Annotated in this window: 55 protein-coding genes and 1 tRNA gene (1 of these 56 only partly in view); 41 read left to right on the forward strand and 15 right to left on the reverse strand. The window is 62.6% G+C overall.

The annotated features are described in order from the left end of the window. Nucleotides 1-425: PadR family transcriptional regulator (locus tag Q0L57_RS02505; protein WP_296737500.1), on the forward strand; the 425-nt coding region annotated here is incomplete at its 5' end. Between the two features lie 72 nt (nucleotides 426-497). Here Q0L57_RS02505 and Q0L57_RS02510 read toward each other — a convergent pair. Continuing rightward, nucleotides 498-758 (reverse strand): YiaA/YiaB family inner membrane protein, encoded by a 261-nt coding sequence (locus Q0L57_RS02510; RefSeq protein ID WP_296737502.1) that lies wholly within the window; start codon nucleotides 756-758, stop codon nucleotides 498-500. Nucleotides 759-807: 49 nt separating this feature from the next. Further along, nucleotides 808-1485 (reverse strand): PspA/IM30 family protein, encoded by a 678-nt coding sequence (locus Q0L57_RS02515; RefSeq protein ID WP_296737505.1) that lies wholly within the window; start codon nucleotides 1483-1485, stop codon nucleotides 808-810. 175 nt (nucleotides 1486-1660) lie between these two features. On the opposite strand from Q0L57_RS02515, the gene Q0L57_RS02520 reads away from it, so the two are divergent. Together Q0L57_RS02520 and Q0L57_RS02525 are read left to right on the forward strand one after the other, a co-directional pair. Beyond that, on the forward strand, nucleotides 1661-2302 hold the full coding sequence (locus Q0L57_RS02520; RefSeq protein WP_296737508.1) for a TetR/AcrR family transcriptional regulator: 642 nt from the start codon (nucleotides 1661-1663) through the stop codon (nucleotides 2300-2302). A gap of 54 nt (nucleotides 2303-2356) precedes the next feature. Beyond that, entirely contained in the window at nucleotides 2357-2656 is a 300-nt protein-coding gene (locus Q0L57_RS02525) for an HlyU family transcriptional regulator (RefSeq protein WP_296737510.1), read from the forward strand. Between the two features lie 75 nt (nucleotides 2657-2731). Here the strand turns inward: Q0L57_RS02525 and Q0L57_RS02530 are convergent, their stop codons facing one another. Next, nucleotides 2732-3370, reverse strand: a complete 639-nt coding sequence (locus Q0L57_RS02530) for an FMN-dependent NADH-azoreductase (protein ID WP_296737512.1) — start codon at nucleotides 3368-3370, stop codon at nucleotides 2732-2734. 111 nt (nucleotides 3371-3481) lie between these two features. On the opposite strand from Q0L57_RS02530, the gene Q0L57_RS02535 reads away from it, so the two are divergent. Further along, nucleotides 3482-4444 carry a LysR family transcriptional regulator gene (locus Q0L57_RS02535; protein ID WP_296737514.1) on the forward strand — a complete coding sequence of 321 codons (963 nt, stop codon included), beginning with the start codon at nucleotides 3482-3484 and terminating at the stop codon, nucleotides 4442-4444. A gap of 45 nt (nucleotides 4445-4489) precedes the next feature. On the opposite strand, the gene Q0L57_RS02540 is transcribed toward Q0L57_RS02535, so the two are convergent. Then, a complete protein-coding gene (locus Q0L57_RS02540; RefSeq protein ID WP_296737516.1) occupies nucleotides 4490-5086 on the reverse strand; it encodes a TetR/AcrR family transcriptional regulator in 597 nt (198 codons plus the stop codon). Between the two features lie 66 nt (nucleotides 5087-5152). On the opposite strand from Q0L57_RS02540, the gene Q0L57_RS02545 reads away from it, so the two are divergent. Beyond that, nucleotides 5153-5581: a VOC family protein gene (locus tag Q0L57_RS02545; protein WP_296737517.1), complete on the forward strand. Its 429-nt coding sequence runs from the start codon at nucleotides 5153-5155 to the stop codon at nucleotides 5579-5581. Here the strand turns inward: Q0L57_RS02545 and Q0L57_RS02550 are convergent. After that, nucleotides 5578-6525, reverse strand: coding sequence for a trypsin-like peptidase domain-containing protein (locus Q0L57_RS02550; protein WP_296737519.1), 948 nt, complete (start codon nucleotides 6523-6525; stop codon nucleotides 5578-5580). The two genes, Q0L57_RS02545 and Q0L57_RS02550, sit on opposite strands and share 4 nt — an antisense overlap. A 167-nt stretch (nucleotides 6526-6692) precedes the next feature. Between Q0L57_RS02550 and Q0L57_RS02555 the strand changes: the two genes are divergently transcribed. The 3 genes from Q0L57_RS02555 (at nucleotide 6693) to Q0L57_RS02565 (ending at nucleotide 9188) form a co-directional block, all read left to right on the forward strand. Continuing rightward, nucleotides 6693-7568 (forward strand): S1C family serine protease, encoded by an 876-nt coding sequence (locus Q0L57_RS02555; RefSeq protein ID WP_296737520.1) that lies wholly within the window; start codon nucleotides 6693-6695, stop codon nucleotides 7566-7568. 1 nt (nucleotide 7569) lies between these two features. After that, nucleotides 7570-8214 carry a helix-turn-helix transcriptional regulator gene (locus Q0L57_RS02560; RefSeq protein ID WP_296737522.1) on the forward strand — a complete coding sequence of 215 codons (645 nt, stop codon included), beginning with the start codon at nucleotides 7570-7572 and terminating at the stop codon, nucleotides 8212-8214. A 107-nt stretch (nucleotides 8215-8321) separates the two neighbouring features. Beyond that, nucleotides 8322-9188 carry an NAD(P)-dependent oxidoreductase gene (locus Q0L57_RS02565; RefSeq protein WP_296737523.1) on the forward strand — a complete coding sequence of 289 codons (867 nt, stop codon included), beginning with the start codon at nucleotides 8322-8324 and terminating at the stop codon, nucleotides 9186-9188. 8 nt (nucleotides 9189-9196) lie between these two features. Here Q0L57_RS02565 and Q0L57_RS02570 read toward each other — a convergent pair whose 3' ends face one another. Together Q0L57_RS02570 and Q0L57_RS02575 are read right to left on the reverse strand one after the other, a co-directional pair. Then, the gene (locus Q0L57_RS02570; protein ID WP_296737525.1) at nucleotides 9197-9715 is read right to left on the reverse strand and encodes a TIGR00645 family protein; all 519 of its coding nucleotides are present in this window, start codon (nucleotides 9713-9715) and stop codon (nucleotides 9197-9199) included. A gap of 298 nt (nucleotides 9716-10013) precedes the next feature. Further along, entirely contained in the window at nucleotides 10014-12461 is a 2448-nt protein-coding gene (locus tag Q0L57_RS02575; protein WP_296737526.1) for an OmpA family protein, read from the reverse strand. 198 nt (nucleotides 12462-12659) lie between these two features. On the opposite strand from Q0L57_RS02575, the gene Q0L57_RS02580 reads away from it, so the two are divergent. Both Q0L57_RS02580 and Q0L57_RS02585 read left to right on the forward strand, forming a co-directional pair. After that, nucleotides 12660-13106, forward strand: a complete 447-nt coding sequence (locus Q0L57_RS02580; RefSeq protein ID WP_296737528.1) for a YcgN family cysteine cluster protein — start codon at nucleotides 12660-12662, stop codon at nucleotides 13104-13106. Nucleotides 13107-13365: 259 nt separating this feature from the next. Next, on the forward strand, nucleotides 13366-13719 hold the full coding sequence (locus Q0L57_RS02585) for a hypothetical protein (RefSeq protein ID WP_296737529.1): 354 nt from the start codon (nucleotides 13366-13368) through the stop codon (nucleotides 13717-13719). Nucleotides 13720-13888: 169 nt separating this feature from the next. Here the strand turns inward: Q0L57_RS02585 and Q0L57_RS02590 are convergent, their stop codons facing one another. Next, nucleotides 13889-14599: an SIMPL domain-containing protein gene (locus tag Q0L57_RS02590; protein ID WP_296737531.1), complete on the reverse strand. Its 711-nt coding sequence runs from the start codon at nucleotides 14597-14599 to the stop codon at nucleotides 13889-13891. A 222-nt stretch (nucleotides 14600-14821) separates the two neighbouring features. Between Q0L57_RS02590 and Q0L57_RS02595 the strand changes: the two genes are divergently transcribed. Beyond that, nucleotides 14822-14897: transfer RNA gene (locus Q0L57_RS02595), tRNA-Ile, on the forward strand. A 168-nt stretch (nucleotides 14898-15065) separates the two neighbouring features. On the opposite strand, the gene Q0L57_RS02600 is transcribed toward Q0L57_RS02595, so the two are convergent. Next, complete coding sequence (locus Q0L57_RS02600; RefSeq protein WP_296737533.1) at nucleotides 15066-15503, reverse strand: Lrp/AsnC family transcriptional regulator; 438 nt, start codon at nucleotides 15501-15503, stop codon at nucleotides 15066-15068. Between the two features lie 152 nt (nucleotides 15504-15655). Between Q0L57_RS02600 and Q0L57_RS02605 the strand changes: the two genes are divergently transcribed. After that, nucleotides 15656-18709, forward strand: a complete 3054-nt coding sequence (locus Q0L57_RS02605) for an aminotransferase class III-fold pyridoxal phosphate-dependent enzyme (RefSeq protein WP_296737534.1) — start codon at nucleotides 15656-15658, stop codon at nucleotides 18707-18709. 379 nt (nucleotides 18710-19088) lie between these two features. On the opposite strand, the gene Q0L57_RS02610 is transcribed toward Q0L57_RS02605, so the two are convergent. Both Q0L57_RS02610 and Q0L57_RS02615 read right to left on the reverse strand, forming a co-directional pair. After that, nucleotides 19089-20432, reverse strand: coding sequence for an amidohydrolase (locus Q0L57_RS02610; RefSeq protein ID WP_296737536.1), 1344 nt, complete (start codon nucleotides 20430-20432; stop codon nucleotides 19089-19091). Nucleotides 20433-20703: 271 nt separating this feature from the next. Continuing rightward, entirely contained in the window at nucleotides 20704-21378 is a 675-nt protein-coding gene (locus Q0L57_RS02615) for a flavin reductase family protein (RefSeq protein WP_296737538.1), read from the reverse strand. A 682-nt stretch (nucleotides 21379-22060) separates the two neighbouring features. Here Q0L57_RS02615 and Q0L57_RS02620 point away from each other — a divergent pair. The 13 genes from Q0L57_RS02620 to Q0L57_RS02680 all read left to right on the forward strand — a co-directional run bounded on the left by Q0L57_RS02620 (nucleotide 22061) and on the right by Q0L57_RS02680 (nucleotide 37748). After that, nucleotides 22061-23077, forward strand: coding sequence for an ABC transporter ATP-binding protein (locus tag Q0L57_RS02620; RefSeq protein ID WP_296737630.1), 1017 nt, complete (start codon nucleotides 22061-22063; stop codon nucleotides 23075-23077). Between the two features lie 254 nt (nucleotides 23078-23331). Next, a complete protein-coding gene (locus tag Q0L57_RS02625) occupies nucleotides 23332-24903 on the forward strand; it encodes an ABC transporter substrate-binding protein (RefSeq protein ID WP_296737540.1) in 1572 nt (523 codons plus the stop codon). 58 nt (nucleotides 24904-24961) lie between these two features. Beyond that, nucleotides 24962-25927: an ABC transporter permease gene (locus Q0L57_RS02630; protein WP_296737542.1), complete on the forward strand. Its 966-nt coding sequence runs from the start codon at nucleotides 24962-24964 to the stop codon at nucleotides 25925-25927. Next, complete coding sequence (locus Q0L57_RS02635) at nucleotides 25924-26847, forward strand: ABC transporter permease (RefSeq protein WP_296737543.1); 924 nt, start codon at nucleotides 25924-25926, stop codon at nucleotides 26845-26847. The genes Q0L57_RS02630 and Q0L57_RS02635 overlap by 4 nt, the downstream gene beginning before the upstream one ends. Before the next feature lie 16 nt (nucleotides 26848-26863). Next, a complete protein-coding gene (locus Q0L57_RS02640) occupies nucleotides 26864-28063 on the forward strand; it encodes an amidohydrolase family protein (protein WP_296737546.1) in 1200 nt (399 codons plus the stop codon). Further along, entirely contained in the window at nucleotides 28060-29022 is a 963-nt protein-coding gene (locus Q0L57_RS02645) for an oligopeptide/dipeptide ABC transporter ATP-binding protein (protein WP_296737549.1), read from the forward strand. The genes Q0L57_RS02640 and Q0L57_RS02645 overlap by 4 nt, the downstream gene beginning before the upstream one ends. Before the next feature lie 143 nt (nucleotides 29023-29165). Beyond that, entirely contained in the window at nucleotides 29166-29894 is a 729-nt protein-coding gene (locus Q0L57_RS02650; protein WP_296737554.1) for a GntR family transcriptional regulator, read from the forward strand. 774 nt (nucleotides 29895-30668) lie between these two features. After that, entirely contained in the window at nucleotides 30669-31664 is a 996-nt protein-coding gene (locus Q0L57_RS02655) for an ABC transporter ATP-binding protein (RefSeq protein ID WP_296737557.1), read from the forward strand. After that, nucleotides 31661-32659, forward strand: coding sequence for an ATP-binding cassette domain-containing protein (locus Q0L57_RS02660; RefSeq protein WP_296737560.1), 999 nt, complete (start codon nucleotides 31661-31663; stop codon nucleotides 32657-32659). The genes Q0L57_RS02655 and Q0L57_RS02660 overlap by 4 nt, the downstream gene beginning before the upstream one ends. 40 nt (nucleotides 32660-32699) lie before the next feature. Further along, nucleotides 32700-34310, forward strand: coding sequence for an ABC transporter substrate-binding protein (locus Q0L57_RS02665; RefSeq protein ID WP_296737563.1), 1611 nt, complete (start codon nucleotides 32700-32702; stop codon nucleotides 34308-34310). A gap of 60 nt (nucleotides 34311-34370) precedes the next feature. Then, nucleotides 34371-35321: an ABC transporter permease gene (locus Q0L57_RS02670; protein WP_296737566.1), complete on the forward strand. Its 951-nt coding sequence runs from the start codon at nucleotides 34371-34373 to the stop codon at nucleotides 35319-35321. Between the two features lie 8 nt (nucleotides 35322-35329). Next, complete coding sequence (locus Q0L57_RS02675; RefSeq protein WP_296737568.1) at nucleotides 35330-36250, forward strand: ABC transporter permease; 921 nt, start codon at nucleotides 35330-35332, stop codon at nucleotides 36248-36250. Nucleotides 36251-36287: 37 nt separating this feature from the next. Then, nucleotides 36288-37748, forward strand: a complete 1461-nt coding sequence (locus Q0L57_RS02680; protein ID WP_296737570.1) for an amidohydrolase family protein — start codon at nucleotides 36288-36290, stop codon at nucleotides 37746-37748. Nucleotides 37749-38000: 252 nt separating this feature from the next. On the opposite strand, the gene Q0L57_RS02685 is transcribed toward Q0L57_RS02680, so the two are convergent. The 4 genes from Q0L57_RS02685 to Q0L57_RS02700 are packed head-to-tail and all read right to left on the reverse strand — an operon-like array spanning nucleotide 38001 to nucleotide 41807. Further along, nucleotides 38001-39044: an extracellular solute-binding protein gene (locus Q0L57_RS02685; protein WP_296737571.1), complete on the reverse strand. Its 1044-nt coding sequence runs from the start codon at nucleotides 39042-39044 to the stop codon at nucleotides 38001-38003. A 41-nt stretch (nucleotides 39045-39085) separates the two neighbouring features. Then, the gene (locus tag Q0L57_RS02690) at nucleotides 39086-39859 is read right to left on the reverse strand and encodes an ABC transporter permease (RefSeq protein ID WP_296737573.1); all 774 of its coding nucleotides are present in this window, start codon (nucleotides 39857-39859) and stop codon (nucleotides 39086-39088) included. Further along, the gene (locus Q0L57_RS02695) at nucleotides 39856-40737 is read right to left on the reverse strand and encodes an ABC transporter permease (RefSeq protein ID WP_296737576.1); all 882 of its coding nucleotides are present in this window, start codon (nucleotides 40735-40737) and stop codon (nucleotides 39856-39858) included. The genes Q0L57_RS02690 and Q0L57_RS02695 overlap by 4 nt, the downstream gene beginning before the upstream one ends. Continuing rightward, nucleotides 40734-41807, reverse strand: a complete 1074-nt coding sequence (locus Q0L57_RS02700; RefSeq protein ID WP_296737632.1) for an ABC transporter ATP-binding protein — start codon at nucleotides 41805-41807, stop codon at nucleotides 40734-40736. Before Q0L57_RS02700 ends, Q0L57_RS02695 begins: the two co-directional genes overlap by 4 nt. Before the next feature lie 447 nt (nucleotides 41808-42254). Here Q0L57_RS02700 and Q0L57_RS02705 point away from each other — a divergent pair, with 447 nt between their 5' ends. The 16 genes from Q0L57_RS02705 to Q0L57_RS02780 form a co-directional block, all read left to right on the forward strand. Next, nucleotides 42255-42983: a GntR family transcriptional regulator gene (locus Q0L57_RS02705; RefSeq protein WP_296737578.1), complete on the forward strand. Its 729-nt coding sequence runs from the start codon at nucleotides 42255-42257 to the stop codon at nucleotides 42981-42983. Between the two features lie 405 nt (nucleotides 42984-43388). Further along, nucleotides 43389-44498 (forward strand): transporter substrate-binding domain-containing protein, encoded by a 1110-nt coding sequence (locus Q0L57_RS02710; RefSeq protein WP_296737581.1) that lies wholly within the window; start codon nucleotides 43389-43391, stop codon nucleotides 44496-44498. Nucleotides 44499-44528: 30 nt separating this feature from the next. Beyond that, entirely contained in the window at nucleotides 44529-45200 is a 672-nt protein-coding gene (locus tag Q0L57_RS02715) for an ANTAR domain-containing protein (RefSeq protein ID WP_296737584.1), read from the forward strand. A gap of 310 nt (nucleotides 45201-45510) precedes the next feature. Further along, nucleotides 45511-46548 (forward strand): alpha/beta fold hydrolase, encoded by a 1038-nt coding sequence (locus tag Q0L57_RS02720; RefSeq protein ID WP_296737587.1) that lies wholly within the window; start codon nucleotides 45511-45513, stop codon nucleotides 46546-46548. Between the two features lie 89 nt (nucleotides 46549-46637). Next, a complete protein-coding gene (locus Q0L57_RS02725) occupies nucleotides 46638-47888 on the forward strand; it encodes an ABC transporter substrate-binding protein (protein ID WP_366940856.1) in 1251 nt (416 codons plus the stop codon). A 65-nt stretch (nucleotides 47889-47953) separates the two neighbouring features. After that, complete coding sequence (locus Q0L57_RS02730) at nucleotides 47954-48820, forward strand: branched-chain amino acid ABC transporter permease (protein WP_296737590.1); 867 nt, start codon at nucleotides 47954-47956, stop codon at nucleotides 48818-48820. Beyond that, on the forward strand, nucleotides 48817-49848 hold the full coding sequence (locus Q0L57_RS02735; protein WP_296737593.1) for a branched-chain amino acid ABC transporter permease: 1032 nt from the start codon (nucleotides 48817-48819) through the stop codon (nucleotides 49846-49848). The genes Q0L57_RS02730 and Q0L57_RS02735 overlap by 4 nt, the downstream gene beginning before the upstream one ends. Then, complete coding sequence (locus Q0L57_RS02740) at nucleotides 49845-50567, forward strand: ATP-binding cassette domain-containing protein (protein WP_296737596.1); 723 nt, start codon at nucleotides 49845-49847, stop codon at nucleotides 50565-50567. The genes Q0L57_RS02735 and Q0L57_RS02740 overlap by 4 nt, the downstream gene beginning before the upstream one ends. Next, nucleotides 50551-51252, forward strand: coding sequence for an ABC transporter ATP-binding protein (locus tag Q0L57_RS02745; RefSeq protein WP_296737598.1), 702 nt, complete (start codon nucleotides 50551-50553; stop codon nucleotides 51250-51252). The genes Q0L57_RS02740 and Q0L57_RS02745 overlap by 17 nt, the downstream gene beginning before the upstream one ends. A gap of 17 nt (nucleotides 51253-51269) precedes the next feature. Then, nucleotides 51270-51782, forward strand: a complete 513-nt coding sequence (locus Q0L57_RS02750; protein ID WP_296737601.1) for an urease accessory protein UreE — start codon at nucleotides 51270-51272, stop codon at nucleotides 51780-51782. Next, complete coding sequence (ureE, locus tag Q0L57_RS02755) at nucleotides 51782-52234, forward strand: urease accessory protein UreE (protein ID WP_296737638.1); 453 nt, start codon at nucleotides 51782-51784, stop codon at nucleotides 52232-52234. Before Q0L57_RS02750 ends, ureE begins: the two co-directional genes overlap by 1 nt. After that, nucleotides 52231-52917: an urease accessory UreF family protein gene (locus tag Q0L57_RS02760; protein ID WP_296737603.1), complete on the forward strand. Its 687-nt coding sequence runs from the start codon at nucleotides 52231-52233 to the stop codon at nucleotides 52915-52917. The genes ureE and Q0L57_RS02760 overlap by 4 nt, the downstream gene beginning before the upstream one ends. A gap of 24 nt (nucleotides 52918-52941) precedes the next feature. Next, nucleotides 52942-53655 (forward strand): urease subunit gamma, encoded by a 714-nt coding sequence (locus Q0L57_RS02765; RefSeq protein ID WP_296737606.1) that lies wholly within the window; start codon nucleotides 52942-52944, stop codon nucleotides 53653-53655. 14 nt (nucleotides 53656-53669) lie between these two features. After that, on the forward strand, nucleotides 53670-55382 hold the full coding sequence (gene ureC / locus Q0L57_RS02770) for an urease subunit alpha (RefSeq protein WP_296737608.1): 1713 nt from the start codon (nucleotides 53670-53672) through the stop codon (nucleotides 55380-55382). 4 nt (nucleotides 55383-55386) lie between these two features. After that, nucleotides 55387-56043, forward strand: coding sequence for an urease accessory protein UreG (gene ureG / locus Q0L57_RS02775; protein WP_296737611.1), 657 nt, complete (start codon nucleotides 55387-55389; stop codon nucleotides 56041-56043). 74 nt (nucleotides 56044-56117) lie between these two features. Continuing rightward, a protein-coding gene (locus Q0L57_RS02780) for an urease accessory protein UreD (RefSeq protein WP_296737613.1) crosses the window boundary here: on the forward strand, nucleotides 56118-56256 show its start. It continues 704 nt past the right edge of the window; the window shows 139 of its 843 coding nt (coding positions 1-139); it begins with the start codon at nucleotides 56118-56120; the stop codon falls past the right edge of the window.

The following is a 56256-nucleotide window of genomic DNA, read 5'->3' on the forward strand; positions in this document are numbered from 1 at the left end:
GCGGCATCTACAGCCCGAGCCCGGGCGTGGTCTACCCGACGCTGACCTTCCTGGAAGAGGCCGGCTATGCCGTCTCGGCGAGCGAAGGCAACAAGAAGGTTTTTTCCATTACCGAGGCGGGTCGTGATCATCTCGCCGACAACCGCGAGATGATCGACAACGTGCTAGACCATCTCGAGCGTTTCGGCCGCAAGATGGCCAAGGCGCGCGACTGGTTCGGCTGGAACGACGAAGGCGATGACCGGCGCGAGGGCCGTGGTGGTCGTGGCAGCCGTTCGGAAGCGCGCGACGAATTTCGCGCCATCCGCCACCGTCTGCGTGCCGCGCTCGGCGACATCGTCGACGCGCCGGCCGAAAAACAGGCCGAGGCCATCAGCATCCTGGAAAATGCCGCCGAAGCGCTCGAGGCGCTATCGCGCCGCTGAGGCCGACGGTTTCATCTCGCAAGAAAAGCCCGGATCATCCGGGCTTCTCTTTTGGCCGCCGATCGGCAGCGATCACTCCTTGCCGACATATTCGCTGATCAGCTTGTCGTTGCGTGCCTTTTCGATCTTGGAGGTCATCTCGGCAGAGAGCCGCTCGTCGGTCCGATACTTGACCAGATTCACCAGGCTGCCGGTCAGCAACAGGACGCCCATGGCCCAGTAGCCCTTGGTCGAGAGGTCGACCGGCGCCAGCCACAGCGACAGCGCCAGCATGAAATAGGCAGCGCCCACCGATACGGTGTTGAAGAGGATATAGGTCTGATTGCCGTTCATCGTATTGCTTCCTTGAATTGATCTGATGCTGTTTCGACGGATTTGAATTTCAGTTCAGTGACTTGAGGCGTTCGAGCACGTCCTTGGCGCGGACCTTGGTGGCCGGCCCGTGCCCGGCTTCGGCCAGGCGGTCGCGGATCGCTTCGTGGCGGAGCTCGCCGTCGATCTCGTCGAGGATGCCCGCCTCCTCGAACGGATCGCTGCTTTCCTTGATGCGGGCGAGCAACTCTTCCGCTTCATTGATGCTTGCGGTGCGGCCGATCGAGCGGTTGAGGCGCGACTGGGCCTTGCGCTCGGCGTCGATCGCGCGGGCCGAGATCATGCCCTGGTTGAGATCGACGATGCGGCGATGCGCCTGCTCGACGGAAAGGCGCATCCGCAATGTCTTCTCGCCCAGGCTTTTCACGGTGGCGCGGCGGACCTCGCGTTCATTCTCCAGCTCGGCAATGGCCGAGGCGCCGCCTTCGGCCAGGGCCTCGTTATTGGCAGAAAGCGCGCTGAGGGTGCGCGTCTCCAGATCGGCGATGCGGCGGCCGAGCTGGTCGAGGCCGGACTGCTCGGCACGTTGACGCACGATGAGCGCGGCAAGCGTCTGCTTGGCGGCGGCGAGGCCCGTTTCGGCGTCGCGGATACGCTGGGCCAGCAGGTCGATGGCAAAACGATCCTTCAGATTGTCCTCGGCGCGAGCGCTTGCGCCGTCCAGCAATGTCTTGATCAGGTTAAGCATGGTCTTCTCCCTGTTCTTGTGAACGTTGTTCACGAAGCCAACATAGCAGGAAATGAACATTGTTCAAGAACTATTTTGAACGCTGTTCACGAGGCGTCGGACATGGTAAACGCTGCAGGAAGGAACGGTCCGGAAGGGGTATTGCCAGCTTTCGGGCGCGAGGTCAGGAAACGGAATGGCGCTGAACAAGGAAGAGATGAGCGAGAAGGTGCTCGCCATCGCCGAGACGCTGCTCAACGAGGGCGGCATGGACAATTTGAAGGCCCGCACCATCGCCGAGCAGGCGGGCATCTCGGTCGGTTCGATCTACAACCTCTTTGCGGATCTCGACGAGGTGCACCGCGCCGTCAACATGCGGTTGCTCGATCGGCTCGGCGCGGCGGGCATCAACGCCATGGCCGAACTCGAGAGGCAAGGCGTCACGGATGTCAGGCATCGCATCCTGGCGATGGCCGCCGCCTATGTGCGGTTCGTCGAAGCGCACCCCGGCAGCTGGCCGGCGGTGCTTGCCTTCAACCGTCGTCGCGCCGCGCGGCCGGGGCCAGACGCCTATGACGCACGGCTCGACGAGCTCTTCGATATCGTCGCCGGCGTGCTCAAGGCAGGCGACTTCGACCTTGACGACAATCGCCGTGCGCTGGCGGCGCGGACCTTGTGGTCAAGCGTGCACGGCATCGTGACCAGCGGCTACGTGGCGAAGTCGGACAGCCGCCAGGCAGAAGAGATCTGGCATCAGGTAGAGCTTCTCGTCGGCGTTTTCGTCAGGGGGCTGGAACGCGGCGGCGCATTCGCGCATGCTAAGACAAAGCCAGTATGAACAAGGCGATGCCGTGATTCTTCCGGGGTTCGCTAGGGAGTGGAGTTTCGAGCTATGTCTTTTTTGAAGCGTCTTTTCGGCGGCGGTGGCGGTGGCGGCGAGGCAACGGAACCCGGAACCGCGAAGCCGGCAAAGCAGGTCGAGCACAAGGGGTTCCTGATCAGTGCCACGCCCTACAAGGCGGAAGGCCAATATCAGACCTGCGGCGTTGTCTCGAAGGAAGTGGATGGTGTGATGAAGGAGCACCGCTTCATCCGCGCCGACCGTTTCGCAGGTTTGGACGATGCCGTCGACATCTCGATAAAGAAGGGCATCCAACTGGTCGACGAGCAGGGCGAGAAGATGTTCGGCTGACGCCGGTCGCCTCGGTCTGTTCTGGAATCGAAAAGGCAGGCGCCGGGTGGCGCCTGCCTTTTTTCGTCGGGTAGGTTATGCCGCAGCCTTTTCCGCATTGGCGGCCGCAGCGGCGATCGCGTCGACCTTGGCGGTGGCCTTGGCGAGAGCGGCTGTAACAGCATCAGCGCCCATGCCGACGCCTTCCACGCGGATGACTTCGACGTCGGTCATACCGAGGAAGCCGAGCACGCTGCGCAGATAAGGAATGGCATGGTCCATCTGCACGGCCGCGCCTTCCGAATAGATGCCGCCGGAAGCGAGCACAATGTAGACCTTCTTGCCGGCAACGAGGCCCTTCGGGCCGTTCGAGCCATAGGCAAAGGTCTTGCCCGACCGGGCGACATGGTCGACCCACGACTTCAAGGTCGAGGAGATGTTGAAGTTGATGAAGCCGGTCGCCAGGATCACGGTGTCGGCCGCGAAAAGCTCGTCCAATACGACGTCGGAAACGCCGACAACCTCAGCCTGGCGCGGCGTGCGGGCCTCAGCCGGCGTGTAGATGCCGGTCGCGTAGTCGGGATCGATATGCGGCAGCGGGTTGGCGACGAGGTCGCGCACGACAAGCGTGTTCGACGGATCGGCGGCGACGAGCTTCTCGGCGAGATCAGTGGCGACGTGGGTCGAGTGCGAAGCAGCGCCGCGCGGGCTGGATGTAACAAGCAGAATAGACATGACGGTGTCCCCTTGGGGTTGGATTGAACTTTCCCCGCCAATATGGGATTGCCGCTCTATCAGGAGAACTGGTATAATTTGCATGGTATCCATCAACAATATGGATTGATCATGCAACCGAACCCGACACTCGACCAATTGCAGATCCTGGTTGCGGTGGCCGATACCGGCAGTTTCTCGGCCGCCGGCCGCAAGCTTAACCGCGCGCAGTCGGTGGTCAGTTACGGCATCGCCAATCTGGAGGCGCAGCTCGGTCTCAAGCTGTTCGAGCGCGAGGGGGTACGCGAGCCGCAGCTGACAGATATCGGCAAGGCGATGTTGGAGGACGCGCGGCGCATGATCGGGGTCCTGCAGCGCATCCGCTCACGCGCCGACGGCTACCATCAGGGACTGGAAGCCGAAGTCAACTTGGCCGTCGACGTGTCGCTGCCGTCGCCAGTGCTCGTGCGGGTGCTGAAAGCTTTCGAGGCGCAATTTCCAACGGTGATGCTGCGGCTGCATGCCGGCACGCTCGGACTCATCCCGGATCTGGTCCTCAGCGGGCAGTCCGATCTCGGTATCGGTGGGCTGCTGGGCGAGGTCATCGACGTGCATCTGGTCGCCGTCGGCTTCATGTCGATGGTGCCGGCCGCCGCGCCCAGCCACCCGCTGGCGCAACTGCCGAAGCCAGTGGCGCTGGAGGACGTGCGCGAATACACCCAGCTCGTCGTTACCGATCAGTCCGAACGGACCAAGGGCCGCGACTACGGCGTCTTTGCCTACCGAACCTGGCGGCTGACGGATATGCGCACCAAGCACACGCTCATGCGCGCGGGATTGGGTTGGGGCGGGTTGCCGCGTTGGTTGATCGCCGATGACCTTGCGAGCGGTCGCCTGGTGGAACTCGACCTCGAGCCTTACAGGGAAACGAACGCGCCGCTGTTTGCCATGCACCGCAATGATCGCAGTCCGAAACCGGTCGCCGCCTGGCTCATCGATCAGTTCAAACGGGAGCTCGGCTGTTTCAACGAGTTCGAGCCGGAACCGGCGACTACAGCGCCGGGTATCCCGATAGACGTCCAGCCGACGCCGTAGTCGTCACTTGCGGATGGTCCTTCCCTGAACCTCTGGTCGGGATCATCAGCGACGAGAAGCCAGCCCGTCAATCAGCGACATGAGCACGGCGCGGTAGTCCTCGACCGAGCCTCCCGCCTCGACCGCAAGGGCCGTCCGGTCGAAGGCGGCGGCGAGCAGCGCGGTCAGCGCTTCGAGCGGCAGTTTCACCATGGATCCGGCCCGCATCGCCGCGACAAGACCCTCGCGCAGCGAACGGTTGCCGTTCCGGTTGTCGATCCCGTCCATCGCGGCGCGGCTGAGGACCGCGGGGCCATCGAGCAGCAAAAGCCGCGTGCGGCCAGGCGCCCGCATGGCCGCGAGATAGGCGTCCGAACCGGCGATGAGCGCGTCGCGGGCCGAGAGCGTCGACGGCGAAGCGTGCTCGATCTCGGCCGCGACCGCCGCCGCCTCCTGTTCTACGACGGCGGCGAACAGCGCCTGCTTGTCGGCAAAATGGTGGTAGAGCGCGCCGCGCGTCACGCCAGCCTCGGCGACGATCTCCGGCGTGCCGGTCTCGCCATAGGATTTTTCCGTGAACAGCTTTCGCGCCGCCCGGATCAGATCGGCGCGCGTCGCCTCGGTGCGGTCGCGATTAGAACGGCGTCCAAAGTCCTGTTGCATACATGCAGCCTGTATGTTAATTGCATTTGCATACAGACTGTATGTTGAATGAGTGGAGAAAGAAAGATGAAGACCACGAGCTACTATCCGGTGCTGATGACGGGCGATGTCGCTGGCACGGTGGCCTTTTACATCGAGCACTTCCGCTTCGAGCCGCTGTTCGAAAGCGACTGGTACGTGCATCTGCGCTCCAGCGAGGACAAGCGCGTCAACCTCGGTATCGTCCAGGGCGATCACGAGACGATCCCCGAGGAGGGGCGGGGACGCGCGTCGGGCCTGCTGATCAATTTCGAAGTCCGCGATCCGGACGCGGTCTACGAGCGCATCGTCGATGCCGGCCTTCCGATCCTGCGCACGTTGCGCGACGAGCCGTTCGGCCAGCGCCACTTCATCACGCGCGACCCGAACGGCGTGCTGATCGACGTCATCAAGCCGATCCCGCCCAGCGACGAGTTCATGGCGCAATATGCCGAGGGCGCTGCAGAGCGGGTCTAGCTAGCCCGTGCCACCGGCGTCACTGCCACGTGGCTGACGCCGGTGCGGCGCACGACCGTGCACAGCGTCTCACGGCCAATGCGTTCGGCATCGAGCATGCGCACAAGGTCATCGACGCCGGTGATGGGACGGCCATCGATGGCCGCGATGATGTCGCCTTCCTTCAGCCCGGCTTTCGCCGCCGGGCTGTCCTTCTCGACGCTGCGCAGCCGCACCGCCGTGTCTGTGGTGACCTGCGAGAGCAGGGCCGCGCGGCGCGGCAGGTTGGTGGTGTCAGCTGAGACGCCGATGAAGGCGCGGCGCACGCGGCCGAAGCGGATGATCTCGGAAATGACGAAATTGGCGGTGTTGGAGGCGACCGCGAAGGCGATGCCTTGCGCGCCGTGGATCATGGCGGTGTTGACGCCGATCACCTCGCCCGCGGACGACACCAGCGGACCGCCGGAATTGCCGGGATTGAGCGCGGCATCCGTCTGGATGACGTCGTCGATCAAGCGCCCGGTCGAGGCGCGCATCGAGCGGCCGAGCGCGGAAACCACGCCGGCGGTAACCGTCCATTCGAAGCCGAGCGGATTGCCGATCGCAATCGCGATCTGGCCCCGCCTCAGGCGCTTGGAATCGCCGAGCGGCGCCACATCGGCAAAGCTGCCGTCGGCGCGCACCAGTGCTATGTCGGTGTCGGGATCGCGGCCAAGCACATGTCCCTCGCGCGTCGCGCCGTCCGGCATGGTGACGCGCACGGCGCGCGCGTCGCCGACGACGTGGAAGTTGGTGACCACCAGCCCGTCCTGCGCGATGACGAAGCCCGAGCCATGCCCGCCGGCGCCAACCCGCTCGATGCGGCACACGGCAGGTCCGATGCGGTCGACGGCGTCGGCCACGGTCATCGAATATGAATCGAGCAGGGTGTCGTCGGATTGGAGTTTCTCGGCGGCAAAAGCCATGGGTGGGCTCCGTGTCATTCGGCAAAGCGATGACTATATGTGCGAAGCGACCGTGCCTGCCGCGACCTGACCACTTGGCCAGTTCTCTGGCCGACTAGCCGTCAGGCGAGTACCGGCAGGCTTCGTGTCGAGCGATATCTGGGGCACCGAACCCAGGAGATATTGTTATGAGCGAGTTCAACCTCAGTGCATTTTCCGATGCCATCGCCGATGTCGCTGCCGGCGCCGCTGCGGCGCTGGCAAGCTTCGTCACCCATCATCACCGCACCGCCAGCGCCTTCCACTGGCGCGACGGCTATTTCGTCACCGCCGAGGAAGCGGTCGAGGCGGGCGAGGAGATCGAGCTGACGCTGGCTTCCGGCGAAACCGTCAAGGCGGAGCTTATCGGCCGCGATCCTTCGACCGGCGTTGCATTGCTGAAGCCGGCTTCGACGGCGGCAAGCTTGCCGCACCTGGCGCAGGCCGGCGCCGTGCGCCCCGGCAATCTGGCGGTCGCCGCCGGCAGCAGCGACGGGGCAGCGCTTGCCGTGCTCGGCACGGTCGGCGAGGTCGGGCCGGCCTGGCGCTCGATGCGCGGAGGCACGATCGACCGGCGCATCAATCTCGCCATCAACACCGGCGGCCGTTTCGAGGGCGGACCGGTGCTCGACGCCAAGGGCGGCCTGATCGGCATGCTTCTGTTCGGGCCGCGCCGGCGGGTGCTGGTCATGCCTTACGAGACGATCGAGCGGGCAGTGGCGACCTTGCGCGAGAAGGGCCACGTCGCCCGCGGCTATCTGGGCGCCGGGCTGCACCCGATCCGCAATGGGGACAGCCGCGGCGCCATGGTGATGAGCCTCGACGACAGCGGGCCGGCCAAGGCCGCAGGCCTGCATGTCGGCGACATCATCGTCGCCTGGAACGGCGAAGCGGTGCAGGGACCACGCGAACTGATCCGCAAGCTAGGTCCGGATAGTGCGGGCGTCATCGTGACGCTCGGCGTGCTCAGCGGCGGCGCGCAGCGCGACGTTGCGATCACCATCGGCGAGAAGCCGTTGAGCTGAGATGGCGAACAGCGCAGCACAAGCGATCGCGAGAACCGAGCCGGTGGCACACCGGCTGACGGTGCTCATTGCGCTGGGTGACGCGGAGCGCGCCGAGCAACTGGCCGAGGCGCTTGCCGCGAGCGATGACCTGTTGCCGACGCTCGCCGGAAGCGGCACGGGTCAGACGGCGGATGCGGCCGTGGTGGATGAGGCGGCGCTGGAAAGCAGGGCTGTAAGCCCTGCAACGCCCGCTGTGCTGCTCTCCGGTCGCGCCGATCCCCACAGGGCGATCGGGAACGTGTTCGCGACACTGCCGGCTTCGGCCGACGGCTTGCTCGTCGCCGCGGCGGCGCGGCTGGCTGCTGCGGGCTATCGCGTCAGCAGAGTAGGCCCGTCGGAGGTTGCGCATGACGATTTTCACGACGAGCCCTCCGACGGTGAAGCGCTGGACGACAATCGGCCTCACCCGGCACTGTCGCCGCGTGAGGCGGAAGTGCTGGCGTTGCTTGCTGAAGGCGCGCCCAACAAGGTTATTGCAAGGCGGCTCAACATTTCCGTGCACACGGCGAAGTTCCATGTCGCCGCGATCTTGATCAAGCTGGGCGCCGCCAACCGCACCGATGCGATCGCCATCGCCATGCGGCAGGGGTTGGTGCTGGTCTAGGCCGCTCTCGGCACGACGCAGGGTAATCTCGATCTGGCGCTTGGGGCCTTGCTTCACGCCTGTCCCCCGCGCAAGTTGCCTCTCACATTTGAAGAGGGAGGCGAAAAATGTCGCTCAAGGGAAAGACGCTGTTCATTTCGGGCGGATCGCGCGGCATCGGGCTCGCGATCGCTCTGCGCGCGGCGCGGGACGGCGCCAATGTGACGATCGCGGCCAAGACCGCGGAGCCGCATCCGAAGCTGCCGGGGACCATCTACACCGCGGCCGAGGAGATCGAGCAGGCCGGCGGCAAGGCGCTGCCGATGCTCTGCGATATCCGCGACGAAATCCAGGTGGCCGATGCCGTGGCAAAAACCGTCGAGCGGTTCGGTGGCATCGACATCTGCGTCAACAATGCCAGCGCCATCCAGCTCACCGGCACGCTGGAGACCGACATGAAGCGCTACGATCTGATGCACCAGATCAATACGCGCGGCACGTTCCTGGTGTCGAAAATGTGCATTCCCCACCTGAAGTTGGCTAAGAATCCTCACATCCTGAATCTGGCGCCGCCACTCGATATGAAAGCCAAATGGTTCAAGAATCATGTCGCCTACACCATGGCCAAGTTCGGCATGTCGATGTGCACGCTGGGCATGAGCGCCGAGTTCGCCAAGGACGGCATCGCGGTCAATTCGCTGTGGCCGATCTCGACGATCGATACGGCCGCTGTGCGCAATCTGCTCGGCGGGGCCACGGTGGCGGCGATGAGCCGTTCACCCGACATCATGGCCGACGCGGCGCATGCGATATTCATGCGCCCGTCCCGCCAGGCGACGGGCAATTTCTACATCGACGAGGAGGTGCTGCGCGCCGAAGGGGTCACGGATTTCTCGGCCTATGCGCCGGGCGCGACAGGCCCGTTGGCAGGCGACTTCTTCGTGCCGGATGAGGTGTTCGCCCGGACGGAAACCAAGATCAAGAACCTCTACTGAGGACCCACTCAGGCCTCTTCCTTCTTGGACTTCCCCAGACCCATCAGCCGGTCGATATAGGCCAGCATGAGGGCCGAAATGACGAAAGCCAGATGGATGATGGTCAGCCACATCAGCTGATCGGTGGTGTAGGAGACCGAGTTCAGGAACACCTGCAGCAGGTGGATGGACGAGATCGCGACGATGGTCGAGGCGACCTTGACCTTCAGCGAGCCTACGTCGATCGTGCCGAGCCAATGCACGCCGCCGCCATCCTGGTCGTCGAAGCGGCTGACGAAATTCTCGTAGCCGGAAATGATCACCATCACCACGAGCGAGGCTACGAGGGCGGCATCGATGAGGCCAAGCATCTTCAGGATCGTGTCGGTGTCGCCTAGCGTGAAGGCGGTGAGCAGGAACTCGTAGAGCTTCTTGCCGAAGGAGAGCGCGTAGGTCGCGAGCGCCACGCCAAGCCCCAGATAGAAGACCACCAGCAGCCAGCGCGAGGCCAGGATGATGGATTCGATGGCGAGTTCGAGACGCTTCATGAGGCCTTCCGGTCGGTTTCGGTACCGGTCGTATTTCGGGCAGATGGATTACATTTTCAAGACAAAAGCCCCGCCGGAGAGGGGCCGGCGGGGCTTCTGCATCCCGCTGGAGCCGGGATGGGGGCAGGGAACGCCCTGACTGGAATCTGGGGCGCGCAATGCGGCGATTCAATGAGCAGGGCTGGGCGGGCAGGACAATTGTTCTTGAGCCTGCAAAGGAAAAGGCCCGTCCGGATCCGGGCGGGCCTTCATCTTGCGCTGATTCCGAAAATCGGATCAGGACCTTGAAATCAAACGCTCATTGCTGTCCGCTATTGCTCGCCACCGGCGCCACCAGCGAGGTGATGCGGCGGATGGCGACACGCCGGTTTTCACGGTTCGGGCCGGGCGTGTTCACCTTGAGATACTGCTCGCCATAACCCTGCGTGGTCAGGTTCTCCGCCGGGATGCCGAAGGCGTTGGTGAGCGCTTCAGCCACTGCCTCGGCCCGTCGATCCGACAGGGCGAGGTTGGCTTCGGGCGTGCCGACGGCGTCGGTATGGCCTTCGATGAGGAAGGTCTCGGCCGGGTTCTTTTGCAGCAGCTTCTCCATGGCATTGGCGACGCCATCGAGCTTCTGCACCTCGGCATCGGAGATCGTGGCCGAGCCGAAATCGAAGTTCAACGTGTCGAGATCGATACGGCGTGCGATGTCGCGCACGCGGGCCGAGCGTTTGACCTCGTCGATCGAATAGAGGCGCTGGACCCGTTCCACCGGCGGCTGCTCGAGGAAGGTGTAGTAATCGTCCGGGCTTTCCACCTCCTGGGAGTCGAGAATGTAGTCCCGCTGCGGAATGTCGAGGCGCATCGGCGGCAGGTCGTCGCCCGGATCGCGCCAGTCGTCGACATCGCGGTAATAGCGTTCGTCGACGTAGCTCAACACATACTCACGGCCGTCCGGCATGATCCGAGAACGCTGGACGACATCGCCATTCCGGTCGCGGATGGTAACGATCTGGATGCCGTTGTCTCGTAAGACGGTTTCGCGGGTTCGACCGCGTGGCAGATCCTCGTAGTAGACATCCTTGGCGCCGCGGGTGATGCGGGGAGCCTCGTTGCTTTCCACGATCGTCTGGTTGTTGAACTGGATGATCACGCGATCGCCAAACTGCTTCACGACGTCCGCGCCCTGCGGGCGGCGGCGATCACGCACGATTTCCTGCGGCGTGAGGTCGACGCGCTTGCCCTTTTCTTCCGTGACGGGGACGATCTTCTCGGGCTTGATCGCCTGCTGTGCCGCCTTGTCGTCAGTGGGCGGCGGTCCCTGGTCAACGGGGGCCGGACGCTGTGGCTGCTGAGCGCCTTGCTGTCCGGCCTGGTTGCCGGCTTGCCCATTGCCGGCCTGGCCGTTTCCAGCCTGGCCATTGCCGTTCTGGCCACCACCGTTCTTGCGCGCGGCGTCCTTCTGGCTGTCCAGGATAGGCGCCTCGTTCGGATTCGCTGGCTTTGCGCCCTGGGCCGCATTGCCACCATTGGCCGGCTGATTACCATTGGCCGGTTGGTTGCCCTTGGCCGGTTGGTTGCCCTTGGCGGGCTGCTCGCCGGTCGCGGGCTGCCCATTGGTGGCAGGCTGCTCGCCCGTGGCGGGCTGTTCGCCCAGAGGCTTCTTGCCGTTTTTGGTCTTGCCCTGGGGCTGCTCGCCTGTCGCCGGCTGTTCGCCGGTAGCTGGCTGCTGCCCCGTTGCAGGCTGCTCGCCTGTAGTCGGCTGTTCGCCAACGGGCTTCTTGTGTTGCTTGTTGGTCTGGCCCTGAGGCTGTTCGCCCTGGGCGGGCGCTTGCTCGGTTCCGGGAACAGGCAATGGCTTGAGCTTCGGCGAAGCCTCGCCGGAGGACGGCTGGTTGTTGGACGGCGCGGGGGTCGTTTCCGGCGTTAGCGTGGTTTCCGCGGGCTTCTTTTTCTGCTCCGGCTTTTGCGAGGGTTCGGCGGCCGGTGCTTGCTCTGCCGGGGCAGCCTGCTGGCCCTGCTTGTGCTTCTTGGGCTGGTTGTCGTTGGCCGGCGCCTGCTGCTCGGCTGGTTGTTGCTCGGCCGGCGCGGGCTCGGTCTGTTGCTGCTGATTGCGCTTCTTGCGCGGCTGCTGCTGGTCCGGCGCGGGCTGCTCCGACGATGCGCCGCCGCTCTCGGTCTGCTGTTGCTGGGCATTCTTCTTCTTGCGCGGCTGTTCAGGCTGCGCCTGCTGCTCGGCGGGCGCGGACTCGGTCTGCTGCTGTTGCTGCTGGTTACGTTTCTTGCGCTGTTGCGACTGATCCGGAGCCGGCTGCTCAGCGGGGTTGGCGCCGCCTTCGGTCTGTTGCTGCTGGTCGCGCTTCTTGCGCTGGTTCAACTGCTGCTGGGCCGGGGCCGCTTCACCCGACTGGCCGGTGTCCATCTGCTGCTGATCCTGCCGCTTCTTGCGCGGCTTCTGTTCGGACTCTGCGGGCGCTTCCTGTTGGGCTGGCGCGGATTCGGTTTGCTGCTGCTTCCTCTGCGGCTTTTGCGCCGGCTGCTCACCCTCGGCGGGCTGGGCCTGCCTCTTCTTGGGCTCCCCCTGCTTCTGGGCGCAGGCTTCCGCCGATTCGCCCTCGGCGCATGCGGCCTGTGCCAAAATCAGCGCCGCGCCGTGCGAGGGGCCGAAAGCGGCACTTTCCTGCAGCGGATACGCGCCCAACGGCGCGGATGCCATCAGCAGGCCGATTGCCGTACCCGCCAGAATCCGTGGTTGGCGTTTCATGTCAATTTCTCCTAGTGGGGTCCCATCCCTGCCCAAACTTTCATCAACCGTGATTGGTTCCGTTTGCAAGGCATTGGCGCGAACCAAGAATGTCCGGCTGGCCTTTTGAAGGCAATTTCGTGTTTTTGTAATGTTGATACCGGGTCAGTGTGACAGCAATGCTTGACCGAAAGCCTCCGGAGGGCCAAATCCACGCACATGAACGCACCGTTCTGGAAAACCAAGACGCTTGAGGAAATGAGCCCGGCCGAGTGGGAATCACTCTGCGACGGCTGTGGCAAGTGCTGCCTGTCGAAGCTCGAGGACGAGGATACCGGCGAAATCTACTGGACGAGCGTCGGTTGCCGACTGTTCGACGCCGAGAAATGCCGCTGTACCGACTATGCCAACCGGCTGGCCCGCGTGCCCGATTGCGTCGGACTGACGCCGCAGAACGTGCGCACCATCACCTGGCTGCCGAAGACCTGCGCCTACAGGCTCGTCGCCGAGGGCCGGGATCTCTACTGGTGGCACAGGCTGATCTCGGGAAGCGCGGAGACCGTGCACGAGGCCGGTATTTCGATCCGTGGCCGGGTAAAGGCCAAGGAAACCGATCTGGCGGAGCCTGAAGACTATTTCGATTATGTGCTGGATGACGAACCCTGACGGGTTCGCATGTGGACGACGAACCCTGACGGGTTCGCGCTTTGCGACGAACCTTGCGGGTTCGCGTTTAAGGGCGACGAACCCTGACGGGTTCGCGCTTAAAAGGATCAGCGTTTTGACGACGAGCGACGAACCCTGCGGGTTCGCGCTTATATGAACCGGAAATGAATGGCCGGTTCGCAAAAAGTTCAGACAGGAAGAGGCATTCTCCAACCATCGGTTTCGACGGGCGAGAGCCCACAACAAGGAGAGAGAAACGATGTTCAACCAGATCAAGACGGCAGCCCTTTCGGCCCTTGTCGGGCTTGGCACGCTCGGCGCCATCCCGGCTCACGCCGACAGCCTCTATCTTGGTTTCGGCAACAACCAGGATCCGCGCTTCGGCGTCTATACCGGAGACAATGACGGTTACCGCCGCGACTGGCGCCGGGATCGCGACTGGCGCGGCTGCTCGCCGGATCGCGCGCTGGACAAGGCCGAGCGCATGGGGCTGCGCCGCGCCCGCGTCGTCGATGTCAACCGAAGCGTGGTGAAGGTGGTCGGCCGCCAGTATGGCGACCGCGTCGTGGTGGTCTTCGCCAATGAGCGCGGCTGCCCGATCATCGCTCGCTGAGGTTGGAAAGGCGATCTTCTGCGAAGATCGCCTATAGGATGATCCTCAGCGAGGATCACCTTTGAGTAGCTGAGCCCCTTCAAGCAGTTGAAGCGCGTGGCTCGAAAAAACCCCGGAGGATCGGTCCCTCCGGGGTTTTTTCATGTGGATCGGCCCAGTTTGGCCGGCATCACTTCAGCTCGAAGGTGACGGTTACCTGCACGTTGTAGGCGTTCTCGCCAGCCTGCACGGGCACGGCCGCGCGGGCGGCATCGAAGGCCTTGGCGTTCATCGGCATCGGCATCGGCAAGATGTTCTGGTCGGTGATCTCGATCACCCGGCCGAGGCTGACGCCGGCTGCCTCGGCCAGGGTCTTGGCCTTGGCCATCGCGTCGGCGACCGCCTTCTTGCGCGCCTCTGTGACCGTGGCCTTGGGATCGTCGTTGGTGAAGGCGATGCCGCCACCCTGGTTGACGCCCAGCGACACCGCCTTGTCGAGGATATCGCCCGTCTTGTCGACATTGCGCACGCGTACCGAGAGCGTGTTGGTCACCTGATAGGCGACGAGCTGGGCCTCCTGGCTGCCGTCGGCCTTGTTGGTGTAATTGTAGCGCGGGTTGATCTGGATGCCCGCGGTCTGCAGGTCTCGGTCGGCGATGCCGGCCGCCTTCATCGCCGAGATCACCGCCGCCATGGCGTCGTTGTTCGCGTCGAGCGCCGCACGCGCCGTCTTGGCCTCGCGCATGACGCTGAGCGTCAGGATAGCCATGTCAGGCGCCACGGTCGCCTCACCTTCGCCAGACACGACGATGCGGGGAGGGGGCTGCGTGTCGGCGGCGCTTGCCAGCGCGGGAAACGCGACCGCGGCGGCGAGCGCGACAGGCAAAAGATATCTGGTCATGAAAACTCCTCGAGATCTGCGATCCGGTATCCTTTGCCGCTTCCGCCCCGACTCGAAAAGACGTCGATTGCTTGCGGTGCTGTGCAAAGCCCGGACCTGTTCACGCGCCTTATGGGCGCAGGGCCGCTCTACGGCGCGAATATGGGCTGATTTTGGCGTTTGCCGCCAGTGCTTTCGAAAGCCTTGTGCCGGGCCGCGAAAAACACTAAGCCAGCGCGTGTGGGGCCTGTAGCTCAATGGTTAGAGCCGGCGGCTCATAACCGCTTGGTTGGGGGTTCGAGTCCCTCCGGGCCCACCATTCAGTCCGCCCGTTTTGGCGCGTTTTCCAGGGTCTCAAAAATCCAAGGCGTCCTCGCTGGACCCTCGGCTCCTAGACCGTAACGCTTCCAACCCATTGAGCAAAGAGCCAGGCGAGGCGGTACCGCGTTGGGGTGGAACTGATCGGGAAGGAAGGCTGTGCGCTTCCCTATTGCTCCCTGTCGATATCCCGGCGCAGCACGATCAGCGTCGTCAGGTCCTGCACCGCCGGCCCGCTGGCAATGTTGTCGCGCAGATTGTTCAGCCGGTCGATCGACGCCACCTCGACCTCAACGACGAGGTCGAGGTGGCCGCTGATCGAGGACACGCGCCGCACCTCGGCGTAACCGGCTAGCTTGTCGAGGATACTGATCGAGGGCGTGCGGGCCAGCGTCACCAGAAGGAAGGCCCGGATGACGTCCCGGTCCATCTGGCCGATATCGGCGCGATAGCCGCGGATCACGCCGGCGCGCTCGAGCTGTGCCACCCGCTCGCTAGCGGCACTGCGGGAAAGGCCTACCCGCGCCGCCAGCGCCTTCAGCGGGACGCGCGCCTCCTTGGACAGGATGGCGAGGATCTCGTGGTCTTTTGCATCCGGCTGCTTCACCGCGGGCTCCATGGCGCGCCGGCAATATGCCGGCCGATCACGTCAGACTGTCGGCGAGGCCGACGCTTTGCCGAATGTCTGATTTGCACGGCCATGCAAAACTATCCACCAATTTTAGCCACAACCACCTTCCCCGATAGCCGGCAGACCCGATGACCGATCTTCACCACCCCGCACCCGCTTTCCCGATTGACCAAGCCGCCTTTCTGGCGAGCGAGCACTTCGGCATCGAAGGCGAGCTTAGCCCTCTCGACAGTGAGCGCGACCAGAACTTCCGGCTGGCTTCCGGCGCCGGAATCTGGACCCTCAAGATCATCAACGCCAGCGAACCCGGCCTGGAGAGCGCTTTCCAGGTGGCCTTGCTCGATCATCTGGCGGCTGTCGCGCCCGATCTTTCGCTGCCGCGCCTGAGAACGGCGGCATCGGGCACCGCGCTGGCGACCACCCTGGCGGCGTCTGGCGAGCGTCATTCGCTGCGCATGGTGTCGTGGCTCCCGGGCAGGCCGCTCGCCGAAAGCGCACGCAGCCCTGCTGTTCTGAATTCTCTCGGCCAGATGCTGGGCCGCATGGATCGCGCCCTGCAGGGCTTCATCCACCCCGGCGCTTTGCGCGCGCTGGACTGGGATGTCCGGCGCGTCGGCGAAGCCCGCGCCCGGCTCGTTCACGTCGCCGATAGCGGCGACCGCGCCTTGCTGCAGCGCTTCCTCGATCGCTTCGACAGACAGGTGGCGCCCCGGCTCGCCATGTTGCGGACGCAGGTGATCCACAACGACGCCAATGACTGGAATGTTCTGGTCGATCCGGACCGGCCGGACAGCATCGCCGGCGTGATCGATTTCGGCGACGCGCTGCACACGGTACTGATCGCCGAGGTGGCGGTGGCCTGCGCCTATGCCATCCTCGACCAGGAGGACCCGATCGGCGCAGCGGCTGAACTGGCGGTCGGCTTCCACGCCCGTTATCCCTTGCGTGAGGAAGAGCTCGACCTCTTGTTCGACCTTGTAATGGCGCGGCTGGTCATCAGCGTCACGCTTTCGGCGGCGCGCGCCAGCAGCGTCGGTGACAATCCCTACCTGGCGATCAGCGAAGCGCCGGCCTGGCGCATGCTGCGGCGCCTGGATGCCATGAACCCGCGCTTTGCCACGGCCATCCTGCGTCATGCCTGCGGCTTCGACGCGGTCGACGGCGCAAGCTCGGTCTCGGCCTGGATCGATCGCAATGCCAGAAGCATGGCGCCGGTCGTGCACCCGCACCCGGCCACGCTGACCAAGGCGCTGGTGCCCTATGGCGATGCCGTCAATCCAATGACGGTCGCCTCGGCCGCCGCCGACCCTAAAAAGGCTTCCGCCTGGTGGGATGCCCATGCGAGGGAGGCAGGCGTCGCCCTCGGCATCGGGCCATGGGGCGAGGCGCGCAGCGTCTACTCTGGCGATCTGTTCAAATCGCGTTTCATCGAGGGTGGGCGACGCGACCGCCATCTCGGCCTCGACCTCTTCATGCCGGCCGGCACCAAGGTCTACACACCGCTCGCCGCGACCGTCCAGAGCGCCGAGATCGAGGAGGAGTTGCTCGGCTACGGTGGCCTCGTGGCGCTGCTGCACGAGCCCGAGGGCTGCCCTGCCTTCGTCACGCTCTGGGGGCATCTTGCCCATGAAGTCGTCGCGCGACTGAGGCCCGGTCAGAGGCTCGCCGCCGGCGCGCTTGTCGGCGAGATGGGTGCGCCCGCGCAAAACGGCGGCTGGGCGCCGCATCTGCATCTCCAGATTTCGGCCGATGCCAGCCTTGCGGCATCCGCGATATTGGGTGTCGGCGAGGCGAGCTATCTGGACGTCTGGCGCGAACTGTTCCCCGACGCGGCGGCGCTGGCGGGCATCCCGCCCGAGACTTTCACGCAGACCGGCCGCAGCCGGGCGGAGATCGTCGCGGCCCGCAAGGCGACGATGCTGCCCAACCTGTCGATCTCCTATTCCGAACCGATCAAATTCGTACGCGGCGACGGCGTTTGGCTGATCGACGATCGTGGCCGAGCCTATCTCGACTGCTTCAACAATGTCTGCCATCTCGGCCACGCGCATCCCCATGTCGTGGAGGCCATCGCCAGTCAGGCGGCCAGGCTCAACACGAACACGCGCTATCTGCACGACAACATCGTTGCCTACGCCGAGCGGCTGACCGCGACCTTGCCGCCTGAACTCTGCGTCGCTTCCTTCGCGTGCTCGGGCAGCGAGGCCAACAGCCTAATGCTGCGCATGGCGCGCACCCACACCGGTCGAGAGGATGCCATCGTGCTCGACTGGGCCTATCACGGCACGACCCAAGAGCTGATCGACCTCAGCCCCTACAAATACAAGCGCAAGGGTGGCAAAGGGCGCAAGCCGCATGTCTTCGAGGCGGTGATCCCCGACAGCTATCGCGCGCCGGCGGACTGGCCGGCGGATGAGTATGCGAAGCGCTTCGCCGCCAGCGTGGCCGAACAGATCGATGCGATGCGCCGAGAGGGTCGCGCCCCGGCGCTTTTCATGGCAGAATCGATCCCGAGCGTCGCCGGACAGGTCTTCCTGCCGGAGGGCTATCTCAAGGAAGTCTACGCCATGGTGCGCGCGGCCGGTGGGCTATGTGTCGCCGACGAGGTGCAGGTGGGCTTCGGCCGCGTCGGCAGCCATTGGTGGGCATTCGAGACGCAAGGCGTCGTGCCCGACATCGTCACCATGGGCAAGCCGATCGGCAATGCCCACCCAATGGCGGCGCTGGTGACGACGCGCGAGGTTGCGGCGTCCTTCAACAACGGCATGGAGTATTTCAACACGTTCGGCGGCAATCCGGTCTCTTGCGCGGCGGGGCTGGCGGTGCTGGACGTGATCGAACGGGGCGATCTTCGCCGCAACGCGCAGGACATCGGCAATTATCTGATCGGGCGTTTCCGCGAGATGCAGGAACGTCATGAGGCCATCGGCGACGTGCGCGGCATGGGGCTGTTCCTGGGCATTGAACTGGTCGCCGACCGCCGGACGAAGGAACCGGCCACGGCGCTGGCCAAGAAGATATCCGACGGCGCCCGCGCGCGCGGCTTGCTGATGGGCACGGAAGGACCGGGCGACAACGTGCTCAAGATGCGCCCGCCGATGATCTTCACCCGGGCCAACGCCGACCACCTGTTGTCGGTTCTCGAGGACACCTTCGAGGCAGTGCTGGCCGGCGGGGAGTAGCGGGGCATGCCTCCTACCTCGCCGGTAGCTTCTTCGCGCCTCATAATAAAAAGCGGGGTTCTGGTGGACGCTGACGGTCCTCGTGGTGCTGTGGAGAGGATGCTGTCGGTTGCCAAAGCTGGTCATCCAGCACGCCGCCAGTAGCGAGTTGCCGGCGCGTCGGATGGTCTCGTAGGAGCGGGCGCGCAACCCCAGCCGAGGATGATGCGCGGCGAAGTCGAATAGCGCCATCAGATAGGTTCGCGTCTCGGGCAAATCGAGCAGCACCAGTGGCCGGTGCGGCAACTGCTCGATCGATACGGCCTCCCTGTTGGCGAGGCCGTCGTCGCATCGTCGTCAGCGCATACAGCAAGACATGCTTTTGCGGCGCCTTGCAGCATCAGCTAGCCTTCGGGACTGCACCGTAGACCAGCTTGCCCCTGTGGAACACTGCATTGCGGACAGGCAGACGCGCGACGGCTTCAGCAGAGCAGCTGGCCGGCAGGAGATTGAAGCTTGCTTCGTCGCCGGCCTTCGGCCACACCTGCTCACCTTTGTCGTTGAGCGGGGTAACGAACCCGGTCGCAAAACCCAGCGTACGGTTGATGTCATACTCGGTGCTTCGGTACTCGAGACGAGCGATTTCGTGAGCCTTCTGGAGGATGTCGCAATTCCCGAACGAATCCCACCAGTCCATGACGCTGTCGGTGCCGCAGATCACCATGACGCCGGCTTCGTGCAGTTCGCGAAGCGGCATGGTTCCTTTGCCCAGCGGCACGGCGCTGGCGAGTGTCACGCCCAGGGCCTTCATACGGGCGGCAATGTCGTTGAGCTCCTCCTTGGATAGTTCGGCCAGCGAATAAGCGTGGCTGAAAGTCACGTTACCCTGCAGCTGCTTGTTCTTCTCCATGTGGTCCATGATGCGGTTGAACGCGGGAATTGCGGTCTCGCGTGGCTCATGGACGTGAATGTCGATCCCGACATTGAAGTCGAGGGCGAGCTGAACCGTCGTATCGACCGACTTTTCCATCGCATGGTCGAAAGACGTGGGGTCGACGCCACCGACATAGCTGACGCCGCCCGACTGCAGCGCCTCGCGCATCAGGCCGACGCTGTCGGAAGCCAAGAGACCGTGCTGCGGAAAGACGATGATGGCTGCATCGAGCGTATCCTTGAAGCGCTCTAACGATGCCTTGAGATGTTCGAGATTGCCCAGCCTGCTGACGGGATCGACGTTACAGTGGCTGCGGCAGACCGTGGTGCCGTGCGAGTGCATCAGGCGGACCATCGCAGCCGTGTGTTCTTCAGCCAGCGGCAGGAGCTTGGGCAGGACCTCGCGTTCCTGGGCGACGCGATCCGCCCGGCCATGCTGTGTCGGAAGCGTCGCTTCCCAGGGACCGCCGTAGAAGGTCTTGTCCAAATGGATGTGCATGTCGCGAAAGGTCGGCAGCATCAACTGGCCTTGCGCGTCATACGCCGCCGCACCCGGAGGAACGACCGAAGTCGCGTCGAGGACCTCGGCGATCCTGCCGTCGGCGATCCGCAGCGTCTTCAATGCCGTCCTGGTATGGGTGATGACCGGGGAATCCAGCCAAGCCCTCTTTTCCTCGACAAAGCCGGTCTCCAAGCGGACGTTCGTCAGGTAATAGGCTTTTGACAGGTCCTGCACGCTGGTGACCGGCGTGGTGACGGTGCCGATGTCCATCATCGGCGCGGCGGTCGCACTGCCGATGCTTTCCGTCATGCCGGCCCCCAGGGCCAGGCTTCCAGCGCCAGCCATGAAGTTTCGCCGAGACATACCTGAAACTGGATTGTCCATGTTCGCGTCCTTCTGAAAACGCGGGAAGGCATCCCGCACGTGGATATCCCGTTGGAAGGGGTGAAGCACATCATTGTCGAGGCACGAGGCGACGGCTGGGGCGCGTTCCCAGGAGCCGCGGCGGAACCTCGATGGTCACGGTTCGGTGCGGTGGTTCGCGCCGGCAAGTCCAGACTGGTTGGAAGAACGCCGTCTTTCACGAATGTTCCCCACCGGCGTTTTTGGCGGAGTGGGCTCCCGCGTAGTCGCCGACCACCTCGTATTTGAGGAGCTCAGCCGGCTTCTTGAGCACGAACTGGCGATCGGAGACGATGTAGTTGTCAGCGTGCAAGCGGGCAATCGGCTGATAAATATCAGGCCGGACATAGTGACCTTGCTCGTCGAGACATTCGTCGCGGACATACATGTGCACGACCTCGCCGATGACAATGGTGCGGCGGCCATAGTCGAGGATCTGGGACACCCGGCATTCCATGGCGCAGGGAGATTCCTTGATGCGCGGCGCGGCCACCTTGATCGAGGGCGCGCTGGTCAGGCCCGCAAACTCGATCTCGTCGAAGTGGCTGGGGAAGTTGATGCTGGTCACGATCATCTCTTGCGCGATGGACATGTCGACCATGTGGGCCACGAACTCCCCCGTTCTTTTTATGTTGGCGACCGTATCTTTCGCCGTGCCGTCGGGCCGTGTCTGCATGCCGATGATGAGCAGCGGGGGATCATGCGAAAAGACGTTGAAGAAACTCATTGGCGCGGCGTTGTAGCCGTTGTGCTCGTCGACGGTCGTCACCAGCGCAATAGGGCGGGGCCCGACAAAGCTACACAGCAGCCGGTATCGATCTTTTTCGGAAAGCTCGACGAAATCGAATTCCATTATCAGCCTCCATTCAGTTCGCCCAAAGCAAAACTCTCGAAGGGAGCGCACCAAGTGCGCCCGGTGAACGCCCGTTTGCAGCTGGCTCCGCCGCCTCGCAGGCTTTTCGATAGCGGTTGAGATCAATTGGGGTGCTTGAGCCCGCTTTGCTGTCCTTTGCCCAATGGACATCAAGTTCCGGCAAGCCCTAGCGCTGGACAAAAGGACGGAGAGTCGGCTGGACCGACCAACCTTAAATGCGCTCGTAGTTGACGGATTGATCATCTGGCGATTCCACCCGCAGCGTCGACTGCAGGCTCATACTGATGCCAGAAACTGTATTCAGTATCAATATGAATAGAATACAGAGATGGATATTTCAAAAGTTGAAGATAGCCTTGCTCCCGAGCGGCTCTCGTTTGGCCTGGTAGCAGCGGCTTCGGGCTCCCAACTTCCGCTCCGGTTCTGGCTCCGCCACGTAACGTGGCCCGCCTATAGTGGACGCGAGGATTTTCGGCCTTCCGCAGGGATAGCGATGAGGTGCGTCAGAGGCGCGCTCGTCGCATTTGACAGACAACGTATAAATGTACAGTATCGGAAAAAATAGAATACAAAACTGACGTCATAGTGTTGCAACTATGGGGAGCGAGGATTGTCGATGGCGTCTTTGCCGGATTCGACATTAGCCATGGACGGGGCGCGGATGGCACATCCCGTCGGGGAGGGTGCTTTGGCCGCCGCAAGCACGGGAACGGTGCTGGAGGTGCGCGATCTGCGTATCGAATTTCCCTTGCGCCAAGGTTCGCTGGTGGCGGTCGACAGTGTGTCGTTCGGCATAGGAAGAGGTGAAATCCTTGGCGTGGTCGGTGAGTCGGGAGCCGGAAAGTCGCTGACCGGAAGCGCGCTCATCGGATTGCTCCAGGCACCGGGAAAAATTACCGCGGGCTCGATTCATCTGTCGGGACAGCGCATCGACAACCTTTCGCAGGCAGAGCAGCGAAGGCTGCGCGGCCGTCATATCGGCGCCATCTTCCAAGACCCGCTCACCAGCCTCGATCCGCTTTTCACGGTTGGGCAGCAGCTTACCGAAACCATTCGCGCCCACGCGCCGGTGGGCCGTCAGAAGGCCCGCGAGCGAGCGCTCCAATTGCTCCGGGAAGTCGGGATCGCCGATCCGGACAGTCGCTTTAGCCAGTATCCTCACCAGTTTTCCGGCGGCATGCGCCAGCGCATCGTCATCGCCCTGGCAATTGCCGCCGAGCCCGAGCTGATCATCGCCGACGAGCCGACGACAGCGCTGGACGTCTCCGTGCAGGCGCAGATCATCGGGCTCCTGAAGCGTTTGGCGTCCACGCGCGGCACGGCCATCATGCTGGTGACGCACGATATGGGCGTCGTCGCGGAAACGGCCGACCGCGTCGCCGTGATGTATGCGGGCCGGGTCGTGGAAATGGGCTCCGTCGACGACGTCATTCACAGGCCGCGGCATCCCTATACGGCCGGCTTGATGGCCTCCATCCCTTCCCTGAAGCACAAGGACGAGCGGCTCGCGCAGATCGATGGGTCTATGCCGCGCCTTGGCGCATGGCCGCAGGGCTGCGCGTTCAATTCGCGCTGCGCGCAGGTTGGCAAGCGCTGCAGGGTGGCCATACCGCCGCTCGCCAGTGCGCAGGGAACATTGGTGGCCTGTTTCCTCCATCAAGGTGGCACGGAACTGTAGGTGCCATGCGTACCCCATTGGCGGGTGGGGCGTCGATCAATTGTGTGCCGAGAAAAAAGTGTACACAAAAATATATTATTTAGGATGCAAGATGGTGGACTAATCCCATACAATGTGGAATCGTTGGTTCCTGCCCTGCGCCTTGGAGAGCGTGGGTACGACGTGATGGACGTCCGTTCGTCGCCGTGCCCGAGCTCTTCGAGCCGGAGAGAAGCCGGGCAGAAACAACGATCAAAAAACGAGTGGGAACAGCCATGAAACACTATTTGAAGCTGGCATTGCTTGCCTCTTGTGCCTGCCTTGCCGTCGGAATTGCCGATGCAAAGACCTTGCGGTTCGCGGAATCGCAGGAGATCAGCTCAATGGATCCTCACGCGGCGCGAGAGGATTTCACGCTGAGCCTGATCGGCAACGTCTATGAAGGGCTCGTCCGCTGGAACAAGGATCTCAAGATCGAGCCCGCGCTGGCCGAAAGCTGGGAAACGCTCTCCGACACCAAGTGGCGCTTCCACCTGCGCAAGGGTGTCGTCTTCCACAATGGCGATCCCTTTACGGCGGACGATGTGATCTTCTCGTTTCACCGCGCGGGCGCGCCCGGCTCGCCCTTTGCCGGCCTGCTGGAGCCTGTTGCCGAAGTTACCAAGGTCGATGACTACACCGTCGACATGACGCTGCGGCGCAAATACGCCTTGCTGCTGAACGATTTCGCCGGCCTCTATATTCTCGACAAGAAGTTCCAGGAATCGATCGGGGCCGAGAAGCCGCTCGACCTGTCCACCAATACCGGTGGCGCCATGATCACCCAGGGCATCGGGACCGGGCCGTTCAAGCTGCTGAGCCGTGAGCCCGACGTGAAGACCGTCTTCGTTGCCAACGACAAATGGTGGGACAAGCGCGAGCACAACATCGACGAAATCGACTACACGCCGATCAAGAACAACGCCACGCGCGTTGCGGCCCTGCTCTCCGGCGAAGTCGATTTCATCCGCAATGTTCCTCCCCAGGACGTCGACAAGGTGGAGAAGACGCCCGGCATGAAGATCATGCGCGCTCCGCATCTGCGCACGATCTTCTTCGGCATGGACCAGCAGAGCAAGGTGCTGGCCGGCAGTGGCCTCAACTCCAATCCGCTGGCCGATGTGCGTGTCCGCAAGGCGATCTACCAGGCCATCGACATCGAAGGCATCAAGCGCTCGATCATGCGCGGCAACAGCCGCCCAGCCGCGATAATGATGGCTCCGGAATTGCCCCTCTATGATGCCAGTCTGGAGGTGCGGTTCCCATATGATCCCGAAGCCTCGAAGGCGCTGCTGAAGGAAGCGGGCTACGCAAATGGCTTCACCCTGCCGATGGATTGCCCTGCCGGCTCGTTCATCAATGACGAGCAGATATGCCAGGCAACGGTCGGGATGCTCGCCAAGGTCGGCATAAAGGCGCAGCTGACCCTGCACACGCCGGTGCAAATGGATACGGATCTGCCTGCCGGCAAGTATTCCTTCTACATGCTCGGCTGGGCCGGCCTGCCGACGATCGACGCCTACAACATTCTGTCGGCCACCATCCATACGCCGACCGGGGATCTGGGCGCCTGGAACCCGAAGGGCTATTCCAACGCCAGGGTCGACGAACTGATCCCGCAAATCGGCACCGAGTACGATCCCGCCAAGCGTAAGGCGATGATCTCGGAGGTCATGAAGATCCATCGCGACGAAGTCGGCAAGATCATGCTGCACCAGCAGTTCCTGACCTGGGGCATGAGCGACAAGGTGCACGCCATCGTGCCGGCCGACGAATATACGCGCTTCTGGTACTACACCATGGACTGAAAAATGTTGGGTGGCCGGGACGAGACCGTCCCGGCCACGGTCTTTTTCAGAGGCTGAGATGATATCCTTGCTCGCCACCCGCTTTACCAGCGTCGTCATCGTGATGCTGGTCGTGTCGGCTTTGTCGTTTTCGATCTTCAACTTTCTCGGCGACCCGGTGAACAACATCCTGGGCGTCAACGCCACGCTCGACCAACGCCAGGAATTGCGCGTGCAACTTGGCCTGGATCAGCCGACGGTGGTGCAGTTCTGGCGCTTCGTCGAGCGGGCCGCGGTCGGTGATTTCGGCGTCTCCTACCGGAACAGGCAGCCTGTGGCCGACGTCATCCTGGCGCGGTTGCCGGCGACGCTCGAACTGGTCTTGTCCGCGACGATCATCGCATTGTCGGTCGGCATTCCCATGGGCGTGTACACCGCTCTTCGCCCGCGCGGGTTCCTGAGCCGCTTCCTTCAACTGGTCTCGCTGCTCGGGATTTCGATGCCCCAGTTCCTGATCGGCATGTTGCTGATCCTCGTCTTTTCGGTCGAATTGCGCTGGCTCTCGGCATTCGGCCGCGGCGAGGTCGTCAAGCTCGGATGGTGGACGACCGGCCTGCTGACAGTGTCCGGCCTCAAGGCGCTGATCATGCCAACGATAACGCTGGCTGTGTTCCAGGTATCGATGATCATGCGGCTGGTGCGGGGCGAGATGCTCGAAGTAGTACGCGCCGATTTCATCAAGTTCGCCCGCGCCAGGGGCCTCTCCGACCGGGCCGTCTATTTGACGCATGCCCTCCGCAACAGCCTGCTTCCGGTCATCACCATCACCGGCCTGCAGATCGGATCCCTTATCGCCTTCGCCATCGTGGTTGAATCGGTCTTCCAGTGGCCGGGCATGGGGCTACTGATCCTGCAGGCGATCGAGTTCGCCGATTTTCCAGTGATGGCGGCCTATCTCGCCTTCGTGGGCTTCAGCTTCGTGATGATCAACCTGATTGTCGACCTGATCTATCTTGCCGTCGATCCGAGGTTGCGCGCGAAATGAACCAGCTCATTCTCAAACTGAAAGCCATCGGAAAGACCGAGCTCGCCTGGCGTTTCCGGCATTCGCCGCCGGTGATCTTCGCCAGCGTCATCCTACTGGTCCTGGTTTTCTGCGCCGCTGCCGCCAACCTGATCGCTCCGCACGATCCGTTCGATCCGGCGACGCTCAACATCATGGACGCGCGGCTGCCGCCGGCATGGATCGAGGGCGGCGGGTCCACCTATCTGCTCGGCACCGACGAGCAGGGCCGCGATATCCTGTCGACTATTTTCTATGGCATGCGCATCTCGATCCTGGTCGGCATCGCGGCTGTCGCATTCTCGATGACCATCGGTGTGACACTGGGGCTTCTGGCCGGCTATCTCGGTGGCTGGGTCGACACCGTGATCATGCGCCTGGCCGATGTCCAGCTCAGCTTCCCCACAATCATGATCGCCTTTTTCATCGATGGCGTCGCCAAGATCGTCATTCCGATGGAGATGCGCGAAGGGATGCGGTTCTATGTCGTCATCCTTGCCATCGGCGTGGCCGACTGGGTCCAGTTCGCGAGGACGGTTCGCGCGGCGACGATGATCGAGCGCCGCAAGGACTATGTCGCCGCCGCCCGCATCAGCGAAGTCGGCGGCCCGCGCATCCTGCTTGCCCATATCCTGCCCAACACAATCGGGCCCGTTCTGGTGCTCGGAACCTTGGGCCTGGGCGTCGCAATTCTTACCGAAGCCATCCTTTCCTTCCTGGGTCTCGGGATGCCGCCTTCGCAGCCGTCGCTCGGCACGCTGATCCGCGCCGGCAACGATCTGCTTTTGTCGGGCGAATGGTGGGTCTCGCTGTTTCCCGGCGTCGCCCTGGTCCTGCTGGTCCTTGCCGTCAACATTGTCGGCGATTGGCTTCGCGATGCCCTCAACCCCCGCCTGCGCTAGATAGCGAGTGCCTGAAATGACCGATCTGCTGCTGACCAATGTCCGGCCCAATGCAGGGGCCTCCACGAACATCCTGATCGAGAAGGGCCGTATCGCGGCCATAGGCGACCAGGCCCGGTCCAGGGCCGGACTGAAAACCGTCGACGGCGGGAATGCAATTGCCATTGCCCCCTTTGTCGAGGCCCATGTGCATCTCGACAAGATCCTGTGGGGATTGCCGTGGCACAGCATCAAGGTGCCCGGCACGCTGAGAGCGATGATCGACAACGAAGTCGATATCCGCAAGACGCTGCCCTGGTCCGTAGCCGAACGCGCCGGCAACCTGATGCGTCAGTGCGTTGCAATGGGCTCGACGCATATACGCAGCCATGTGGATATCTCGCCGGGCTACAAGCTCGACAATCTGCATGGCGTGCTGGAGGCATGGGAAGGGACCAAACATGCCGTTGACCTCGAGATTGTCGCTTTTCCGCAACTGGGCATGCTGATCGAGCCCGGCACGGTCGAGCTCATGGAAGCCGCGCTCGACGAGGGCGCCACAGTCATCGGCGGCATCGATCCGGCCAACATAGACGGCGATCCCCGAGGACACCTCGATGCGATCTTCGACATCGCCCATCGTAAGCAAGCCAAGATCGACATCCATCTGCACGAACGCGGCGAATTGGGGCTGTTCGAGCTCGGCCTGATCGCCGAGCGGGCCAAAGCGCTCGGCATGCAGGACAAGATTATCGTCAGCCATGCGTTCTGCCTTGGCGATGCGCCCTATGAAGAACTCGCTCCGATAAAGGACATGCTCGCCGAAGCAGGCATCGGGATCATCTCGGCGGTGCCGGGCGAGATTCCGTTTCCACCGCTGTTCGATCTTGCCGAGCATGGGGTGCGGTGCGCCATCGCATCCGACTCGCTGCGAGACACCTGGAATCCGCATGGCAACGGCGACATGCTCGAGCGCTGCTGGCTCCTGTCGTGGCGGACGAATTGCCGGACCGATGAAGAACTCATCGCCGCGCTGGACATGGGCACGAAGCGAGGCGCCGATCTGCTCGACCTCAAGGGTTACGGGCTGGAGCCGGGGTGTGACGGCAGTCTCGTTCTGATCCCGGGCGAAAACCTTGCCCAGGTCGTCGTCGACCGGCCGAAGCGCTCGCTGGTGGTGAAGCGCGGCCGGATCGTCGCAAGGGACGGCAACTGGGTCGACATTGATGCGCCATGACTGACAACGACACCCAGCTTCCGCTTCTGCGGGTGGTGAATCTCGGCCGTAGCTTCGACGTTTCCGAGCCATTCCTGCAGCGGCTGGTCACCAACGCGTCACGAAAGATCGTGAAGGCGGTAGACGGTGTGAGCTTTTCGATAGAGCCCGGAACCACCTTTTCGCTCGTCGGTGAATCTGGCTGCGGCAAGTCCACCGTCGCCCGTCTTGTCGCCGGGCTGGAAAAGCCGACGTCCGGATCCATCGCGATCCGCAAGCCGGGTGGTGAGAGGGTCCGGCTGCAAATGGTGTTCCAGGACCCGATCGGCAGTCTGAACCCGCGATGGAAAATCGGTCGAAGCATTGCCGAGCCCCTGCGCCAGAAGCTGCCGCAATCGGCCCGGCGCGCGCGGATAGGCGAACTTCTGGCCACTGTCGGACTGTCGCCAGGCGACGCGGACAAATATCCGCACGAATTTTCCGGCGGGCAGAGGCAGCGCATTTCGATAGCCAGGGCGCTGGCGGCCGACGCGGAACTGTTACTTCTCGACGAGCCAACCTCGGCGCTGGACGTGTCGGTGCAGGCACAGGTGCTCAACCTGCTGAAGGATCTGCAGCAGCGTTTGGGGCTGACCTATCTGTTCATCAGCCACAACCTGTCGGTTGTCCGCTTCCTCAGCGATCGCATAGGGGTCATGTATCTGGGGCGCATGGTGGAGGAGGGGCCGAGCGAGGACATTCTCGATCATCCGCAGCATCCCTATACGCGCCTGCTGCTCGAAACCGTGCCGGACCTCGAGGCGCCAAAGCGCGACCGGGCGCCGCTGGGCGGCGACATCCCCAGCCCGCTCAATCCGCCGCCCGGCTGCGCTTTCAACCCGCGCTGTCCTCTGGCGATGGACCTGTGCCGTCAAAAACGGCCCGAACTGAAGCCTTCGGCGGCTGGCGCCAATGTCGCCTGCCATGCCGTGGCCGGCTGAAGGCGCAGGCTCGCCGACAATCCGGGATTGTCGCAGCCTGAGACTTGCCCTCCCTATCCTGCCGGGTCTTCGCCCTGGCGGGAGGCCCGTCGCTGGCTGCATGGTTGACACTTATGAGAGTCAACCCGATAAATCGGCACGCCATGACCGATCAGAATTCACCGAAAGAACGAAAAAGCCGCTCAGGAAACCTGGCCGACGGTGTCTACCAGGCACTGCGGCTGGCGATCATCGAGCAGGCGCTGGCGCCTGGAACGAAGCTTCCCGAGGATTTTGTCGGCGAGAGCTTCGGCGTGAGCCGCACAATCGTGCGAAGCGTGCTGGCGCGATTGACCCTCGAGGGCCTGGTGTCGCAGCAGCCCAACAAGCGGGCGGAAGTCGCTTCGCCCAGCCTCGCGGAAGCGCGGGGGGTCTTTCAGGTCAGGCGAGGTTTGGAGCGCACAGTCGTCGAGACGCTTGCCGGTAATCTTACGCCGAGCCAGATACGCGAACTGAAGGCGCATGTCGCCGACGAAGAAAAGGCCCGGGGCCACGAGGGGCCGCAATCCATCAGGTTGTCCGGTGATTTCCACACGCTGCTGGCCAGCATGACGGCCAACGACCTGCTTATACGCTTTGTGCAGGAAGTGACTTCCCGCTGCTCGCTGATCCTGGCGCTCTACGGCCGGCCCCACTCTTCGGAGTGTGCGATCAACGAGCATCATGCAATCCTCGACGCGCTGCTGCGCGGCGATGGACCGGAAGCCGTCAAGCTCATGGACGAGCATCTGCTGGCCGTTGCCACGCGAGGCTTGCTCGACCTGAAGCCGGCACGCGAAAACGGCCTCAAGGAACTTCTGGCGGGCTACCGGCAACGGGTGGCCGCTGGCTGAAGTCTGCCGATAGGTAGACCGGCGGAGGGTGGTGCTTGCGATGTACAGCGCCCGAGACCGTTCGCGCGTTCCTGCAACTGCTCGAGCGCCGGCGGGTCCAGCGCCTCCACGCACCTCGGCCTTCGCCGGTCTCGCGAGGATCGACTGTCCGACATGAATGGGCTTGCCTGACCGGATGATGGTCGGGGTGACGTCGCCGTCTACCGGGCGGCGCGAACAAGCCGAGACCAAAGCTATCCGTTGTTGGATTACACCGTTGGCGGCGGACACGGGGTGCCCTTCCGGTGCTGGCGAACGGCCAGCCTCCGGCGCGACGAGATCCCATCTCGGCTTGCAGCGGAGGCGTCGATTTTACGACCGACATTAGCAATGAGCGAATGCTGCTGAGTGACGTCTGACGGACTCCTGGCGGGCGATGCCTGGAAAGCTCGCTGCTTGGGTTGACCAGCACTGTATCCTCAGAGCGTCAAGGCCGACCGGATGTCGATAACTGTATACATATATATAATCGACAATTCTGACTTCAGAAACTCCACCGGTCGGTTCATCGCCCAGCCGACCCTTGGCGAAAATAGTGAAGCCTCCGCTTTCGGGGTGCTCGAAAAGGCGGAAATGCAAGAGGCTTGGCTAATTTATGGCAGACGGTTGAAGGCCTGTCGACTCCATAATTCCGACAATCTGGATACAGAAAGTAGATAACTAATTGACACACTACTGTGTACATGCAACGCTTTGAATATGCCTCGCTGGGGCGGCGCGCTTCGGGAGAGAGCGATGGATGAAGCCGGTCAGCCTGTACTGAAAGTGCGCAATCTGCGAACGGGTTTCGCTACGCCCGCTGGCACGGTCGTTGCCGTCGACGATGTGAGCTTCGACATCCGGCGCGGTGAGATACTCGCGATCATCGGCGAGTCCGGCTCGGGCAAGACCGTCACTGCGTTATCGCTGATCAAGCTCATCACCACTCCACCCGGCAAATATCTGGGCGGCTCCATCGAGCTGGCCGGCGCGGACACACTCAAGCTCGATGAAGCGGCGATGGAAGGAGTGCGTGGCGGCACGATCGGCATGATCTTCCAGAATCCACGCGCTTCGCTCGATCCATCCTTCACCGTCGAATTCCAGTTGGTTGAGACGATGATGCGCCACGACAGCGCTCTCGATCGCTCCGCCGCCCTCGACATCGCGACGCGATCGTTGCAGGAAGTCGGCTTTCCCGACACGGCTCGCGTGCTTGCCAGCTATCCGCACCAGTTGAGCGGCGGAATGTGCCAGCGCGTGGGGCTGGCCATGGTGCTGGCCTGCAGCCCCAAGCTCCTGATAGCCGACGAACCGACCACGGCGCTCGATGTCGGGGTGCAGGCGAAAATTCTCCTGCTGCTCAAGAAGCGCAACCGCGAAAGCGGGCTACCGATCATCATCATCACCCACGACATCGGCGTTGTGCGCGCCATCGCCACGCGCGTGCTCGTCATGTATGGCGGCCACATCCAGGAGGAGGGCGAGGTCGACGAACTGCTCTCGGCTCCGCTGCATCCCTATACCCAGGCGCTGATACGCTCCATTCCCGATCCCGACGCGCCGGCCGGGACGATGACCTTCATCAGGGGCGAACCGCCGAACCTCCTCGCGCCGCCGCGCGGCTGCCGTTTCGCGCCGCGCTGCGAGCGAGCCACCGCTATCTGCCATGCTCAGGTGCCGGAATGGCGCAGCGCCGGCGGCGGCCGCATGGTCCGTTGCCACCTCGCTGTGCCGGAGGCGGTGCAATGAAGGCCGCCAACCTGATCGAGGTGCGCTCGCTCAACAAGACCTTCACCATCAAGGGCGGCCTGTTTTCGCGCGTGAAGACAAGCACCAAGGCCGTGAACGACGTCAGCCTGGATATCCGCAGGGGTGAGATTCTCGGCTGTGTCGGCGGTTCGGGTTCCGGCAAATCCACCCTCGGGCGCATGATCATGCGCCTGATCGAGCCCGACAGCGGTGACATCCGCTATGATGGCGCCGATTTGCGCGCCCTGTCGCGCCCGGAGATGCGGCAGTACCGCAAACGTCTCCAGATCGTTTTCCAGGACCCGCTGCAATCGCTCAATCCGCGGCGCACAGTGGCCGAAAATGTCGCCCGGCCCCTATTGAACTTCGGCGTTTCGCCGGCCGCCGCCAACCGGCGGGTGGACGAACTGTTCGAACTGGTCGGGCTCGATCCAAGCCAATCCTATCGCTATCCGCATGAATACAGCGGCGGCCAATGCCAGCGCATCGCCATTGCCCGCGCCCTAGCGCTCGAGCCGGAGTTCCTGTTCCTCGACGAGCCGGTTTCGGCGCTCGACGTCTCGATCCAGGCGCAAATCCTCAATCTGCTGGCGGAACTGCGCAAGAAACTCAACCTGACCTTCCTGTTCGTGTCACACGACCTGAAGATCGTGAAACAGTTCTGCGACCGCACCATCGTGATGTACCGCGGCAGTGTTCTCGAAAGCGGTACGAGCGCAGAGGTCTACCGCGATCCCAAGCATCCCTTCACCCGCGATTTTCTCGGCACTGTCCTGCATGTGCGCAAGGATTCACGGTGGGAGCAAGCCGCCGAGCGCGCCGAGGATCTGGAGGGCACGAAAGTCCAGCAGGGCGAGCGCTGCATATATGCCGGCGCCTGCGCCGACCGTTTCGAACCCTGTCTCCAGTCGGTTCCGCGGCTCGCCGGGATCAATGAGAGCGACAGGAAAGTCGCCTGCTTTCTCTATGGCCGGGACCGGCCGCAACAACAGTAAACGGGAGGAAATGATGATACTTGGAAATTCGGTCTGTAGCATGAAACCCCGCCGTTCCGGCCTGCTGAAGACCCTTGCCGCGGGCTTCGCGCTTGCGGTCGCTTCGGCGGGCATCATGTCCAGCGTGCCGGCGCTGGCGGCCGGCAACACGGTCGTCATGGGCGTGGAGTCCGATTTCAATCGGCTGGATCCCCATGCGTCGCGCACGTGGAACACCTTCATGGTCGTGCGCAGCATCTTCGAAAGCTTTGTCGAGGAAGACCTGACCAAGGGGCCGGACGTGAAGCCAGCGATCGTGCCGGCCCTGGCCGAGAGCTGGGATATCTCGCCCGACGGGAAATCCTACACTTTCCATCTCCGCAAGGGTGTGAAGTTCCAGGACGGAACGCCGTGGAATGCTGCTGCGGCGAAGTTCAACCTCGACCGGATGACCGACAAGACCTTCAAATATTTCCAACCGGTGGCCGCCGGCCTTATGGGCTGGATGTGGCAGGACCTCGACAGCTACCAGGTGGTCGATGACTACACATTCAAGATCAACCTGAAGCAGCCGAACGCCGAATTCCTGCGTCGCATGACGTCGGGGGCGGAAGGAGCGCCGCGCATGATCAGCCCGACAGCGGTCGAAACCTATGGCAATGACAACATCGAGCAACATCCGATCGGCACGGGCCCGTTCAAATTCGTTGAGCGCGTGGTCGGCGAAAAGCTCGTCATCGCCCGCAACGACGACTACTGGAACGCGGAGCGCAAGCCCAAGGCCGACCAGATCATCCTGCGCAGCATCCCCGAGGTCGCGACGCGCGAACTGGCGCTGGTCAGCGGAGAGGTGGACGCCATCGGCTCGCCGTCCCCGGACTCCATGGATTTCTTGAAGTCGCAGGGTTTCAACATCATCACCGACAAGGGCCCGACCTCCTACATCATGTGGATCAACCTCAAGGACCCGCATTTCAAGGACGTGCGGGTACGCAAGGCCATGTGCATGGCGATCAACCGCGATGACATGGCCAAGTATGAACGCAAGGGTCTGGCGATCCCGTCCTACGGCATCCTCAACCCGGGCGGCCCCGGCTACGATCCCAACTACAAGGATTGCAATTACGATCCGGAGGGCGCCAAGAAGCTGCTGGCCGAGGCCGGCTACCCCGATGGCTTCACCACGCGCATGGACTGGACCTTCGGAGCGGGCTCCGACGTCAATACCAAGAGCGACGCGGAATGGCTGCAGCGCGATTTCGCCAAGGTCGGCATCAAGGCTAGCATTGAAATGTTCGACAACAACACGTTCTGGGACATGATGTCGAAGGGCATGCGTGACGGCACCGGGCTGACGTCGGCGTCGTGGGGTGAAAGCACCTTCGCCTGGCTGGACCAGGTCGTGACCACCACGGCGCTGCCGCCGAACTGCTGCAATTCCGGCTATTACAACAATCCCAAGATCGACGAACTCCTGGCTCAGGCCAGGGCGTCGGCTACCAGCGACCAGATGGACGCCAAGCTGCATGAGGTGCGTGACATCATCGCCAACGACATGGCTTTCACGTCCTACTATGCGGCGAACACGGTCTTTGCCATGCGGTCCGACGTCAAGGGTTTCACGCTGGCGCCGCAGCACTGGTTCGATCTGACCGGCATCACCAAGCAGTAAAGGCATGATGCCGTCTCCGGCCGCAGACAGCGGCCGGAGACGCAATCGCAAGGTTCGCCCATGTCCATGATCTCCTTTGCGGCAACGCGCCTGCTCTACGCCGTTCCGGTGCTGCTGGGCGTAACCGTTATCGTCTTCATGTCACTCCAACTCGTCCCGGGTGACATCGCGCTGACGCTTCTCGGGCATATGGCTACCGAGGCGCAACTGGAGACGCTGCGCCAGGAACTCGGCCTCCATCAGCCGCTGATCGTCCAGTATCTGAGATGGCTCTACGATCTCCTTCACGGCAACATCGGCAACTCGATCACGCAGCAATTGCCTGTAGCCCAGATCCTCCTGCCGAAAATCGCGAATTCGCTGATCCTGATGGCGGGCAGCCTTTTCTTCGTGCTCGTGTTCGGCTTTCTGCTCAGCGTGGTGTCCGCCCCACGCTTTCGCTCGCTGACAGACAAGTCGGTCGTCGCCCTGACGCTGCTCCTGGCCAGCCTTCCAGTCTTCTGGCTGGGCATCGTCCTTCTCTATTTCTTCGGCTTCAAATGGAAGCTGTTCCCGATTTCGGGCATGTACAACATGGTCGAACCGGGCGGACTTGGCCAATTGCTGCATCATATGGTGCTGCCGTCGCTCACGACCGCGGCGTCCTCCATCGCGGTCGTGACGCGGGTCACGCGTTCCCGCATGATCGATGTGCTGGGACAGCCCTACATCCTTGCCGCGCGAGCGCGCGGCCTCAGCCGCCGCCAGATCGTGCTGCGCCACGCCGTGCGCAACACCCTGCCGACCTTCGCCAATATCGGCGGGCTCCAGATCGGCTACCTCTTCGGTGGCGTCGTCTTCACCGAGATCATCTTCAACTGGCCCGGCGTCGGCCTGCTGCTGTTCAACGCCATCCTGCAGCGCGACGTGCCGGTGATCCAGGGCTGCGTACTCGTCGTCGCGGTGGTTTTCGTGCTCGGCAACCTGATCTCGGACGTCATTGTCCACGCCCTCGATCCCAAGCAACGGTGAAGAAAGCGATGAGTGCCGTATCCACGCAATTGCTGCCTGCCGGCCCCAAGCCGCAGCGGCGCACGAACATGTATTTCGTCTGGCGGGGCGTGCTTGGTGACCCAGTGGCGCGTGTCGCGGCGGGCATCCTGGTGCTGCTGGTCCTCATCGCCATTTTTGCCCCTTACATCGTGCCGTTCCCACCCGGCGACGCCGATCCTGCGCTGCGCCTTCAGCCGCCAGGCACGCCGGGGCATCTGCTGGGTCTCGACGACCAGGGTCGCGACATCCTCTCGCGCATCATCTACGGCTCGCGTCTGACCCTGATCTCGGGCGTCGTGCCTGTTATCCTCGGCGCCGCGATCTCCATCCCGCTCGGGCTGATCGGCGCCTGGTATCCGCGGCTCGGCGAGGTCATCATGCGCCTGATGGATGTGCTGTTCGCTTTCCCCATGGCGTTGCTTGCCATCATGCTGGCCGCGCTTCTTGGGCCGGGACTGGTCAACATGATGATCGCGCTTGTCATCACGCTCGTGCCCTACAATACGCGTGTGGTCTATGCCGCCGCCAAGCAGGAACGTGAGCTCGCCTATGTCGAGGCCTCGCACGCAATGGCGACGTCCGATCTCAAGATCCTCTTTGTCGAGATGCTGCCCAATGTCGTCGCGGCCTCGGTCGTCTACAATTGCACCATCGTCGGGGCGGTCGTCATCACTGCCGCTGGGCTGAGCTTTCTCGGCCTTGGCGTGCAGCCGCCGCTCGCCGAATGGGGCATCATGACGAGCGAAGGCCGCAGCTTCGTCTTCGTGGCGCCCCACATCGCGGCAATCCCGGGCGTGGCCATCACGGTCCTGGTGATGGCCTTCAACCTCCTGGGCGACTCCCTGCGTGACTCGCTTGACCCGAAGACGCGGCTGCAACTGGTCAAGCATCGCCCGGGCGCGCAATGAGCGCCAACTGAAACAACCGGACAGTGGAACGGCCAGAATGACCACGACACGAGTGAAGGCGCGCTACGTCATCGGCTTCGACGGCAAGGGGCACCGCACCTTGCGCGACGCGGAGGTCGTCTATCGGGGCGACAGCATCGTCTTTGTCGGCCACGGCTATCAGGAACAGGTGGATCAGGAAATCGACGGGGGCAATGCCGTCCTCGGCCCGGGCTTCATCGACCTCAACGCGCTGGGGGATCTCGATACGACTGTCCTCGCCTTCGACAACCAGCCCGACTGGGCGAAGGGTCGCGTGTGGCCGGAAGATTACCTCGCGTCGGGGCCGCTGGAGATGTACTCGGCCGAAGAGCAGGCCTTCAAGATGAAGTACGCCTTCGTCCAGCTGATCCGCAACGGCATCACAACCGCCCTGCCGATCACCTCGATGTTCTACCGGGAATGGGCGGAAACCTACGACGAGTTCGCCCGCTCGGCCGACAGCGCCGCCGAGATCGGCATCCGCGCCTATCTTGGTCCCTGCTACATGACCGGCGTGAGCGTCATTCGCCAGGACGGCAGCTTCGACACGTTCTGGGACGAGGAGCGCGGCCTGAAGGGACTGGACACGGCCATGGCTTATGTGCGTGCCTTCGATGGGGCGCATGAGGGGTTGGTGCGCGGCATGCTGGCGCCCGACCGCATCGAAAATTGCACGCCCGAACTCATTCGTCGCTCGGCTAAGGCCAGCGAGGAGCTCGGCTGCCCGATCCGGCTGCATTGCTGCCAGGCCATGGACGAGTTCGAAACCATCGTTGAACGATACGGCAAGACACCGCTGGAGTGGCTTGCTTCACTCGATTTCCTGTCCAAGCGTGCACTGCTGCCGCATGGCGTCTACATCACCGGGCACAGCAAGGTGAAGCGCACGGGCGATGATGTCGGGCTGCTGACGCGGTCTGGTGCGACCCTCATCCACTGCCCGTTGGTCCTGTCGCGCTATGGCGGCTCGATGGAATCCTTCTCCCGGCTGATGCGCCAGGGGATTCCGATCGGCCTTGGCACCGATACCTTCCCGCCGGACATGGTGGAGAACATGCGCCTGGGCATCAGCTTGTGCCGGGTGGCGGAACATGATGTCGCCGCCTGCAGCGCGGCGGATTTCTACAACGCGGCCACGATCGTTGCGGCTGACTCGCTCGGCCGGCCCGATCTCGGCCGTCTCGCCGTGGGCGCCAAGGCCGACATGACGCTGTTCGATCTCGGCGCCTTTGAACTGGGCCAGGTGATCGACCCGATCCAGACCATGATGCTGAGCGGCTCCGGCCGCGACTTCAGGACCGTCATCGTCAATGGCCGCGTCGTCATGAAGGACCGCGAGCTTCCAGGCGTCGACCTGCGCGCCTACAGGGATCGTGCGCAGAAGCAGTTCGACGGTCTGATCGAGAAATATCCGCTGAGAACCTGGAAGCACCCGCTCGTGTCGGAGATCTTCCACCCGTCCTTCGACTACCTGTAGGAACCTCGGCTGGCGCTCCGCGGTGGATCGCCCCAAGCGTCGCGCCAGCCATCGTTGGTTTCGCTGCTCACGACAAGCGCGTCGTTCGGCGAATAGCGACATAGTGGATTCAGCACAGGCTTTGCTGTGATCGGGGAGGCCGGATGCGCACGTTGTCCATCGCCCGGTGTTGGTTCGTCTCCGGCAGCCTATTGGGACCCTGCCTACGCGAGGCTCAAAAAAAGGGCGCCCCGGGGGGCGCCCCTCGTCATATCAACCTTTCAACCGCGTCCAGATCTTGTCCTGCAGTTCACGCGCGGCTGCGCTGCAGTCCTGGGTCGGCACCAGGCGGCTGGCATATTCAGCCGGCATGTTGATCGCCTCGGTGGACATCCATTTGGCATCCATGAACTTGTCGCTCTTGATCGCGTTGGCATAGGCGATCTGGTTCGAAACCGCTGCGGCATTCTCAGGCGCCATCATCCAGTTGATGAAAATCTTGGCGTTTTCTGGATGCAGCGCGCCGGCCGGGACGGCGAAATTGTCCCGGAACATCGGGAGGCCTTCCTTCGGATAGATGTAGCGGATCGTGTCGCGCTGCGCGTGAGCGCGCGCGGTGGCGCCGTTCCAAAGATGGTGCATGGCGACTTCTCCGCCGGCCATGCGGTCGACCGTCGTATCCGAGGAATAGAGCTTCAGCTTCGGCTTTTGCGCCTCGAGCAAGGCAAGGATCTTTGCCGCGTCATCCTTGTTTTCCGTGCATTGCGGAATGCCCAGGTAGATCGAGGCGGCAAGGATTTCGTCGCTGGCCGTATCCAGCGCAGCGATCTTGCCTTCGAGTTCCTTGGGTGGATTGAAGTAGACCTTCCAGCTGTCCTCGAGCTTGCCGCCCGGCACCTGGGCGCTGTCATAAGCAATACCGGTCGTGCCCCACAGATAGGGCGCGGTGTATTCGTGGGTCGGGTCGAAATTGGGATTCTTGAAGTTGTCCTTCACGAACTGGTAGTTGGCCATCTTAGAGGTTTCGATCTTCTGGATCAGATTGTCCTTGATCAGCCCCGGCACGACATAGTCCGATGGGACGATGACGTCGTATTTTGCTCCGCCTGAGTGGAGCTTCGCGAGCAGCGTCTCGTTGCTGTCGTAGTTGTCGAGCGTGACCTTGATGCCGGTGTCTTTTTCGAACTTCGCCAGAAGCTCGACCGGGTAATAGTCGGTCCAGTTGTAGAAATAGAGGACTTTCTCTTCAGCGGCATTCGCGCCGGTCGCAAGCACCAGCGCCAGAAGCGGCGCGGCGAGGCGGGTGGTCCAGGTCATCAATTCTCTCCCTTTTGGTTGTGGTTCCCTGGTTGTTGATCTCAGCGGCGGATGCGGCCGAGGGCGTAAGACAGGACGACCAGCAGCACCGAGATCACCAGCATCACGGTGGAAATTGCGTTGATCTCAGGCGAGATGCCGGAGCGGATGGCCGCGAAGATGTAGACAGGCAGGGTTGTGGACCCTGGGCCGGACAGGAAGAACGAAGTCAGGAAGTCATCGAGGCTGGTGACGAAGGCGAGCGTGAAGCCGGCAAGAATGCCTGGCCACAGCAGCGGCAGCGTCACCCGGCGAAAGGTGCCGAGGCGGTTGGCGTAGAGATCCTGCGCCGCCTCCTCGAAGCTCGGATTCATGCCTTCCAGTCGAGCGCGGATCGGCAGATAGGCAAAGGGCGTGCAAAAGGCGATGTGGGCTGGGATCATCGCCGCAAGTCCGAGCTGAACGCCGATCGCGACGAACATGATCAGCGTCGCCACCGAGACCACGATTTCGGGCAGGATCAGCGGCGCGTTGATCATGGCCTCGACACCAGATTGCCCCCGAAAGGACTTCTTGCTGGCGAGCGCCGCAAGGAGCGCAATCAGCGTTGCCCCGATTGCGGCGGCGAAGGCCAGGACCAGCGAATTCCAGGTGGCCGCCTGGATCGAAGGATTGACCAGGATGCGCCCGTACCATCTCACAGACGCCTCGGTCCAGATCGTCGCGGTGCGGTTGCCGTTGAAGCTGTAGATGACCAGGACCAGCACCGGCAGATACAGGTAGAAGAGCACACCCATGCTGATTTCGCGGGTGGCCGGAAAGCGGCGAAGGTTCATGGACGGCGTCTCCTGTTGCGCCAGAAGGCGGCGGCCATGAGCACTGTCAGGATGGCGGCCAGAAGCACGACGCCCAGGGCCGCGCCGAAGGGCCAGTTGCGCGAGGCGCCGAACTGCAGCTGGATGACGTTGCCCATCATCAGCGTTTTGCCGCCGCCGAGCAGAGCAGGGGTGACGAAGGCCCCAAGGCAGGGGATGAAGACCAGCATCGAGCCGGCGGCGATACCCGGCCTGACGATGGGCACGACGATCCTGCGCAGGGCGCGGTTGCGGTTGGCGCCGAGGTCGTAGGCGGCTTCGAGCAGCCGCCAGTCGAATTTCTCGAACACCGCATAAAGCGGCAAGATCATGAAGGGGAGGAAGCTGTAGCTGAGACCGATCGCCACCGCGACGTCGTTGTAGAGCAGTTCAACGTGGGGGCCGAATACGGTGCGGGCGGCCGCGGTCGCCCAGCCGTCTTCGCGCAGGATGATCAGCCAGGCGTAGTTGCGCACCAGGAAATTGGTCCAGAAAGGAATGGTGATCAAAAGCACCATGATGTTGCGCCCGCGCGGCGACAGGCCTGCCATCCACAGCGCCGTCGGCAGGCCGAGCAGGATGCAGATCAGCGTGGTGACCGCGGCCTGGACCACGGAACGGAGGAAGATGATCGCGAAGCCTGGATTGAAGATGAAGCTGCCGTCGAAATCCTCTTCCATGAACAACTTCAGATAATTGGCGCCCGAGGGCACCGAATGCCAATCGACGCCGGAGGTGGATCCTCGGTCGAGAAGCGAGATCCACACCATGATCGCCAGTGGAATGCCGACCAGCCCGAGGATCGTTATCGTCGTCGGCGCCAGAAGCGCGGCCCGGCGCAGATTGGCTCTGCCGGTCATGCCGCGAAGACCTGGATGGTCTCAGGCGGCAGGGTGAGGCCGACGCGTGTCCCCGGCACGGGAGGCGTTGCCGTCGGCTGGTTGTCGCGCAGCAGGAAATGCGTGCCGTCCGCGAGACGCAACTGGTGCAGGACGGCGGCGCCCAGATAGGCGGAATGAACCATCTCGGCATCGAGCGTGCCGGCGCCGGCTGCCGCCAGTCCCGCGCGTTCAGGGCGGATGGCGACCTTGACCGCGCTTCCAGCCGCCAGCGAATCCCGCACCGGCAAGGCCGTGCCGCAGGAAAGCCGGACAGCCCCGCCGGCTTCGGCGTGGCCGTTGAGCAGATTGATCTCGCCGATGAAGTCGGCGACGAAGAGATGGCTTGGCCGCTCGTAGATTTCGCGGGGACTGCCCAGTTGCAGGACGTGGCCGCCCTGCATAACGGCCACGCGGTCCGACAGTGTCAGCGCTTCGTCCTGGTCGTGCGTCACGAAGACGAAGGTGATGCCGGCCTGGGCCTGCAGCTGCTTCAACTCGATCTGCATTTCCTTTCTGAGCTTCAAGTCCAGCGCAGAAAGAGGTTCGTCGAGCAGAAGCACCTTAGGTCTCGGAGCCAAAGCGCGCGCCAATGCAACCCGCTGCTGCTGGCCTCCGGACAATTCGTTCGGCCGGCGGTTCGCATATTGGCCCATGCGAACCATCTCCAACGCTTCACCCGAACGCCGGTTGGCGTCCTTTCGGGCCAAGCCCTGCATTTCCAGACCAAAGGCAACGTTCTGCGCCACGGTCAGATGGGGAAACAGCGCATAGCTTTGAAAGACGGTGTTCACCGGGCGGTGGAAAGGCGGCCGCTCATTCATTCGCTGGCCGTCGATGAGGATCTCGCCACTCACGATTTCCTCGAAGCCTGCAATCAATCGCAGGAGTGTTGTTTTCCCGCAACCTGATGGTCCAAGAAGCGTGAAGAATTCTTTCTGAAAGATTTCGAAAGATATTCGATCGAGAACGGTGACTGAACTTCCGTGTGCCCCGAAAGTCTTCGAAACGGAACGAACAGACACCGCCGGGGTGTCGTTTTTGACGCCGATCAATTTCAGCTCCGATGATTGATCGCCCAACTATGTCACCGAAACGGCCGATGTCAATAGTGTATGCAATTTATGCCAGAGATTTGGATACAGTTAACTTTGGCTTTGGAGAATCTTTCGCGCTAGGCACCGCGCGGCTGCCGTCGAGCATTCGAGCGGTGGGACTACGCGACGCCCTGACAGCGCCTGACAAATTCTAGCGCCGCAGCCGCGACACCGACCCGATCGAATAGCGTGATTGCGGTTGACGGCTTCGCCGGCGGTATCCGCTTGGGTGCCAGCGGACAGCCTGGCCCTGTGCTAAGTTGGATTTGGGTATTTTCGTATTTAGTTTTTATCAGTATTGTATACTGAATGAACGAAAGGACTGCCCGCATTTGAAACAAGCTTATTTCGACAGCGTCGCGATTGGCACTATCGAGACCCAACCCAGCAAGTGGCCACGCCATGACCGAACAGAAATCGTCGACTAAGCGGAAGAGTCGCGCCGGTAACCTGGCCGACGGTGTATACCAGGCGCTCAGGCTGGCAATCATCGATCAGGCACTGCCTTCTGGAACAAAGCTGCCCGAAGATTCCGTCGGCGAGGCCTTTGGGGTGAGTCGGACAGTGGTGCGAAGCGTGCTGGCGCGGCTGACGCTGGAAGGACTGGTTTCGCAGCGGCCCAACAAGCGGGCGGAAGTAGCATCGCCAAGCCTGGCCGAGGCGCGCGGCGTCTTTCAGGTGAGGCGTGGCCTGGAGCGCACGGTCATCGAAATCCTTGCCGGGCAGCTTACCGCCGAGCAGGCCCGAAGACTGGAAGCCCATGTCGTCGCCGAGGAGCTGGCTCAGGGGCGTGACGGCCCCGAGTCGATCCGGCTGTCAGGCGATTTCCACATGCTCCTGGCCAGCATGACGGCCAACGACCTGCTCATCCGCTACGTGCGGGAGTTGGCTTCCCGCTGCTCATTGATACTGGCGCTCTACGGCCGTCCGCATTCCTCCGAATGCGCCGTGAACGAGCATCAGGAGATCATCGGGGCGCTGCTGCGCGGCGACGAACCGGCGGCCGTCAAGCTTATGGACGAGCACTTGCTGGCCGTCGCCACGCGAGGCCTGCTCGATTTGAAGCCGACGCGCGAACGCGAGCTCAAGCATCTGCTGGCGGGCTATCGGGAACGCCTGACTGCCAACTGAAACCTGCCGAATTCCGATTGACGCCTGCCGTGCGAGTTTGCCCACAGCTCCTTGGCGGCCCAAGCTGCCCACATCATTTCTTTGTTGGCCAAGAGTTGGCCGAAGGAGAGAGACCATGGGAATTTCACAGAATGACCCGGCAGCCAAAAGACAATTTTCTTTTTCTGGACAGGCGATTGAACCCACAGAAATCGGTAGTTCGCCGGGAGGCCATGCCGGAGGCGTGGGCCGGGCTCGCGCGGGTTTTGATTGGCATTCCAGTAGGTGCGTGATATTAGGCAGGGTTAATTTGGGGAATGAAAAAAGCGCGGCGCCATAAGCTGCGCAGCAGGTTGGCAAAGCGGTCCGCCTGCAAAATTTGGAGGTCTGCATGCCCGCATTCCCTTACGGTAGGGCTTGCTACTGATGGCTACGACCGGTGAACCTTGGCGAGTTGGCGTCCTTTTTTCTCAATCCGGCGTCACGGGCGCGATTGAGGAAACCCAGCTCAAGGCTACGTTGCTCGGCATTTCGGAAATCAACGATGCGGGCGGGGTGAACGGGCGCGAGATCGTGCCCATCATCTACGATCCGGTTTCAAGCACCGAGCTGTATGCACACTATGCGCGCAAGCTTCTGATCGAAGATCGGATCACGACGATTTTCGGTTGCTACACCTCCACCAGCCGAAAAGCCGTGCTCCCGCTGGTGGAGAGGGTCAACGCACTCCTGTGGTATCCGACGCGCTATGAAGGCTTCGAATTCTCACCCAACATCATCTACACCGGATCGTCGCCAAATCAGAACACAATAGAGTTGATCAACTATCTGACCGCCCTACACGGCAATCGATTTTACCTCATCGGTACGGACTATTGCTACCCACGGCGCACCAACAGGATAGTGCGTGACGTGGTGTGCGGTCAGGGCGGCAGCATCGTGGGCGAGACCTATCTCAGCTTCGGCGCCGACCAGCATGATTTTCGGCCTATCATACGTGAGATCCGTGACCTCAAGCCCGACGTGATCTTCTGCACGATCGTCGGGCAGGCGATCTCATATTTCTACCAGGCCTATGCCGACGCCGGCTTCGAGCCCGGCAAAATGCCGATAGGAAGCCTGAACACGAGCGAAGCCGAATTGCGGCTGATGGGAACGGACGTCGGCCAGGGCCACATCACGGCGGCCACGTATTTCGAGAATGTGAGCAATCCCGAAAACGATCGCTTCGTGCGGATGTTCAAGAAGCGCTTCGGTGACGATGAATCCACCAATATGTGCGCGGAATCGGCTTACTTTCAGGTGCACCTGTTTGCCGAGGCCGTTGCAGAGGTCAACAGTATGGAAACGGATCTGCTGCGGCCGGCCATCCTGGGAAGGGAGATAGCAGCGCCGCAAGGAAAGGTCGGGATAGATTACAAGAGCAGCCACGCCGAACTATGGACCCGGATCGGCAGGGCTGACGGGTCGGGCGGATTTGATATCTTGCGCGAGTCCGCGGTGGCGTTGCGCCCAGATCCGTTCCTCGTGACATAAGGTCGAAATGCGGGATTTCAGCCAGACACCATGAACGATCGAGCATTGCATCACCACTCACGGGCGGCGAGCGCCGACGGGCGTCAACGCGCCAGCAGCGCCGAACCGAGGGCAACGCGCCATTCCGGTGCAGGCCAAGCGGATCTGCGCCAGGCCACGGTGCTTATCGCGCACCCCAAGGATCCACAAGGAACCACGCTGATGCAGACGGTGCGTCGTGTGGTCAGCACCGTCGAAGTGGTGTGGCCCGTGCCTGTATTGCCGCCGCTCGGGTTCGACTATGCCATCGTCGCGCTCGACAGCGATGTGCTTCTTTCCGCACCCTGGCTGTCGGGCGCGCCGCCGCTGCCTATCGTTGCCGTGGTCGACGGCGAAAAGGGCATTGCGCCGGAAGTGCTGCGCCTGTCGAATGTCCAGGCCATAGTAGCGACGCCGTGCCAGCCGGCCGCCATAGCGGCAAACCTTACGCTGGCCCGCAGCGTTTTCAGCTACGAGCGGCGGATGCAGAACAAGCTGGCGAAGCTGGAAGAGACGTTGCATGCGTCGCGCCAGATCGAGCAAGCCAAGCTTATCGTGATGCAGCAGCGAAAGCTGCGCGCGAACGAGGCATACGACTACCTGCGCCGCCAGGCCATGACCAAACAGATGTCGGTAGCTGCAATTTCTGCAGCGCTAGTTGACGCGTATGGGCTAATCGACTAACGTAAGCAACGGAATGAGCAACTTTGCTCGTTATGGTCCCTAGCGGACCAACCAGGTGGCAAAAGCGTCACCTCCCATAGAGGAACGAGATCGAGCCTCGCGCAAACTCAGGTTACCTGAGTGCGCGGGGTTTTTTGTTTTCTGCTGACCGCGGCGCTTCCGGAGGAACAACAAGCCGCGCAAATAGCTGAAGTCCATCTGGGCCCATTGTCCCGGAGGGATAACCTTTGGCCAAAAGTAAAATACGCAACGGCAAGACCGATATGGTCTTGGCGAACGCTGAGACTATGCCTAACGGAGGATATATACTATGGCACCATGGAAAATCAATAAGGAAGTCGACTACGAAGTCTTCGAGCTTGGCACGCTAAAGCTCCAAAACGGAATGTCGCTTCCTAACGCGAAGCTGGCATACAAGACCTTCGGCAAGCTGAATGCCGACAAAAGCAATGTAATCATCCTGCTGACCTATATGGCCTCGACCCACTATGACAATCAGTGGGTGATCCGCGAAGGCGGTGCGCTCGACCCCAGCAAGTACTTTATCATCATCCCGAATATCTTCGGCAACGGGCTTTCATCGTCGCCGAGTAATCAGCCGGCGCCATATAACAAGGCGCGCTTCCCGCTTGTTACTTACTACGACAACATCAAGGCGCAGCAGCGTCTCCTCACCGAAAAGTTCGGCATCACCAAGATCAAGTTGGTGACGGGTTGGTCGATGGCCGCCGCCCAGACCTTCCATTGGGCTGCATTGTTCCCGGACATGGTCGAGGCCATCTGCCCGACAGCCGGATCGGCGAAGACCGCCAAGCACAATCACGTCATGCTCGAGGGCGTCAAGGCCGCGCTGACGGCCGACGATGCCTTCAAGGAGGGCTGGTACGACGAGCAGCCTTACAAGGGGTTGCGCGCCATGGGCCGCGTTTATGCCGGATGGGGCTTCTCGCAGGAGTTCTTCCGCAAGGAGGAGTATCTCGAACTCGGCTACCAGTCGGTCGAGGACTTCGTCGTCGGCTACTGGGAGGACTGGTTCAACCTGCGAGACGCCAACAACATGGTGGCGATGATCCACACCTGGCAGGCCGGGGATATCAGCGACAACGAACTCTACAATGGCGATTTCAAAAAGGCGCTTGGCGCGATCAAGGCCAAGGCGATCGTGATGCCGGGCAATTGCGACCTCTATTTCCCGCCGGAAGACAGCGAATTCGAAGTCGCGCATATGCCCAACGCCGAACTGCGGCCTTTCATTTCCAGTCACGGCCACTTCGCCGGCGGCTCGGGCCTGCGGCAGGCCGACGTAAAGTTCCTGGATAAGGCATGGAGGGAATTGCTTGGCGACTGAGCCAGGCCGCCAAGCAGCGTGAAATTGAAATCCGCGAATCTACTGGCCGATACCTGGCGGTTTCGGCCGTAAAACCAGGGGAACGAAAAATGATGACGATAAATGGGAATCTCAGCCGCCGCGCACTCTTGAAATCCATGGCGACCACTGCTGCCGGGGTAGGCCTTCTGGGCGCCTCCGGATATGCCTCGGCGGCTGACGCCGAAATCAAGATAGCGAGCCTGCTCGATCTGTCGGGAGGCTTGGATGCGGCCGGCAAGCCCATGCAGGACGCCATGACGCTGGCGGTCGAGGAGATCAACGCAGCCGGCGGCCTCCTTGGCAAGAAGATTGGCCTGGTCACCTACGATACCCAGACCGACATGCGTCTTTATCCGCAATATGCCCAGCAGGCGGCGCTGAAGGACAAGGTTGCCGCGGCGTTCGGCGGCATAACGTCAGCCTCTCGCGAGGTCATGCGGCCCGTCTTTCGGCGCTTGAACACCCTGTATTTCTACAACACCCAATACGAAGGCGGCGTCTGCGACCGCAATATTTTCTGCACCGGTATCACGCCAGCGCAGAAGCAATCCAAGCAGGTTCCTTACGCCATGAAAAAATGGGGTAAGAAGATCTATACGCTGGCCGCCGACTATAATTACGGCCAGATCACCGCCGACTGGACGCGCAAATACTGTGTCGACAATGGCGGCCAGATCGTCGGCCAGGATTTCTTTCCGCTCGACGTGACCAACTTCGGATCGACGATCCAGAAGATCCAGGAGGCCAAGCCGGACTTCATCTACACCGTCCTGGTCGGCGGCGCCCATCAGTCGTTCTATCGTCAGTGGGCGGCGGCCGGCATGAACACGCGTATCCCGATGGCTTCGACCACCATGAGCATCGGCGGCGAGCAGATGATCCTGGCTCCCGAAGAGACCAACGGCATCCTGCTCTGCTTCAACTATTTCGAGGCCCTCGACACTCCGGCCAACAAGGCCTTCCTCGAACGCTTCCACAAGCGGTTCGGCGCCGACTACCCGTACGTGACCGAACTGGCGATGGCGACCTACCAGGCGGTCTACCTGTGGGCGGAGGGTGTCAAGCGGGCCGGCACCGCCGAACGGATGCCGGTCATCGAGGCCCTTGAATCCGGTGTCAGCCTCGATGGGCCCGCCGGCAAGTTCTCCCTCGATCCCCAGACCCACCACGCGGTCATGGATATCAACATCGGTCAGATCGAGAACCGCAAGGTCAAGATCCTTGAAAGCTATGCGCAGCAGCAGCCGTCCGACACCTCGGGCGTCTGTGACCTGAAGAAGAACCCCAACGACAACACGATGTACGTCATCAAGGTCTGAACCCCAATCCACGTCGCCGGGCAATCCTCTGGGGGCCCGGCGACCCTTCAGAGGTCGTGCTGACTATGGATCTGCTCACCGTTCTTTCCTTCGAGGCCCTGAGGGCCGTCGCGAGCCTTGCGCTGATCAGCGTCGGCCTCGCGATCATCTTCGGCATGATGCGGGTCATCAATCTGGCGCATGGCGAATTCCTGATGCTCGGCGGCTACGCCGCGATCGTCGCAAACAAGGCAGGCATCAACATCTGGGTGGCCGTCCTGGTCGTTGCCCCCATCGTTGTCGGATTGATCGGTGTCGTCATAGAGCGCGCCATCATCCGATTCCTCTATGGGCGCCCGCGCGACACAATGCTCGCGACCTGGGGCCTGAGCCTGTTCCTAATAGGCATCACGACCACGATCTTCGGCAACACGACAGAAGGCATTTCGGCGCCCGCGGGCTCACTCGAGGTCGGGAATTATCGCATCGCGGCATACTCGCTGATCATCGTGCTCATCGCCGCCGCCGTGTTCGCGGCGATCTGGGCGGTCATGAGCTTCACGAAGTATGGGCTGATTGCCCGAAGCACCATGCAGAACCCCGAAATGGCGGCGTCGCTCGGGGTCAGCCCGCCGACCGTATACGCCGTCACGTTCGGGATTGGCGCCGGACTAGCCGGGTTGGCCGGCGGCGTCATGGCGCCCGTTACCGGTATCGTCCCTACGATCGGCGCCGCTTACGTGGCCAAGGCCTTCATCACAGTGATCGGCGGCGGTCCGGCGGTGCTGGCCGGCACCGTCTCGGCTTCGGTTTTGTTCGGCGCCATCGATCAGATCGTAACATTCCTTTCAACTCCGGTGATCGGCGAGGTGGCCCTTCTGGCCGCAGCCGTGGTGCTGCTGCGCTTTATGCCGCAAGGCATCACCGGCCGTTTCTTCAGGAGGTCATCATGAGCGGCATGCCCGGTGGAACCTGGGGGCTGCTAGGCGCCGCCATAGTGGGACTGGCAATTCTGTTCGCCATTCCATTGCTCGCCGATCCTGTCCTGATCATCGAGCTGACGTCCTACGTCATCCTGGCCATCCTGGCGCTGAGCCTCGGCGTAATCTGGGGCTATGGCGGCATTCTTTGCTTTGGCCAGTCGGCATTCTTCGGCCTCGGGGCCTACGCCTACGCCATCGCTGCAATCAATATGGGCGACAGCACTGTCCCGCTGGTGCTTTCCATCGTGGTGCCGGCGCTGTTTGCCGCCTTTCTGGGGTACTTCCTGTTCTATGCCAGGATCACGGATGTCTATTTTGGCGTGATCACGCTGACGGTTACGCTGATCCTCTACAAGTTGATGGGCTCCACATCCGGCGCGGAGTATACGATCGGTAGCGCCCCCATCGGCGGCTACAACGGCATTCCGGCAATTCCGCCCCTCAACCTGCCGGGTTCGCCCGATACGATCCTTTCTCTCGACGGGCTCTACTACGCTTCGGGTCTCACGCTGCTGGCCGTCTATCTTGGCCTGCGGCTGATGCTGAAGAGCCGCTTCGGGCAGGTATTGGTCGCGGTTCGTGAAAACGAGCGCCGCGCGGAATTGCTCGGCTATGATGCCCGTTTCTACAAACTCGCGGCGTTCACCCTGGGGGGCGGAATTGCCGGCCTGTCGGGCTGCCTGTTCGCCAACTGGGGAATGTTCATCAGCCCGGACGTCTTCAATCTCGCCCAATCCGCTCAAGTGATTATCTGGGTAATCGTTGGTGGCACCGGAACGCTGCTCGGCCCGATCGTCGGATGCTTCCTGGTCCAGTGGCTCTCGACGCAACTCGGCACCCAGCAATACCTCAACGCCAACCTGGTGCTTGGCACCATTCTTATCGGCTTCGTGCTGCTCGTGCCCAAGGGCATCGTGCCCATGATCGCCGCTCTTTCGCAGCGCGCCTTCGTGCGTCGCCCGGCGATGGCCGCAATGCGGGAAAGGAGCGTGTCGTGACCGAATTCGTTCTGGAAACGCGCGCGCTCGAAAAGCGCTTCGGCGGCGTGGTCGCGGTTTCAAACGTGGACTTTCGCCTCGCGCCGCGCGAACTACGCTGTCTGATCGGTCCAAACGGCGCCGGGAAGAGCACGTTCTTCAAGATGCTCACCGCGCAACTGAAACCCACGACGGGCCAGATATTTTTTGGCGGCGCGGATATTACCGCGGCCCAACCGCATCAGGTCTGCCAGATGGGCATCGGCATCAAGAACCAGGTGCCGGACGTTTTCAACAACCTTACCGTGACGGAAAACATTTCGGTCGCGGCGCGTTCACGCCACGGCAAGGCGCGCGCGGCCGCCATGGTCAGGGAAGTGATGGAACGGCTGTCTCTTACCCACCTGGCCAACAGCCTGGTCGCAAATCTCGCGCATGGCCAGCGCCAATGGGTGGAACTCGCCATGGTGGTTGCGATGGAGCCAAAGCTCATCCTCCTGGACGAGCCGACCGCGGGCATGACGGCCGACGAAACCAACAAGACCGCCGAACTGATCCGGGAGGCAAACAAGACCGCTGCAATAGTGGTGGTCGAACACGACATGCAGTTCATCAAGCAAATCGCAAAGACTGTGACGGTCTTCCACCAGGGAAAAGTCCTAGTCGAGGACACCATGGAAAACGTCCAGGGCAATCCCACGGTGCGTGAAGTCTATCTGGGCCATGACGATGATGATTGAGATCAACGACCTGCATTCCGGCTACGGTCGAATTCCGATCCTGCACGGTATCGATCTGACCATGAAGCCTGGCGAGATCGTCGGAATTCTCGGCCACAACGGCATGGGCAAGACGACAATGCTGCGCACGCTTGCCGGCCATATCAAGACGACGCGGGGGCGGATTGCCTTCCAGGGTCGCGACCTGACACGCGCCGCGGCCTCCGAGCGTTCGCTTGCCGGTATCGGCTACGTGCCGCAGGGACGCGACATTTTTCCCCAACTGTCGGTTCTGGAAAATCTGCGCATGGGCGAGATCATGCGCGGCGGGGAGAGCGCCATTCCGGAGCTGCTCGAGCAATTCCCGGTGCTCAAGGACTTGCTGGACAGGCCGGGCCGCGGACTGTCAGGCGGCCAGCAGCAGATCCTCGCGCTGGCTCGCTGCCTCGCGGGACGCCCCAAGCTCATCCTCCTGGACGAGCCCACAGAAGGGATCCAGCCATCGATCTGCGATCTCATCGTGGAGAAGCTGTCCGAATTGAACAAGAAACTTGGGCTGGCGATCATTCTGGTGGAGCAGGACATCCGCTTCATCAGGAAACTCGCCAACCGCGTGAAGATTATCCAGAAGGGGGTGTTTGTCGCCGAGCTGGAGCCATCCCAGCTCTACCAGCGCGAGGTGGTCGATGAACACCTTGGGATCTAGTCGATAGGTCTCGGGTCATGACGATGGCAGAGCTTCCGATGGTCATGTTGGACGCGATTGTAGGTTTGGCGACGGATCGGGAAATCAGCAGAAAGCTGCATCTTCTGGATCACGAGGGACGTGTCGAATTTATCATTCTCGACAAGGAGGAAATCGCGAGCCGCAGTCTCACCGTGAAGACAGACCGCGGCACGCCATGCACGATTTCGCTGTCACGCGCCCAACGGCTTGTTGATGGGGCCGTGCTGATGATCGAAGACAGCCGGGCCATCGTCGTCAAAGCCGAGCCCGAACGCTGGCTGATCTTTCGCGCGCGCGACGCAGCCGCCGGACTCGAGCTTGGCTACTGCGCCGGCAACATGCATTGGCCGGTGCGCTTCGAGGGCGATCACCTCTACGTGGCTGGGGAATTCGGCACCAGGCATGTCCTCGACCGGCTTCGCCACGTGCTGGACCGCGGGGACGTGAGCTTCATCGGCGAGGGCAGGCAACACGGTGTCTCGGCGCCGAACGGTGGGAAGGGAAAGTGATGCTGCTGCTAGAACGCATATTGGGTGACCGGCACGAAGACGCGTTCCATCACCTTCTGCACGACCTCGAGCATGACGGATTGGTCGAATATGTGACCATAGGCACTGCCGACATGGACCGTCATCGGCTCAGGGCGCGCACCGATCGGGGGGAGGAGGTCGCGATTGCACTGCCGCGCGACCAGAAGCTCTTCGACGGAGCAATTCTGATGATCGGCGAAGGTCGCGCCATCGTCGTCCATTCCGACGAACAGCACTGGCTGCGGGTCTGTCCGCGAACCGCGGCCGACGCCCTCGAACTCGGCTATCACGCGGGCAACCTGCATTGGCGTGTCCGCTTTGAAGGTACGGACTTGTTGGTCGCCGTCGAGGGACAGGCAGACGTCTACAAGGCGCGCATCGCCCCCTTGATCGCAGTCGGCCGGGTGACGGTTTCGGAGGAGGTTGAATGACCCCTTCAAATCATGCCTCGCTTCTGTTGGCGCTTCAGCACGGCGACAGCCAGTTTCCGTCGGGAAGCTTTGCTTTTTCGCAAGGGCTGGAGGCGTCATCGCAACTTGCCGCGGCGCTCGGGCCCTTTGATTTTGAAGGGTTCGTTACGGCGCAGCTCCGGCATCGCTGGGCAATCGCAGACCGGCCGGCGCTGGCGCGCGCGCACCGGATCCGGGACGATCCGAACAAGCTTGCCGAGCTCGATGCCGAGGTCGAGGCATCGACCCTTGTCGAAGGCCTTCGCGTGGGATCGCGACGCAACGGGGTTGCGTTGCTGACAACGCACGCGCGCAGGGGCACCGCCGGGGCGGCGGCCTACCGGGCGAGGATTCGCGAAGGGCGCGCGCTCGGCCATCTTTGCATCGTGCAGGGTCTGGTTTGGGGCGCCTTGGGTCTCGATGAAACGACGGCCGTGGCGATCAGCGGCTATCAGGTGGCCGCCTCCCTGGCGGCGGCGGCGGTTCGCCTCGGGCTGGTCGGAGCGATCGATGCCCAGGAAGCGATCAGTCGCTCGCTTCCGATGGTGGAAGCCGCGCTTGACCAGGAAGTAGATCCGGATGAACCGATCAGGTCCTTTGTCCCGCTGGCGGAAATCGCCGTCGCGCTGCACGGATCGTCGGGTCAGCGGTTGTTTTCCAACTAAGCCAACCAGAGAGGAGCGGACCTCATGCTGCTGACGCCAACCGAGCTTGAACGATTGACTATCTACACCGCCGCCGAATTGGCCCGCAAAAGGCGCGCCAAGGGTTTGCTCCTGAACTATCCGGAGACCGTGGCGCTGATTTGCGACTTCATCCTGGAGGGCGCGCGCGAGGGTCACTCCGTGGCCGAGATGATGGCTGCCGGCTCCCAGGTTCTGAGCCGTGAGGAGGTGATGCCTGGCGTTGCGGCGATGCTGCCGATGCTGCAAGTCGAAGCGACGTTCCGCGACGGGACCAAGCTGGTAACCGTCCATGAACCGTTGCGTCCCGCGACCGTCGGCACGGACCGCGAAGAGGCCGATGAAGAGGTGGAGCCCGGCGCGCTGGTCGTTGGCGAGGGTGAGATCGAGCTGAATGCCGGACGCAGGAAAGAAACCCTGACTGTCGTCAATACCGGCGATCGGCCGGTCCAGATTGGTTCCCACTATCACTTCTTCGAGGTCAATCGGGCGCTCGATTTCGACCGCGCGAAAGCCTTCGGCATGCGTCTCGATATCGCGGCCGGCACCGCGGTCCGCTTCGAGCCGGGCCAGGAAAAGCAGGTGGTTTTGACGACCTTCGGTGGCCGCCAGGAGCTCTCCGGGCTCAACGGTCTGTCGCAAGGCGGTCGCGGCGACGACGCGCACGCGCGCGACGCGGCGGTCGAAAGAGCCCGCGCCGCCGGCTTTCGCGGCGCCTAAGGAGGAGACTGCTCATGGCTACCTTGTCACGCCGCGCCTATGCCGAGATGTACGGCCCGACCGTAGGCGATGGGTTCCGGTTGGGCGACACCTCGCTGGTCGCCGTCATCGAGAAGGACTTCGCCGTCTATGGCGATGAATGCCTGCACGGCGGCGGCAAGACGTTGCGGGACGGTGCCGGCCTTGCCGCCGGCGTGACCAGCGCAGAGGGCGCGCTGGACTTCCTGTTGTGCAATGTCACCGTCGTCGATGCGGTTCTGGGGGTCGTCAAAGGCGATCTTGGCATCCGCGAAGGTCGCATCGTGGGTATCGGCAAGGCTGGGAACCCGGCCATCATGGACGGCGTCGATCCGCGCCTCATCGTGTCGGCGGCAACCACGGTGCGCGATTGCGAGGGGCTGATCGCGACGGCGGGCGCGATCGACGTCCATGTGCACTTCGACAGCGCGCAATTGTGCGAACATGCGATTGCCTCGGGCATCACCACGATGCTTGGCGGCTCGCTGGGGCCGATCACTGTCGGCATCGACTGCGGTGGCCCCTTCAATGTCGGCAAGATGCTGCAGGCGGCAGAGCAGTGGCCGATCAATTTTGGCTTCCTGGGACGCGGCAACTCGCACCATCCGGCCTCTCTGGTCGAACAGATCGAGACAGGGTGCCTGGGCCTGAAACTGCACGAGGACTGGGGCACGATGCCGGCCTCGATCGATACTTGCCTGAGTGTCGCCGACAAGATGGATTTTCCCGTCCAGATACACACCGACACGCTGAACGAGAGCGGCTTCCTCGAGGACACACTGGCCGCGATCGGCGGCCGCACCATCCACATGTATCACACCGAAGGCGCGGGCGGCGGCCATGCCCCGGACATCATCAGGGTAGCCGGCGTGTCCTGGTGCCTGCCGTCATCAACCAATCCCACCAATCCATATACCGTCAACACGTTCGACGAACACCTCGACATGACGATGGTGTGCCATCATCTCAATCCGGCGATCCCTGAAGATGTAGCCTTCGCCGAGAGTCGCATTCGCGCCCAGACGATCGCCGCCGAGGACATCCTTCACGACATCGGCGCGATATCGATGCTGGGCTCTGACAGCCAGGGCATGGGCCGCATCAACGAGGTCGTCTGCCGGACCTGGCAGCTGGCGGACAAGATGAAGAAGCAGCGAGGCCGGCTGCCGCAGGAAAGGAACGGCTTCGGCGACAACGAGCGGATCAAGCGCTATGTGGCAAAGTACACCATCAACGCCGCGCGAACCTTCGGCATAGCCAATCACATCGGCTCCCTGGAGGACGGGAAGATGGCCGACATCGTCGTGTGGCGACCTGCCTTCTTCGGCATCAAGCCGGAACTGGTCATCAAGGGGGGCTTCATCGCCTGGGGCGCGATGGGCGACAGCGCGGCTTCGCTGATGACCTGTGAGCCGCTCCTGCTGCGCCCGCAGTGGGGCGCGTTCGGGCGTGCGAAGCAGGCGCTCTCGGCCTGCTTCGTGAACCCGGCCGCGATCGAGCGCGGGCTTGCGCGGCAACTGGGTCTTTCCAAGGCTCTGCTGCCGTCTCAAGGCAGCCGCGGGCTGACCAAGAAGGACATGCTGCGCAACGATGCCTGCCCCGACATCCGGGTCGACCCGCAGAGCTTCGACGTGTTCGTGGACGGTGAACTGGCGACCTGCGAACCGGCCGAGGAACTGCCGCTGGCGCAGCGCTACATGCTGAGGTGAGGCCATGGACATCAGAGACACAGCGCATTCTCCAGTCCAGCCATCCGCATCACGCGTCGGGGCGGCGAGGATAGGCATCGGCGGTCCTGTCGGCTCGGGCAAGACCGCGCTGATCGAGCGCCTCATTCCAGCCTTCGGAGCTCGCGGCGTATCGCTGGCGGTGGTCACCAATGACCTGGTGACCGCCGAAGACGCCGAGCGCATCCGCCGCTCCGGCTTGATCGATCCCAACCGTGTGTCGGCCGTGGAGGCCGGAGCTTGTCCTCACACGGTCATTCGCGAGGACCCCACGCTCAACATTGCCGCCGCCGACGAACTGGAGGCGCGCTTCCCCGATGTGGAGCTGATCCTGATCGAGAGCGGGGGCGACAATCTGGCTTCAACCTTCTCGCTCGACCTGGTCGACTGGTGGATGTTTGTCATCGACGTTGCCGGCGGCGACGACATTCCGCGCAAGAACGGGCCGGGCGTGTTGAAATGCGACCTCCTGGTCATCAACAAGACCGACCTTGCCCCGCATGTCGGCGTCGATCTCGACGGCATGACGAGGGATGCGACAAACGCGCGGCGTGGCCGGCCCATGGCCCTGACCAACTGCCGCGGCGGCGTTGGCGTCGATGCGGTCGCGGATCGCATCATAGCCAGTGTCTTGTTCCGATGAATAGCATCTGGCGCCCGGCCGCTTCGGACGGCTCCCTGCAACCCCCGTTACGACAGGGCGGGCCCGCGGGCCATGTGCCGCTGCAATCGAAGGCTGCTCGGCGCGAGAATGGTCGTTTCGAGCTTGATTTCGTGCGTGATGGCAAACGCACGGCAGTCGGGCGGCAGTTCGTGTCCTATCCCTTCCACATGACACGGCCTTTCCGGCTCGACG

Source organism: Mesorhizobium sp. (assembly GCF_024509055.1).
Lineage (GTDB): Bacteria > Pseudomonadota > Alphaproteobacteria > Rhizobiales > Rhizobiaceae > Mesorhizobium.

Coding starts and splice junctions, on each gene's coding strand:
- Q0L57_RS02580 (WP_296737528.1), top strand. CDS start 12,660: ATGAACGCACCGTTCTGGAAAACCAAGACGCTTGAGGAAATGAGCCCG.
- Q0L57_RS02665 (WP_296737563.1), top strand. CDS start 32,700: ATGAAACCCCGCCGTTCCGGCCTGCTGAAGACCCTTGCCGCGGGCTTC.
- Q0L57_RS02525 (WP_296737510.1), top strand. CDS start 2,357: ATGTCTTTTTTGAAGCGTCTTTTCGGCGGCGGTGGCGGTGGCGGCGAG.
- Q0L57_RS02560 (WP_296737522.1), top strand. CDS start 7,570: ATGGCGAACAGCGCAGCACAAGCGATCGCGAGAACCGAGCCGGTGGCA.
- Q0L57_RS02635 (WP_296737543.1), top strand. CDS start 25,924: ATGAACCAGCTCATTCTCAAACTGAAAGCCATCGGAAAGACCGAGCTC.
- Q0L57_RS02725 (WP_366940856.1), top strand. CDS start 46,638: ATGATGACGATAAATGGGAATCTCAGCCGCCGCGCACTCTTGAAATCC.
- ureG (WP_296737611.1), top strand. CDS start 55,387: ATGGACATCAGAGACACAGCGCATTCTCCAGTCCAGCCATCCGCATCA.
- Q0L57_RS02615 (WP_296737538.1), bottom strand. CDS start 21,378: ATGGAATTCGATTTCGTCGAGCTTTCCGAAAAAGATCGATACCGGCTG.
- Q0L57_RS02620 (WP_296737630.1), top strand. CDS start 22,061: ATGGCACATCCCGTCGGGGAGGGTGCTTTGGCCGCCGCAAGCACGGGA.
- Q0L57_RS02535 (WP_296737514.1), top strand. CDS start 3,482: ATGCAACCGAACCCGACACTCGACCAATTGCAGATCCTGGTTGCGGTG.
- ureC (WP_296737608.1), top strand. CDS start 53,670: ATGGCTACCTTGTCACGCCGCGCCTATGCCGAGATGTACGGCCCGACC.
- Q0L57_RS02695 (WP_296737576.1), bottom strand. CDS start 40,737: ATGACCGGCAGAGCCAATCTGCGCCGGGCCGCGCTTCTGGCGCCGACG.
- Q0L57_RS02750 (WP_296737601.1), top strand. CDS start 51,270: ATGACGATGGCAGAGCTTCCGATGGTCATGTTGGACGCGATTGTAGGT.
- Q0L57_RS02660 (WP_296737560.1), top strand. CDS start 31,661: ATGAAGGCCGCCAACCTGATCGAGGTGCGCTCGCTCAACAAGACCTTC.
- Q0L57_RS02680 (WP_296737570.1), top strand. CDS start 36,288: ATGACCACGACACGAGTGAAGGCGCGCTACGTCATCGGCTTCGACGGC.
- Q0L57_RS02735 (WP_296737593.1), top strand. CDS start 48,817: ATGAGCGGCATGCCCGGTGGAACCTGGGGGCTGCTAGGCGCCGCCATA.
- Q0L57_RS02575 (WP_296737526.1), bottom strand. CDS start 12,461: ATGAAACGCCAACCACGGATTCTGGCGGGTACGGCAATCGGCCTGCTG.
- Q0L57_RS02530 (WP_296737512.1), bottom strand. CDS start 3,370: ATGTCTATTCTGCTTGTTACATCCAGCCCGCGCGGCGCTGCTTCGCAC.
- Q0L57_RS02550 (WP_296737519.1), bottom strand. CDS start 6,525: ATGGCTTTTGCCGCCGAGAAACTCCAATCCGACGACACCCTGCTCGAT.
- Q0L57_RS02605 (WP_296737534.1), top strand. CDS start 15,656: ATGACCGATCTTCACCACCCCGCACCCGCTTTCCCGATTGACCAAGCC.
- Q0L57_RS02690 (WP_296737573.1), bottom strand. CDS start 39,859: ATGAACCTTCGCCGCTTTCCGGCCACCCGCGAAATCAGCATGGGTGTG.
- Q0L57_RS02710 (WP_296737581.1), top strand. CDS start 43,389: ATGGCTACGACCGGTGAACCTTGGCGAGTTGGCGTCCTTTTTTCTCAA.
- Q0L57_RS02760 (WP_296737603.1), top strand. CDS start 52,231: ATGACCCCTTCAAATCATGCCTCGCTTCTGTTGGCGCTTCAGCACGGC.
- Q0L57_RS02565 (WP_296737523.1), top strand. CDS start 8,322: ATGTCGCTCAAGGGAAAGACGCTGTTCATTTCGGGCGGATCGCGCGGC.
- Q0L57_RS02585 (WP_296737529.1), top strand. CDS start 13,366: ATGTTCAACCAGATCAAGACGGCAGCCCTTTCGGCCCTTGTCGGGCTT.
- Q0L57_RS02540 (WP_296737516.1), bottom strand. CDS start 5,086: ATGCAACAGGACTTTGGACGCCGTTCTAATCGCGACCGCACCGAGGCG.
- Q0L57_RS02590 (WP_296737531.1), bottom strand. CDS start 14,599: ATGACCAGATATCTTTTGCCTGTCGCGCTCGCCGCCGCGGTCGCGTTT.
- Q0L57_RS02705 (WP_296737578.1), top strand. CDS start 42,255: ATGACCGAACAGAAATCGTCGACTAAGCGGAAGAGTCGCGCCGGTAAC.
- Q0L57_RS02715 (WP_296737584.1), top strand. CDS start 44,529: ATGAACGATCGAGCATTGCATCACCACTCACGGGCGGCGAGCGCCGAC.
- Q0L57_RS02645 (WP_296737549.1), top strand. CDS start 28,060: ATGACTGACAACGACACCCAGCTTCCGCTTCTGCGGGTGGTGAATCTC.
- Q0L57_RS02545 (WP_296737517.1), top strand. CDS start 5,153: ATGAAGACCACGAGCTACTATCCGGTGCTGATGACGGGCGATGTCGCT.
- Q0L57_RS02720 (WP_296737587.1), top strand. CDS start 45,511: ATGGCACCATGGAAAATCAATAAGGAAGTCGACTACGAAGTCTTCGAG.
- Q0L57_RS02655 (WP_296737557.1), top strand. CDS start 30,669: ATGGATGAAGCCGGTCAGCCTGTACTGAAAGTGCGCAATCTGCGAACG.
- Q0L57_RS02520 (WP_296737508.1), top strand. CDS start 1,661: ATGGCGCTGAACAAGGAAGAGATGAGCGAGAAGGTGCTCGCCATCGCC.
- Q0L57_RS02555 (WP_296737520.1), top strand. CDS start 6,693: ATGAGCGAGTTCAACCTCAGTGCATTTTCCGATGCCATCGCCGATGTC.
- Q0L57_RS02650 (WP_296737554.1), top strand. CDS start 29,166: ATGACCGATCAGAATTCACCGAAAGAACGAAAAAGCCGCTCAGGAAAC.
- Q0L57_RS02675 (WP_296737568.1), top strand. CDS start 35,330: ATGAGTGCCGTATCCACGCAATTGCTGCCTGCCGGCCCCAAGCCGCAG.
- Q0L57_RS02630 (WP_296737542.1), top strand. CDS start 24,962: ATGATATCCTTGCTCGCCACCCGCTTTACCAGCGTCGTCATCGTGATG.
- Q0L57_RS02685 (WP_296737571.1), bottom strand. CDS start 39,044: ATGACCTGGACCACCCGCCTCGCCGCGCCGCTTCTGGCGCTGGTGCTT.
- Q0L57_RS02570 (WP_296737525.1), bottom strand. CDS start 9,715: ATGAAGCGTCTCGAACTCGCCATCGAATCCATCATCCTGGCCTCGCGC.
- Q0L57_RS02745 (WP_296737598.1), top strand. CDS start 50,551: ATGACGATGATGATTGAGATCAACGACCTGCATTCCGGCTACGGTCGA.
- Q0L57_RS02670 (WP_296737566.1), top strand. CDS start 34,371: ATGTCCATGATCTCCTTTGCGGCAACGCGCCTGCTCTACGCCGTTCCG.
- Q0L57_RS02510 (WP_296737502.1), bottom strand. CDS start 758: ATGAACGGCAATCAGACCTATATCCTCTTCAACACCGTATCGGTGGGC.
- Q0L57_RS02610 (WP_296737536.1), bottom strand. CDS start 20,432: ATGACGGAAAGCATCGGCAGTGCGACCGCCGCGCCGATGATGGACATC.
- Q0L57_RS02640 (WP_296737546.1), top strand. CDS start 26,864: ATGACCGATCTGCTGCTGACCAATGTCCGGCCCAATGCAGGGGCCTCC.
- Q0L57_RS02765 (WP_296737606.1), top strand. CDS start 52,942: ATGCTGCTGACGCCAACCGAGCTTGAACGATTGACTATCTACACCGCC.
- ureE (WP_296737638.1), top strand. CDS start 51,782: ATGCTGCTGCTAGAACGCATATTGGGTGACCGGCACGAAGACGCGTTC.
- Q0L57_RS02515 (WP_296737505.1), bottom strand. CDS start 1,485: ATGCTTAACCTGATCAAGACATTGCTGGACGGCGCAAGCGCTCGCGCC.
- Q0L57_RS02730 (WP_296737590.1), top strand. CDS start 47,954: ATGGATCTGCTCACCGTTCTTTCCTTCGAGGCCCTGAGGGCCGTCGCG.
- Q0L57_RS02625 (WP_296737540.1), top strand. CDS start 23,332: ATGAAACACTATTTGAAGCTGGCATTGCTTGCCTCTTGTGCCTGCCTT.